This is a genomic window from Planobispora rosea, assembly GCF_014648175.1.
GTDB lineage: Bacteria > Actinomycetota > Actinomycetes > Streptosporangiales > Streptosporangiaceae > Planobispora > Planobispora rosea.
Genome location: NZ_BMQP01000027.1, coordinates 1 through 54,247, shown reverse-complemented (window position 1 = coordinate 54,247; position 54,247 = coordinate 1). Strand labels below are relative to the sequence as shown.

Genomic DNA, 54,247 nt, shown 5'->3' with positions numbered 1-54,247 from the left:
CACTGCACGTCGCCGGCGGTGCCCTCGGCGTCGGCGGTCCCGGTCAGCCCGGCGTAGAGGGGGTGGCGGCTCTCGCCGTTGACGTCGGTCTTGGCCAGCAGCGGGAAGTCCACGCCGTAGTTCACCGCGCAGAACTCCTGGATCTCCTCGGCGGTGCCCGGCTCCTGGCCCATGAACTGGTTGCACGGGACGCCGACGACGGTGAACCCCCGCTCTCCGTAGGTCTGCTGGAGGCGGACCAGGCCGGCGTACTGCGGGGTGAGCCCGCAGCGGGAGGCCACGTTCACGACGAGGACGGACTTGTCGCCCGCGAGTTCGGCCAGGGTGGTGGGTACGCCTGCGAGGGTTTCCAGGGGGATGTCACGAATGTTCATGGACAGAGATTAGTAAGCCCCCGGACCCCCCGGAACGGCCGGGCGGCACACCGGAGCACACCCGCCCGAAACGCCGGGGCGCACCCGCCCGAACTCCCGCCCGCCGGGGAACCCGCGATCCAAACCCCATGACGGGGTGATCTTTTTCCCGCTCCGCCACCTCGACGGGTCCGTTCCGGCTTGCCGCTGCCCGCGGAACCACCGCCTGATCGCGAAGATCCGGTAAACAGCTTCCCTTGTCGTGTCGCAACCGCCCTCGGTGAGCCCGCCCTCGTACTACAAACCGCCTAGAGACACCGCCGCGGTGTCGTGCCGGGAACAGACCGGCGCGACCACGCGGGCGTCCCACGTGCGGGCCACGTACGGGGGGCGCCGAGCGGGCGGGAACCACCGCTGCCCACAGTCGGTCACTGTGAGTGACGGCACTCTCACCCGTCTCCCGCACGCGGCCCTATGGAAGGACGGCTATGAGCAGCAACCGCGTTCTGCGCACCACGGTCGCGACCGTGATCGCCGCCTCTACCGTGGCCGGGTCCACGGCGGCCGGCCAGGCCGAGGCATCCACCGGGCAGGCTGGGGAAGAGCCCGCCGGGATGGTCCAGGACGAGCGGTCCGGCCAGCAGGTTCACCAGAGTCTGTGGTCCTCCCGCCGGGTTCACCGGGGAGTGTGGACCACCGAGGCCGAGCCCCGGGCCCGGCCTCGCACGAAGACCGTCAAAGGCAGGAACAAGGCGATCGCCTTCCGTCTTGTCTCCCGCCGGGCATGGTCCGGTGAGCAGTTCCGCTGCCTGGACAGTCTCTGGACCAGGGAGAGCAACTGGAACCATCGGGCGCAGAACCGTTACTCGGGTGCCTACGGCATCCCCCAGGCGCTGCCGGGCTCGAAGATGAGCGGCAGCGGCAGAGACTGGCGGTCCAACCCCGCCACGCAGATCCAGTGGGGCCTGCGCTACATCAAGAGCCGCTACGGGTCACCGTGCGGCGCGTGGGGCCATTTCCAGGCGAGGAACTGGTACTGAACCCACCGGACGGCCGGGAGTGCCCAGGGGAAGGGAGCACTACCGGCGGACGCCCGGGGCCGCGGCCCCGGGCGTCACCTTTTCCCCTGCTCGTTCCTCTACCCGTTCCCCTGCTCGCGCCGTACGGCGATGGCCTGGACGAGCAGCTCCATCCCGAACTCGAACTCCGCCTCGTGGTCGCACGAGCCCAGCTCCGCCGACAGGGCGTCGATCTCCGGGAACAGCGCCGGGTCCACCTTCCGCAGATCCACCGGCGAGCTGTGCACCGGGGCGAAGGTGGGGGTGACGCCGACCTCCCGCAGCAGCGAGCCCACGATGTAGGCGATGAACATCCGCAGGATGCGCACCGCCTCCTCGCCGTCGAAGCCGGCGCTGCGCAGCGTGGCGAGCGCCCGCTCGACCGGGAGCAGCCCGGCGGGCGACTGGAGCTGGCGGCTGACCACCACCATCGTGCACCGGGGGTAGTGGTGGGCGATCTGCCGGAACGCCCGCGCCTGCATGCGCACCCGGTCGGTCCAGCCGGCGTCCGGATCGTCGGTGAACTCGATCCCCGACAGCACCGTCTCGGCCACGGCGTCCAGCAGCGCCGCCTTGTTGGGCACGTGGTTGTAGAGCGACATGACACCGACGCCCAGGTCGGCTGCGATCCTGCGCATCGACACCGCGTCGGCGCCCTCGCGCTCGATCAGGTCGATGGCGGCGGCGACGATCCGGGGTCGGGACAGCGGCTCTGCGGGCATGGCCCCATTCTCCCTCCCCCCATTGACGGACGTACACCGTACGTGCCACGCTCCAGGAATACGTACGGTGTACGTCTCTGGAGGCCGCATGTCGACTCACGATCTCTACACGATTCCGGCCGAGCTCTCCACGTGGGACGTGGAGGCGGCGGGTGCCGCCCGCTTCACGTGGGAGTACGACGACGGCAGGGACCGCATGCTCGCCCTTTACCAGAAGGGCAAGGACAAGCAGTGGGACTCCGTCAAGCGCATCGACTGGGATCTGGAGGTCGATCCGTACAACGTGCTCGGCATCCCCGACACCACCATCGCCATCTACGGCACCCCGCTGTGGGACCGGATGGACGACAAGCAGCGCCAGGACGTCCGCCTGCACAACGTGGCCTGGCAGTTCTCCCAGTTCCTCCACGGCGAGCAGGGCGCGATGATCTGCTCGGCCCGGATCGTCGAGTCGGTCCCCGACCTCGACTCCAAGTTCTACGCCGCCACCCAGACGATGGACGAGGCCCGGCACGCCGAGACCTACGCCCGCTTCCTGCAGGAGAAGGTCGGCCTCGCCTACCCCATCAACGAGCATCTCAAGGCCCTGCTGGACAGCACCCTGAGCGACTCCCGCTGGGACATGCCCTACCTGGGCATGCAGGTGCTCATCGAGGGCCTGGCCCTGGCCGCCTTCGGCGTGATGCGCGACATCACCACCAAGCCGCTGCCCAAGCAGATCCTCGCCTACGTGATGCAGGACGAGGCCCGGCACGTCGCCTTCGGCCGCATGGCGCTGCGCGACTACTACCGCAACCTCAGCGAGAGCGAGCTGCGCGAGCGCGAGGACTTCGTGATCGAGGGCTGCTACCTGATGCGCGACCGCCTGCGCGGCCGGGAGACCTGGGAGACCATCGGCCTGAGCAAGAGCGAGGTCGCCGAGGCCATGGAGGCGGTGGACCAGTCGGAGTACCTCAAGCTGTTCCGCTCCCTGCTGTTCAGCCGCATCGTCCCGTGCGTCAAGGACATCGGCCTGTGGAGCCCCCGCCTGCAGCAGGCCTACGCCGACATGGGCGTGCTGGACATGGCCGGCCAGAGCCTGGACGCGCTGATGAGACAGGACGAGGAGATCGCCGACAAGCTCGACGCGGAGCGCTTCGCCGCCGAGGAGGCCGAGCGCCACACCGAGGTCGCCGAGACCATCGCCCTCGGCGCCGAGTCCTGACCCGCGCCCGGCCCGGGACCCTGTCACCGGGTCCCGGGCCGGGCTCCGGCCGCCAGGCGTCAGGTGTCAGGCGTCAGGCGGATGCGTTGACGGAGGCGGGCTCCGCCGGAGGGACGGGATCGACGGTCCCGCGGGTACGGAGCCCGGACGCGATGACGATCGCGCCGAGGGCCGCGGCGGCGACCGGGACGATCAGAGCCGAGCGGAGCGCCTGGAGGCCCGAGCCGCCGCCCAGCACCGCGACGTTGACGGCGGTCACCGCCGACAGGCCGAGGGCCGTGCCGAACTGGATCGCGGTGTACAGCAGCCCGCCGGCCAGGCCGTGCTCGTGCTCCGCGACGCCCTCGGTGGCGGCCATGGTCAGCGGACCGTACGCCAGGGAGAAGGCCAGGCCCAGAAGGAGCATGGTGGGGAGCATGGCGGTGTAGGCCCAGTCGGCCCCGACGGGCAGGAACAGCGCGTAGGCCAAAACCGCCAGCACCAGCCCGCCCAGCAGCACCCGGGCGTTGCCGAACCGGTTCACCAGCCGCGGCGTCACGGTCGGGGCGAGCACCGTGTCGATGCCGACCACCAGCATCGCCAGACCCGTCTGCAGCGTGCTCCAGCCGCGCAGCTCCTGCAGGTACAGGGTGACCAGGAACTGGAACCCGGCGAAGGAGCCGATGAACAGCGACGCCGCCAGGTTGACGCGGACCAGGGATCCCGAGCGCAGGATGCCCAGCCGTACCAGCGGGCTGGCCGACCGCCGCTCGATCACGACGAAGGCGGCCAGCAGCGCCAGCCCGGCGGCGAACGCCCCGGCCGCGCCGGCCCGGCCGCCCGGGTGCTCCAGGTTGACCACTCCGTACACCAGCAGCAGCATCGCACCGGTGATGCTGGCCGCGCCGGCCAGGTCGAAGCCGCCCGCGGGGCCTCGCGGTGCGCCCGGGTCGCGGACGAGCGGCACGGCGGCCGCCAGGATCACCGCTGACAGGATCACCGGGGCGAAGAACACCCACCGCCAGCCGAGTGAGGCCAGCAGGCCGCCGGCGACCAGGCCGAGGGAGAACCCGCCCGCCGCCGTGGCGGCGTAGACGCCGAGCGCCTTGACACGCTGCGGGCCCTCGGGGAAGTTCCCGGTGACCAGCGCCAGCCCGGCGGGGGCCATGAACGCCGCCGCGACCCCGGTGACGAACCGGGCGACCAGCAGCATCCAGCCCTCGGTGGCGAATCCGCCCAGCCCGGAGAAGACCAGGAAGACGGTCAGCCAGAGCAGGAACATCCGGCGGCGGCCCAGCAGGTCGGCGGCGCGTCCGCCCAGCAGCATGAAGCCGCCGTAGCCGAGCACGTAGGCGCTGACCACACCGCTGAGCATCCCCGTGGACAGGCCCATGTCGGCCCGGATCAACGGCAGCGCCACGTTCAGCATCGCCACGTCGATCCCTTCCAGGAAGATCGCGCCGCACAACACGAACAACACTCCCCAGGCACGCCCGTCCATGCGGGCGCTCGATGCGGACATCAGGCGGCTCCTCTCGATGCGCACGGAACCGGCCGGTTACCAGGATGACTGCCGGTTCCCTCTTGTAACCGAGAGCATCTTCAGTCACCATCGATGACCATGGAAGACGGCACTTCAAAGTCCCTCGGTTCCTGCGGGGATACCGACGACGACTACGACGTTCTCCAGTGGGACACGCGGGAGGACTGCGAGGTCCGGCAGATCCTCGACCGGATCGCCGACAAGTGGTCACTGCTCGTCATCGCCCTGCTCGACCGGCGCAGCCTGCGTTTCACGGAACTGCGCCGCAAGATAGACGGGGTCAGCCAGCGGATGCTCACCCGGACACTGCGCCAGCTGGAGCGCGACGGCCTGGTGAGCCGCACCGTGCACCCGACCGTGCCGCCCCGGGTGGACTACGAGCTCACCCCCCTCGGCTCCACCCTGCACGACACCATCCGCGCGCTGGTGACCTGGACCGAGGAGCACCAGAACGAGATCGCCGCCGCCCGCGCCGCCTACGACACCCGCGCGGCCGCCGAACAGGAGACCGCGCAGCGGGAGGCCGCCGAACGGCAGGCCGTCGCCCGTCAGGCCCTCACGCTCCCCTCATGATCGGCGCATGGGCGGCGGAGGCCGTCGGGCGGCTGGACGAGGAGAGGCAGCGGGCCGAGGTGGGGGCGCAGAGGCCGGGGCGGGGGCTCAGAGGAGGGTGCGCAGGCCGTCGAGGAGGGTCTCGCGTTCGCGGGCGCTCAGGGTCTCGTACGGCGCCGCGGCGCGGCGGTTGGTCTCGGCCTCGATGGCGTCCCGGGCGGGTCCGGGGGGCATGGCGACGATCTGCCCGGCGGTGAGGCCCGCTCCGCTCCAGGCGGCGGCGTGGGCGTCGGCCCGGTGCAGCCGCAGTGCCGCCAGCCGGTTGAACAGCAGCACCCCGTCGGGGGTGCCCGGCGGCTCGTGGGGAGGGGCGACCTGGGCGAAGGCCGGGCCGCCGCTGTGCGCCGCGGCGGTCAGGAGGCGTCCGGCGAGGCGGGTCAGGACGGGCAACCGGCCGGCGTGGGCCGCCCACAGCTCGGCGGTCACCGCCGCGTGGATCCCGTACAGTTCCGCGATGAACGCCAGCGCCCGGTCCGTGGCGCGGAGCACCTCGCGCGCGCCGTATGCACCGAGTGCGCCTGACATGCCGGATGCGCCGGGCGCACCGGGCGTGCTGGGCGCGGCGCCGTCCCGGACCGGGTCCTCGATCAGGATCCCCCGTGCGATCTGCGCCGCGATCCATGCCTCGTCGACGGGGTCGTAGCGGTAGACGGCGGCGAGTCCCTCGCGGGTCAGCGGCCGGGCCGGGAGCACGTACCGCAGGTCGATCAGGAGGCCGGCGTCCAGGCCCGACCTCGCGACGAGTTCCTGGCAGCGCCGCCCGCTCGCCGCGTGCACTCCGACGTGGACGACATCGATCACGGGGGCGATCTCCGCGGCGTACCCAGCGAGCTCATCAAATGACGACATAGGCCGATATCTTGCCGTAGCTGCCCTGCTCGCCGCCCCAGCTGTGCCGGACGGACATGGGATTGCAGAGGGCCGGGCGGCGGGGCGGGTCATCCGGCCGCGTGGACACCGGCGGCCGGCGGGGCCGGGGGGATGACGTGCCCGAGGTTGAAGGTGTTGTCCGCGTCGTAGACGCCCTTCACCTCCGTCAGCCGCCGGTGGTCCGCGGCGGTGTAGGCCGTCGCGGTCCTGGCGGTGTCGTGCAGGAAGTTCAGGAACGCGCCACCGGTGGCGTACGGGCGCAGCTCGGCGGCCAGACCGGGCGCCTCGGCGTCGACGATCACCGACAGGGACGTGTCGCGGTGCCCGACGGGACCGGCGCCGGGCCCGGGGTGGGCCATCGCGCCACCCCAGTGCCGCACCTCCACCGTCGTCACCCGCTCCGGCGAGCTCTCCGGATCCGCCGCGCGCACCAGGGCGTCGATCACCGGGTCCGGCAGCTCCCCGAACAGGTTCACCTGCCGCGGGGCGGTGCCGCCCATCGAGGCCTCGGCGTAGGGCACCGTGCGGAAGTCGTCGAGCAGCACCGGACCGGCGGCCTGCCACAGCGGCGCGAGCGCCCGCCGGGCCTGCTCGGCTCCCCCTGCGTACATGGCCTTGATCGCCAGGACGCGCCTGCCGCGCACCGGCTCGGGGGTCTGCGGGCTGTCGGGCATCCGGGTCAGCAGCACCGCGGTGCTCAGCTCGCCGGGGGCGCCGGCGATCCATTCGCGGTAGAACGCCAGGGTCTCGGCCGCCCGCTCGACCGGGAAACAGGCCGTCCCGGCGTGGACCCGGGCGACCGGGTGGAGGCGGAACTCCAGCGAGGTGACCACGCCGAAGTTGCCGCCGCCACCGCGCAGCGCCCAGAACAGGTCGGGGTGGCTGTCGGGGCCCGCCGTCACCAGGCGTCCGTCGGCGGTGACGACCTCGGCGCGCAGCACGCTGTCGGCGGCGAAGCCGTACCGGCGGGCCAGCCAGCCCAGGCCGCCGCCGAGGGTGTATCCGGTCACGCCGACGTCCGGCGAGGACCCCGAGAGCGGCGCCAGACCGAACGGCGCGGCGGCGGCCAGCACCCGGCCCCACTGGGCGCCGGGGCCGACCCGGGCGATGCGCCGCTCCGGGTCGATCAGCACACCGGCCATGCCCGTGGTCTTCAGCAGCAGGCCGCCGTCGCAGGGGACGTGCGTGCCGTGCCCGGTCGCCTGCACCGCCAGCGGGAGCCCCTGCTCGCGCGCCGTGAGCACCGCGGCCCGCACGTCCTGCGGCCCGGCCGCCTCGGCCACCAGCGCGGGCCACGGGTCGGTCACCGGGAACAGGGGGCGCCGCGCCACCTCGTAGCCGGGCTCTCCGGGCAGGTGCACGGTCCCGGCGAACCGGCCGCCGAGGCGGCGCGCGGCACGGGTCACCGCGGGAGTCGCTGCGGAAGTCGCTGCGGGAGTCGCGGTCACCGAGGTGGTCATGGCGGTCGTCCTTCCGGGGGGTGCGGCGATCAACGTGCTTTCACGGTATAGTCCTGATTCAGGACAGTCAAGAATCAGGACTATCTTTCCGGGAGAGGCCACCATGCGGCGGAGCGAGCGCAAACGACAGGACCCCGACCTGGGGATGCTCACCGGCCAGCTGCTGTTCCTGGTGCAGCAGGAGCTGTTCGAGACCCTCGCCGAGCAGGGACACCCGCATGTCCGGCCGCGGCACGGGGCGGTGCTGGCCTACCTCGACGCCGAGGGCGTCCGGGCCACCGAGCTGTCACGGAGATCGGGCCAGCGCAAGCAGATCGTCGGAACCATCGTCGACGAGCTGGTCGAGCTCGGTTACGTGCGCCGCGAGCCCGATCCCCAGGATCGGCGGGCCAAGCTCATCGTCCCGACGGAGCACGGGATCGACGAGATCACCAAGGCGGACGCCATCCTGGCCGCCATCGAGCGGCGGCACGAGGAGGCGCTGGGCGCCGAGGTCTACGGTGACTTCAAACGCGCTCTCCGGCAGATCGCCCGGCTCCAGCGTGCCTGGCGCCCGGAGCCCTCGCCCACCCCGCGGACCGCTGATCACTGACCGCTGATCATTGACCGGGCGGGAGTCCGGCCCGGACGGGGCTCCGGACCGGGCCGGACTCCGGGACGCTCCTACGGCGTGCCGTCCCTGCGGGAACGCCCGGCCAGGAAGGCGCGCAGTTCGCCGGCGAGCTCCTCCGGGGCCTCCTCGGCCATGTGGTGCCCGCTCTCGAACGGACCTCCGCGCAGGTCGCCGGCCCAGTCCCGCCAGATCGCGAGCACGTCGCCGTAGAGATCCGCCAGGTCGTCCCCGCTCGCCCAGAGCACCAGGACAGGGCATTCGACACGGCGGCCCGCGGCGCGGTCGGCGTCGTCGGCGGCCCGGTCGGTTCCGAGCCCGGCCCGGTAGTCCTCGCACATGGCGTGCACGGTCTCCGGATCGTGGATCGCCCGCCGCAGGTCCTCGTAGGCCTCCTGGCCCATCGTCTCGGGGCCGAAGCCGTACCAGGCGTCCGGGTCGGCGTTGATCACGCGCTCGGCGGGCTTGTCCGCCTGTCCCAGGAAGAACCAGTGCCACCAGCTGCTCGCGAAGGCGGCGTCGCAGCGCGCGAGCGCATCACCGATCGGGACGACGTCGAGCACGGCGAGGTGGGTCACGGCCTCCGGGTGATCCAGTGCGAGGCGCTGTGCCACGTACGCGCCCCGGTCGTGGCCGACCACGGCGAAGCGCTCGTGGCCGAGGGAGCGCATCAGCGCCACGCAGTCGCGGGCCATGGCCCGTTTGGAGTAGGGCTCGTGGTCGGGCGTGCTGGGCGGCTTGGACGACTGCCCGTAGCCGCGCAGATCCGGGCAGACGACGGTGAACTCGGTGGCGAGCAGCGGGGCCACGCGGTGCCAGGTGACATGGGTGCGGGGATGGCCGTGCAGGAGCAGCACGGGCGGCCCGGAGCCGCCGTGCCGTACCCGTAACTCGGCCTCCCCCACGTCGACGCGCGTCTGTGTGAAATCTTCGAACATTCCACCCGCTCTGCCCGCGATCCGCCCGTCCAGTACGGCGACGCCGATGGGCGCAAGACCTTGCCGGTGGCATCCATCGGACATAGCGTCCGGTCATGACTGTCGTGCACCAGCCACGCGTGGCCTGGGAAGGCGCCCGCGCATTCGTCTCGGCGGCGGACTCCGACGCCTACTGGTGGCTCACCGACATGGTGGGACGCTATTTCGGCACCGCGTACCAGCTGAACCTCGCCGAGACGCGGCTGCGTCTCCAGCGCGAGGACGCCGTGTTCCCCGAGACCGGCGCCTGGCGGGTGCGGCTGGAGGACCTGCTGCGCGCACGTCCCGAGCTGGCACCGCTCCTCGCGCAGCTGACCGTGGAGACGTCCGACCGTCTGCACCGCTGACGGCGGGCCCGCCGCGGGGACCCGGACCCCGTGCGACGGTCCTCACCGGAGCACGACGAAGGCGAGGGAGCCGGTGACGGCGGAGAGGGTGCCGAGCCAGGCGAGGAGCGCGTCGGCGCGCTCGTCGAGGGGACGGCCCCCGTGCAGGGCGTCCTGGACCCGGTGGTAGCGCACGCCGGTGCGGGCCAGCAGGAGGGCGCCGCACAGGGCGGCCAGGGCGAAGGGGACGGCGACGAGCAGGTGGACGCCGCTGGTGCGCAGGGCGACCCCGCCGGCGCCCAGGCCGCTGGCGGCCAGCATGGTGGCGGTGCGGACCCAGGCCAGGCGGGTGCGCTCGCTCTGCAGCCCCTCGTCCCAGAGCTCGGCCGTCCCCCGCCCCGCGGCGCCCCGGCCCCTCCGCTCCGCCCGCCCCACGGTGCTCCGGTCCCCCCGCCCCGCGACGCCCCGGCCCGCTCCGTCCCAGGAGGTCATCGGCCGGTCAGGATGAGGACGAGGGCGAGCAGGGCCACGGCCGCCACGCCGTACCCGAACAGCGGGGCGAGCGCGGGCGGCGGGAGCGGGGCCGCGTGGCGCAGGGCGTGCTGGACGCGGCGCCAGCGCGGGTAGGCCATCGCGGCGGCCAGGGCGGACAGGGAGACGAGGACGACCGCGAGCAGGGTCCGCATCCAGGGCACGAAGACGTCCGGGGAGACGGCCGCCATGGCGACGCCGCCCGCGCTCAGCGCGAGCGACGTGCTCAGCCACGTCAGGAAGGTCCGCTCGTTCGCCAGCGTGAACCGGGGGTCCGGCTCCTTTCCACGGTCGCCGGCCGGCTCTGTCGGGGTGCCCATGGAATCGACGTTAGTTCAGCGACATTTCCCCTAGAGAAGGCGGGATTGGGGAACGTGACGGCCGCCGGGGAGCGCCGTGCCCGTGCGGAGGAGGAGAAGCCGGTCTCCGGCTCAGCCGCCGCCACCGCAGGCGTTGGTGAGCTGCTGGACCCACTGCGCGCTGTCGGTGGCGACCTTCTGCGCCGCGTCGACGGCCTCGTTGGCGTTGTTGACGTTGAAGCCCTCCAGGGTGGAGGAGACGCCGTCGGCGGCCTCCTTCAGCGAGGTGTTGGCGGCCTTGTCGGCCAGCTCGCCGAGGCGGGTGGCCCCGTCGTTCAGCGCCTGCTCCATCTCGGCGGGGTTGTTGACCAGGCCGGCGACCTTCGCCGCGGTCTCGGTGACGATTCCCGCGGCCTGCACGCATTCCTGCGCCTTGTCGATGCCCTGGCTCACTTCCTGGAGCTCGGAGCACCCGGTGGCCAGCAGGGCGGCGGCCAGGGCGGAGGCGGTCAGGGCGAGGGTCCTTCGCGGAAAGGGTCGCATGACTCGACACTACCCAACGGGCCGGTACGGCGTGCGCCGTACCGGCCCGTCATGACCTCCCGGGTGGGTCAGAGTTTGCCGAAGCAGGGACCGTCCATCCTGTGGGACTGCGCGGTCGGACCGGTGAAGAAGTCCCGGACGACCGTGACGCCCGTGGGCGCCGCCTTGTCGGGCTTGTTGATCAGGGTCTGCCGGAACGTCGCGGCGTCGGGGTCGCCGGAGAAGTTCCCGGCCTCGGGGGGCAGCATGCCCTCGTAGTCGACCGTGGTCAGCGACTTGACCGCGTTGAGCAGGCCCTTGCGGCTGATGTCACCGCCGGCCACCATCTTCTCCAGCGCGGCCTTGAGCGGGTAGGCCCAGGACCAGCCGGAGGTGTAGCCGTCGCTGGGGGTGACGTCGCCCAGGGCGTCGCGCATCGCCTTGTGACCGGGGGTGTCTGCGCCCCACGGCCTGCCGGGTGACGACTGCTCGTACAGGGCCAGGATCGCGGGCGCGGCCGGGCTCTGCAGCAGCGCCGGGTTCCACGTCGGGCCGGTGCCGATGAAGCGGCCCTCGAACCCGGCGGCGGCGGACTGGCCGATCACCGCGGCGGCGTCGGCCGGGCCGGTGGTCAGGATCACCAGGTCGGGCTTGTTCTTGGTGATCTCGGTGATGGCCCGGCCCTGCTCGGTCGCGCCGGACGGGGTCTCCACCGCGGTGAACTCCAGGCCGTTCCGCTCCGCCGCGATCTTCGCCCCGGCGGCGGCGTCGGCGCCGTAGTCACCGGCGTAGTGCACGGCCATCACGGTCTTCGGCCGGTAGGTCTCCACCGCGTAGTCGACGGCGTTCATCGACTCGATGCAGTAGTTCGCGCCGCTCTCGACGATGACGTCCTCGAACTCCCAGGCGGAGGTCCACGACGCGGGCGCGGAGACGACGCTGTTGGCCTTCAGGTCGGCGATGATGGCCGCGGTGGTCGGCGAGCCCAGCGTCTGGGTCAGGCCGAGCACGTTGTCCTTGATCTCCTGGTAGACCTGGTTGTGCGTCTCGGGGTTGTACTTGTTGTCGCGGACGTAGGCCTGCACGTCCACCTCGTACTTGCCGCCGATGCCGCCGGCCCGGTTGACCCGGTTCCAGAACGCCTTCTGCGCCTGGGTGATGGGGACGGCCAGCGCGGCGAACGGCCCGGACGTCAGGTCGGAGATGGTGCCGAGATAGATGCACCCCTTGGTCCTGTCGACCGGGATCGGGCACGGATCGTTGGTGACGCCCGTGGTCACCGTGCCCTTCTGGCCCTCCTCGTCGTCCCCCCGGATGACGCCGCATGAGGACAGGAGGGCCACCAGTGACACCACGGACACGGCGATCACCAGGCGGCGCTTCGACATGGACTTACGCTCCTTCGGTGCGAGACGGGTTGTCAGTAGGAGAAGGGCCAGCTCCTCCAGTAGGCGCGGGCGCGGATCCAGACGCCGAAGAGCCCCCGCGGCTCGAAGACGAGGAACAGCACGATCAGCAGGCCGTACAGGGCGACCTGGATCTGGAAGACGTTGGGCGTCTGGGTGGTGTCGCCGCTGACGAACGGCAGCAGCGCGGGCAGTTCCTGGGTGAGGCGGGGCAGCAGGGTGATGAACAGCGCCCCGGCGATGGACCCGGAGACCGTGGCCACGCCGCCGATCAGCACCATCGCGATGAACTGCACCGACATCAGCAGGTTGAACGAGCCCGGATCGAAGAATCCGGTGATCGTGTACAGCAGCGCACCCGCGCAGCCCGCGTAGAACGAGGAGATCGCGAAGGCGAGCGTCTTGTACCGGGTCAGCGGCACCCCGATCACCTCGGCGGCGATGTCCCGGTCGCGGATCGCGGAGAAGGCCCGGCCGATCCGGGAGCGGGCGAGGTTGCGCGCGGCCACCGCGAAGACCACCAGCAGGACGAGCATCAGCATGTAGAGCGACTGCGCCCGGGTGCCGAGCGCGCTGTCGGCGTCGAAGCGGAACCCGAACAGCTCGGGCACCGCGGCCGGGCGGCCCACCCCGGGACCGCCGGTCAGGTGGTCCCACTCCTTGAAGACGTGCTCGCCGAGGAAGACCAGTCCCAGCGTGACGACCGCCAGGTAGAGGCCGCGCAGCCGGGCGGCCAGCGGGGCCACGACCACCCCGGCCAGCGCCGCGGCCAGCCCGGCGGCGGGCAGCCAGACGAGCATGCTGGTGATCCCGAACCCGAGGACCCGGCCGCCGGGGTCCCCGGAGATCGCCGCCGCGGTGTAGGCGCCGACGGCGACGAAGAAGGCGTGGCCGAGCGAGACCTGCCCGGCGTAGCCGGTGACGATGTTGAGGCCGATCGCGCCGATCGCCGCGACGTACGCGCCCGCCAGCAGGATCAGCAGGTCGTCGGGGAGGCCGCTGGACAGGACCGCCACGCCCAGCAGCACCCCCAGCCAGACCTTCTTGGCCCGGGTGTCCAGCAGCGCCATGTCCTGGGAGTAGGACGTGTAGAGCAGGGGGCGTCCGGCGGGCCTGCGCGCCCGGCGGGTGACCGTCATACGCGTTCCACCTCCGGGGTGCCGAACAGGCCGTAGGGTCTGACCAGCAGGACCAGGAGCATCACCGCGTACGGCGTGACGACCGCGAAGTTCTGTCCCAGCCAGGGCGCGAGGTCTCCCTGGTAGGACTGGACGAGCGACTCCACGACCCCGATCACGAGCCCGCCGGTCACCGCGCCGCCGAGCGAGTCGAGCCCGCCGACGATGATCGCGGGCAGGGCCTTGAGCGCGATGATCCAGGTGAGCTGGTCCACCCCCTGGCCGGTGCCGACGAAGGTCCCGGCGACCGCGGCGAGCCCCCCGGCCAGGCCCCACGACAGGGCGAAGACCGTGCCGACCGAGACGCCCTGGGCGAGTGCGGTCTCCTGGTCGAAGGCCGCCGCCCGCATGGCCAGGCCGTACCGGGTGTAGCGGAAGAACGCGAACAGCAGCGTCACGAGCACGGCCGTGGTCAGGAACATCGCGACCCACCGCTGCTGCACGGCCAGACCCGCGAACTCCACCGGCCGCAGGCCCCACGGGTCGCCGACCTGGCGCACGTCCAGCCCGATGAAGCCGTTGACCACGACCCGGACGACGACGTCGACGCCGAGCGTGATGATCGCCACGACGAAGACCGGGCGGCCGACCATCGGGCGGATCGCGATCCGCTCGACGGCCAGGGCCACCCCGGCGATCAGCAGGGTGGACAGCAGGACGGCGGCGTAGAAGCCGGTCACCTGCGCCAGGTGGCTGACCGCCACCGCTCCGGCGATCATGAAGGCGGGCTGGGCGAAGCTGATCACCCGCGTCGCCTTGTAGATGATCACGAATCCGAGGGCCAGCAGGGCGTAGACCGAGCCGTTGCCCAGCCCGCGGATCAGCGATTCGAGCACACCCTTCATCGCTCCCGGTACATCCCTTCGACGAGATCGGCGAAGAGCCTGGTGATCGCGCTCCGTTTGACCTTCTGGGTGGCGGTCAGCTCGCCGTCCTCGTGGTCGAGCTCCTTGGGCAGCAGGGCGAACCGCTTGACCCCCTCGACCCGGGCGAACCGCTCGTTGACGCCGTTGACGATCCCCTGGACCAGCTCCCGCACCTGCGGCTTCTCCGACAGGTCGCGGTAGGTCGTGTACGGCAGGCCGCGCCGCCGCGCCCACTCCCCCACGGTGTCGAGCTCGATGCCGATCAGCGCGGTCAGGTACTTGCGCCGGTCGCCGATGACGATGGCCTCCTTGATGTACGGCGAGGCCTTGAGCGCGTTCTCGATCTCACTCGGCGCGATGTTCTTGCCGCCGGCCGTGATGATGATGTCCTTCATCCGGTCGGTGATCCGGACGTGGGTGCCGTCCACCCATTCCCCGACGTCGCCGGTGTGCAGCCAGCCGTCGGCGTCGATCACCTCGGCGGTGGCCCGGGGATCGCGCCAGTACCCGGCGAAGGTGCCCGGGTGCCGGGTCAGGATCTCCCCGGTCGTCTCGTCGATCCTCAGCTCCACGCCCTCGTGCGGCTCGCCGACGGTGCCGAGCTTGATCCGGCCGGGGCGGTTGCCGGTGGCGACGGCGGTGTTCTCGCTCATGCCGTACAGCTCGTGCATGGCCACGCCGATGCCCATGAAGAACTTGAGCACGGCGGGCGCGATCGGCGCGGCGCCGGAGGCGGCGTAGCGGACCCGGCGCATGCCCAGCCGCTCGCGCAGCGCGCGGTAGCAGAAGACCCAGCCGATCGCGTAGAGCGTCCTCGTCAGCGGGGTGTGCGTGCCGCCGGTGCGCACCAGGTCGTCGCCGATCCGGTCGGCCACCCGCAGCCAGAACCGGGTGACCGCGCGTTTGAGCGGCGAGGCCGACTCCAGCCGGATCTCGACCCCGGCGAGCACCTTCTCCCAGATCCGCGGCACCCCGAACAGGATCGTCGGCTGCACCTCCCGCAGGTTGGCCTGGACGGTCTCGATGGACTCGGCGAAGTTCACCTGCACCCCGGCGGCGGCGTTGAACCAGACGGTGAAGGCGCGCTCGGCCACGTGGCACAGGGGCAGGTACGACAGCGTGAGGTCCTTCTCCGACGGCGGCGGGGAGGCGAAGCCGCCGCCCTCGACGAGCCGCTGGACGGCGTACTCGATGTTGCCGACGGTCAGCATCACGCCCTTGGGCGGGCCGGTGGTGCCGGAGGTGTAGATCAGCGTGGCCACGTCACCGGACCGGGTCTGCGCCATGCGCCGCTCGACGGCGTCCGGGTGCGCCTCGCGGTGGGCGGCCCCGATCTCCAGCAGCTCGTCCCAGTGCATGAGCCGGGGGTCGTCGTAGTGCCCGCGGATGCCGCGCGGCTCCACGTAGACGATCCGCTCCAGGTCCGGGCAGCGCTCGGCGACCTCCAGGGCCTTGTCCACCTGCTCCTGGTCCTCGGCGAGGAGGATCTTCGCTCCGGAGTGGGAGAGCAGGTAGGCCACCTCGGCGGGCGGGTTGGTGGGGTACAGGCCGACCGTGACGCCGCGCACCGCGACGATCGCCAGGTCGGAGTAGAGCCACTCGCGCCGGTTCTCCGAGTGCACGGCCACCCGGTCGCCGGGCCCGACGCCGAGCGCGAGCAGCGCGTGCGCGACGAGCTGGACGTTCTCCCAGTAACCGGCCCAGGTGACCTCCTGCCAGATGCCGAGGTCCTTCTCCCGCATGGCGACCCGGCCGGGCGTGGCGCGGGCCCGGTCGCGGACCCGGGTGACGATGGTCGTGGTGCGCGTGTGCTCCTGCCCGCGCTCCTGTCCGCGTGTGAGCGTCATGGCGCTCCTCCCAGGTAGGCCTCGACGACCTTGGGGTCGTGCTGGACCTCGGCCGGGGTGCCGAGCGCGACCGGGCGGCCGAAGTCGAGCACGAGCACCCGGTCGGCCAGGTCCATGACCAGGCCCATGTCGTGGTCGACGAGGACGACGGGGATGCCGAGCTCGTCGCGGATGTCGAGGATGTAGCGGGCCATGTCCTCGGTCTCCTCCAGGTTCATCCCGGCGACCGGCTCGTCCAGCATCAGCAGGCGGGGCTCCATGGCCAGGGCGCGGCCGAGCTCGACGCGTTTCTGCACGCCGTACGGGAGCAGCCGGACGGGGTGGCGGCGCCAGGCCGCCAGCTCCAGGAAGTCGATGATGTCCTCGACCCGGGCGCGGGCGGCGAGCTCCTCGCGGCGGGCCCGGCCGAGCCAGAGCAGCGCGGACAGCGGGCCGTACCCGAAGTGGTGGTGGCGGCCCAGCATGAGGTTGTCGAGCACGGTCAGGTTGTGGAACAGCTCGACGTTCTGGAAGGTGCGGGCCAGGCCCATGGCCGCGATCCGGTGCGGGGCGCGGCCGAGGACGTCCTCGCCGAGGAAGGTCACCGCGCCGCGCTGGGGCCGGTAGACCCCGGAGATCACGTTGAAGACCGAGGTCTTGCCCGCGCCGTTCGGCCCGATCACGGCGAACAGCTCGGCCGGGGCCACCGCGAAGGACACCCCGTCGATCGCCTTCACCCCGGCGAAGGAGAGCCCGACGTCCTCGACCGTCAGCACGGGCGGTACGGCCCCGCGCGCCTCCGCGGCCACCGGGCCCCCTCCCCCAGCGGTCATGACAGCCACCTCTTCCTGCGCCGGTAGTGCTTGACCTCGCGGAAGGACCTGGCCGCCCCCTCGGCGCCGAGGCCGAGGTAGAACTCCTTGATGTCGTCGTCGGCCAGCAGCTCGGCCGCCGGCCGGTCCATGACGATCTTCCCGGTCTCCATGACGTAGCCGTGGGCGGCGATCGACAGCGCCATCGGGGCGTTCTGCTCGACGAGCAGGACCGTGGTGCCCTGCCTGTTGATCTCGACCACGAGGTCGCGGACCTGCCCCACCAGCGAGGGGGCCAGGCCCAGGCTGGGCTCGTCCAGCAGCAGGTACCGGGGGCCGGACATCAGCGCCCGGCCGACCGCCAGCATCTGCTGCTCGCCGCCGGACAGGTAGCCGGAGACGTTCGCGCGCCGCTGCTTCAGCAGCGGGAACAGCCCGTAGACCCGGTCGAGGTTCTCGGCGAGGGTGCGGGCGGCGGTGTGCGCGCCGACCCTCAGGTTCTCCTCGACGGTCAGCTCGGCGAAGATCCGCCGTCCCTCCATGACCTGGCTGACCCCGCGCCGCACGATCTGCGCGGGCCGCAGGCCGTGGACGGGCTCGCCGTCGAGGAGCACCGAGCCCTTGGTGACCTCGCCGTCGTGCACGTCCAGCAGGCCCGACAGGGCACGCAGCAGGGTGGTCTTGCCCGCACCGTTCGCGCCGAGCAGGGCCACGATCGAACCGGCCGGCACCCGCAGGCTGACACCGCGCAGCACCAGCATCACGTCGTCGTAGACGACCTCGAGGTTGCGGACCTCCAGCATCGGGCTCCCCTGACGTCTGCGGCCTGGGTCACCCCCCGATGAAGGCCAGAGTGAGTCACCTCACCCCCCTGATCAATAGGTCTGACGAGAGGTGTCCAAATCGGAACATGGCTCTGGACGTACGATCTTCCTGGCCACCGGCTTCCCGGCCGTCGGCGCGGCGCCGCGGTCACCGCGGGGGACCGCCGGGCGTCCGGGAGGCCGCCGCCGCACATCCGTACGTCCGCAAGGGGAGAACATGTCCGTCTGTGATCATCTGGCCGCGGCCCAGGACCCGGCCGCGCGCACGCCCGAGGGGTGCGAGGAGTGCCTGGCCTCCGGCAGCCGCTGGGTCCACCTGCGCCGCTGCCTGTCCTGCGGCCACATCGGCTGCTGCGACTCCTCCCCGAACAAGCACGCCACCGCCCACTTCGCGGAGACCGGTCATCCGGTCATCGCGTCGTTCCAGCCGGGCGAGGCGTGGCGCTGGTGCTACGTCGACGAGACGGTCGGCTGAGCGGCGGGCGCGGGACCGCCTCCGGCCCGGTGCCGCCTGGTCCGCCCCGGGCGAGGTGCCCTCCGGGCGGATGACCCGTGGAGGGATCCCTCAGTCCTGGGGATGAGGCTCTCCGCCCTTTCGGCGGATGGCCGCCCGCCGCCGGAGCGGGGAACCTGGGCTTGAGATCGTGACCGGGGACCAGGACCCCGGCGCGTGCCGAGCCCCGCGGGGGAGCAGGAGGCGTCATGGAACACACGATCCGGCGGCGGGCACGGTGGGCGGGTACGGCGGCCGCCGCCCTGGCCACCGTCCTCCTCGCCGCGTCATGCGGCGGGCAGGAACATCCGGCGACCGCCCACGGTCAGAGCGCGGCACCCGGCACGGGCACGCCGCCCGCCGCGGGCGCCCCCTCCGGGACGCCGGGGGCGCACGGCGGCCACGGGGGCTCCGCCGAGCCTCCGCCCGCGGCGCCGCTGCGGGACTCCGAGAGGTTCGCCACCCTCACCCTGCCCAGGCCGTACACCCCGAAGGCCCCCTCCGGCGGGACCGACGAGTACCGGTGCTTCCTGCTCGACCCCGAACTGAAGGACAAGGCGTTCCTGACCGGCAGCCAGTTCCTGCCGCAGAACACCGATCTCGTCCACCACGCGATCATCTTCCGCGTCGACGCCGGACAGGCCGAGAAGGCCCGCGCTCTGGACGAGCGCACCCCGGGCGAGGGGTGGACCTGTTTCGGTGACGCCGGGGTCGGCGACGGCGCCTGGGTCGGGCACTGGGCGCCCGGGGCCGACGAGACGCTCCTGGACGAGAAACTCGGCTACCCGATGCCGCCCGGCAGCAAGCTGATCATGCAGGTGCACTACAACCTGCTCGCCGCCGACGGCGAGGCGGGCGGGAGCGACCGGTCGGCGATCCGGCTCCGCCTCGCCGACGGCACGACCGACCGCGATCCCCTGGAGACCGCGACGCTCGCGGCCCCGGTCGAACTGCCCTGCGCGCCCGGGGAGTCGGGCCCGCTGTGCGAGCGCGGGGCCGCCGTCCGCGACGTCATCCAGCGCTTCGGCGAGCAGTCCCGGGGCGCCATCGAGGGCCTGGGCCAGTTCTGCGGCGGGGGCACGCTCCCGAAGGCCGGGCCCACCCAGCGCTGCGACCACAAGATCGACGCCGCCGGCACCGTCCACGCCACCGCCGGGCACATGCACCTGCTCGGCCGCGCCATCAAGGTGGAGCTCAACCCCGGCACGCCCGGCGCGAAGACCCTGCTCGACATCCCGGACTACGACTTCGACGAGCAGGCCATCCGCCCGCTGGACACCCCGGTCGAGGTCAAGGCCGGCGACACCCTCCGGGTGACCTGCACCCATGACGCGGGCCTGCGCAGGCAGCTGCCCGCCCTGCGCGACCTTCCGGCGCGCTACGTGGTCTGGGGCGAGGGCACCAGCGACGAGATGTGCCTGGGCCTGCTGGTCTGGTCGCCGTCCCGCTCCTGACCTCCGCCGCGTCACGGGCCGGGAGCCGGGTCTGCGCCGGAGATCCCGCCAGATGGTGTGCGGCAGATCATCGAGCCGGTTCTCCTCGGGAGGTGACGGTGACGGTGACGGCGGCGGCGGTCATCGCGGCGAGAAGACCCCAGGCCGGTGCGAAGCTGCCGGTCAGGTCCTTGAGCAGGCCGAGAACGGGTGGCGCCAGGATGACGGCGATCTGGTTGACGGACATGGCCAGGCCGAGGGCGAATCCCGTCCTGCCCGGTGGCGCCGATTCGGCCAGATGGGCGACCCAGGGGCCGTACCAGCCGATCCCGAAGAAGCCGAGCCAGACGAACAGCAGGCAGGCCGCCGCGGGGGAACGGCCCACGGGAGTCGTCAGCGCCACCATCCCCGCGGTCACGGCGACCATGCAGGTCAGAACGGAGGTGTAGCGCCCGGACGCGCTGCGGTCGCTCCAGGCCGCCAGGCAGATGCGGCCGACGACGCCCGCCGCCTGGGACGCCACGAAGACGAGGGCCGCCGGGCCCGCTCCCATGGACGCCGTCTCGTGGAGGTACAGCACGGTCAGGACGCCTATGCCGCTGTGCACCGAGACCAGGCACGTGCCGGACAGGACGATCTTCACCATGGGCGGTTCGCGGAGCATCCGCAGCCGGGCGGCGAACCGGGCCGCGCGTGAGGCACCCGGCTCCACGTCCCGGGAGGCGCTGTCCCGGGGAGCGCCGCCCTGGAGAGCCCGGGTCTGGAGGCTGTCCTGAGGGCCGTCCCGGGGAGGGCCCTGGGCCGGCGGGCGGCGGTAGAAGCACATGAAGACGACGGCTCCCAGCAGCGCGACGAGACCTCCGGCCACGAGTGTCGCCCGCCAGCCGAGAGCCGCCGCCAGGAAAGGGAGGACGGCCGCGGCGAGTACGCCGCCCAGGGGCAGGCCCGCCTGCCGGATGCCCATCGCCAGCCCCCGCTGGGACGCGTCGAACCAGGACGCCACCGATTTGCTGCCGCCGGGCTGGACGGTGCTGTACCCCGCACCGACGATCAGCAGCACGAGCAGCAGCGACGCGTATCCCGGCGCCAGGCTTCCCGCGCCCAGGCCCGCGGCGACGACGCAGGCGCCCAGCCCGACGACCCAGCGCTCGTTGTAGCGGTCCAGCAGTTCCCCGGCCACCAGCAGTCCGACCAGCGGGACCAGCTGGGCCGCCGAGAGCAGGAGACCCAGCTGGGTCGTGCTCAGGTCCAGGTCACGTTGCAGGTGGGCGCTCATCGCCCCGATGCCCTGCACGAAGAAGCCGGAGGCGGCCTGGGTGAACGTGGCGACGCCGAGGATGACCCACCGGTATCGCCGCGTGCCGGGGAGGAATCCCCCGGCGGCCTGCCGTACATCGGTGCGGTGCGTCATGCGGACCAGACTGATGTAATGGTCTTATGCACCTCAACCCTTACGGCGAGGATGCCGTGAACCTGGCCGCGGACCTGGTCAACCGCCGGCCGGGGAGCGCCGGGGAACTCGCCGACCGCTGCCGTGCCGCCGGGCTGGTGCTGGAGCGCCCGGTCACGCAGCAGGACCTGGACCGCGCCCACGCCGTACTGGACGCGTGGGAGGAGGTCGTCGACGCCCCCGACGATCACAGGCGCGCCGAGCTGGTCAACCGCATGCTGGCGCAGTCCGCCGCCCACCCCCGGCTGACCGACCACGCGGGCAGCGGCTGGCACCTGCACTACCGCGACGACCGTCAGCCGCTCGGCGCCGTGCTGTCCTCACTCATCTCCGTGGGCACCGCACTGCACCTGGCGGGGCGGGGCATGCACCGGCTCCGGCGGTGCGCGGTGACCGAGTGCACCACGATCTTCGCCGACACCTCCCGCACCGGCCGGCAGCGCTACTGCTCTCAGCGGTGCGCCAACCGCGACGCGGTACGACGGCACCGGGCGGGCCGCGCGCTCAGTCGTCCCGCGAGCCCCGCGGGTGCCGCAGGTCCGTAGCTGATGAGGTCCGCAGGTCCCCAGGTCCGCGGTTGACGGCAGGGCTCACGCCGCCCGGTGAGGCGCATCCGGATCCGGCCTCCCGGCGACCCGGGTCTGGTCGCGACCGCCGTGCTTGGCCGCGTACAGCGCCTCGTCGGCGGCCTGCAGCAGGTCGTCGGGGCTGTGACCGGGCATCACGGCGGCCACGCCCGCGCTGAAGGTGACGCGCAGCACATGCCCGTCGGCGCGGACCTCCTGACCGCTCACCCGTTCGCGCAGCGTCTCCACCCGCATCCGGGCCTGTTCGGCGGTCGCGCCCGGGAAGACCACCACGAACTCCTCGCCGCCGTAGCGGGCCACGACGTCGCCGCGGCGGAATCCCTCGCTGAGCAGGCCGGCGAACCAGGCCAGGACCTCGTCCCCGGCGCGGTGCCCGTAGCGGTCGTTGACCTGCTTGAAATGGTCGATGTCCAGCAGCGCCGCGCTGAGCGGCTGACCGTCCGCGGCGGCTGCGGCCATCTCGCGCCGCAGTTCCTCCATCAGGTGGCGGCGGTTGTGCAGCCCGGTCAGCGCGTCCCGGGTGGCCTGCTCCAGCTCGCGGCGCTGCCGGTTCAGCGCGGTGACGTCGCGGGCCAGGATGGCCCAGCCGGCGTGACCGCCCCGGCTGTCGCGCAGCACGCTGGTGCGCACGTTCAGCTCCACCGGCCGGCCCGAGCCGTCGGTGCGGGCCACCTCGATCTCCCCGCCGTCGGCCGGGGGCAGCCCGCCGAGCAGGTCGGCCAGCGACAGTCCGATGAGCCGCTCCGGCAGGCCGGGGGTCAGCCGGAGCAGCAGCAGCTCGGCCGCGATGTTGAGGTCCAGGATCCGGCCCGAGGCGTCGATGGTGGCGACCGCGTCATCGATCATGTCGAAGACGCGTTCGCGGGCCACCGGCACCAGTTCGGGCAGGGACCGGCGGATCAGAGCCCAGTAGATGATGACCGCCGTGACGGAGAAGCCGACCGAGCCGTGCTCCGGCGCCGCCGGCCGACGACGGCGACCACGGCGGCCACCACCGTCGACAGCGCGAACAGCAGGAACAACAACGGCCGCCCTGCCATCGCCTCTTCCATCGCACGCGTTCGGGGTCGTACCTCCCCGTCGGCCGTGCGCGTTCCGGCATGAGGGTTTCCCGGCATGGGAACGTCCCGCCAATGGCGACGGCCCGGGGTGAGGCGGGTGGACCTCAGCGGAGATGGGGCGGGGCGTCGACGCCGGCGGGCAATGACGGGTCGGGTTCGAGGGCGCCCCAGACCGTCCGGAGCGGGCGCACGCCCGCCCAGACGCCGAGCCGGGCATCGGGACCGTCGCCGTCGTCGGGCGGGCCGGTGCGGATCTTCACCGACGCCTCCCGGGTGCCGAGCGCCAGCAGAGCCGTCGCCGCCAGCTCCTTACGGCTGGGCCGCCGGGCGTAGTCCCACTGTCCGGGGGTGACGTGCTCGGTCAGGCAGCGCAGCCCGGCGAGTTTCTCCTCGGGGTCGGTGACCGGCTGCGGCACTCCGTAGATCATGGCGCAGCGGTAGTTCACCCCGTGCTCGAACACCGACCGGGCCAGCACCAGCCCGTCCACATGCGTCACGGTGAGGCAGACGGTGCTTCCCGGCGCCTCCACCAGGCTCCGGCTGGCCACCGAACCGTGGAAGTACACCGTCTCGCGGTCCGGGCTCAGGCCGTAGACGGTGGGCACCACCATCGGGCAGCCGTCGACGACGACTCCCAGATGGCAGACGAATCCGGCGGCGAGGACGGCGTGCAGATCATCGCGGTCGAGGCTCCCCTGCTCGCGGAGGCGCCGGTGCCGGGTGCGTTCGGTCTCAGCGATCTTCATGGCGATACGGTACCGATTCCGATCCAGATGAGCCACATCTCAACGGAATCCGTCGCCATTTCATCAGATCACAACGAAACGCTTCCGCGGCGCCGCCGACAGCCACAGGCGGTATCCGTCCGCGAGCTCAGCCGCGGACCAGCGTCGCCTCTTCGAAGTCGAGCTCCTGCATGACCCGGCGGAGCACCTCGTCGTCGATGCGGCGCTCGTCGCGCAGCCGCACGAACACCTCGCGCTCGGCGGTCAGCATCTCCCGGCGCAGCCGCCGGTAGACGGCGCTGGGCGTCTGCTCGCCCTCCGGTCCCGTCCCGCCGCCAAGGCGTTCCCAGGCGGTGAGCGTCCGGCGCTCGGTGCGGAGCCTGAGCTGCTCCACCACCTCCTGGTGGATCTCGTCGACGCCCTCGGCCACCATCTCCTCCAGCCGGGCCAGCGCGGCCCGGGCGGCGGCCTGCTGGGCGGCGGCCTCGGCCAGGTCGTCGGCGAAGGTCTCCTGCTCGGTGGAGACCCGCAGCCGCCGGATGAGCCAGGGGAACGACAGGCCCTGGACCAGCAGGGTGCCGATCACCACGGTGAAGGTGAGGAACAGCAGCATGTCCCGGCCGGGGAAGTCCGGCAGGGCGAAGGCGGCGGCCAGGGAGACCACACCGCGCATTCCCGCCCAGCCGACGATCACGACGTTCTGCCAGGGCGGCGGGTCGGGCTCGTTCCGACGGACCCCGGGCGACAGGATCCGGGGCAGGTAGGTGGCGGGCACCACCCAGACGATGCGGGCGACCACGGCGGCGGCGAAGACCGCCAGGGCCATCGTGATCGGCTTCCACGGGTCCGACCAGTCCAGCGCGCTGACGATCGGCCACATCTGCAGGCCGATCAGCAGGAAGACGATCGACTCCAGGAAGAGGTCCACGATCCGCCAGATCACGCCGGACATCAACCGGGTGCCGAACCCGCCGCGCGGCAGCCGGTGGCCGACGGCGATCCCGACGATCACCACGGAGACCACCCCGGAGGCGTGCACGGCCTCGGCCGCGAGGTAGACCGCGAACGGGGTGAGCAGCAGGACCGTGTTCTCGATCAGGGCGTCCTTGAGCATCCGTATCACCCGGATCAGGAGCCAGGCCAGCGCGAGGCCGATCACCACACCGCCCGCGGCCGCGTAGGCGAACCGACCGACGGCGTCCAGCCAGGTGACGGTCTCCCCCAGTATGGCGGCGACGGCCACCCGGTAGGCGGTGAGCGCGGTGGCGTCGTTGAACAGGCTCTCGCCCACCAGGATGGTGACCACCTTGCGGGGCAGCCCCAGCCTGCGGGCCACCGCCACCGCGGCGACCGCGTCGGGCGGGGCCACGATCGCGCCGAGCGCGAAGGCCGCCGCCGGGTGCAGGTCCGGCAGGAGCAGGTGGGCGACCCAGCCGATCACCAGCGTGCTGAAGAGCACCAGCCCGACCGACAGGAGGATGACCGGCCTGCGGACGGCCTTGAGCCGCAGGTAGGAGCTGTCGATCGCGGCGGAGTAGAGCAGCGGCGGGAGGAAGACCAGCAGGACCAGCTCGTGGTCCAGCCGGTAGGCCGACATGAACGGCGAGAACATCAGCCCGGCCACGACCAGCAGCAGCGGCGCGGACCACCCTCTGCGTCTGGCCACGGCGGCCACCGCGACCGCGACGACGGGTACGGCGAGCAGCTGCACCACGGTCGCCTGGTTCATCCCACCTCCCGCCGGTCAGGCGAGACCAGACTAATGGATCACCGGACCGGCCTCAATGGATCACCGGACCGGCCTCGGGGGCGGGGCGGACGGTCACCAGCCGCGGCGGTCGTCCCGGTCGTCGTAGCCCGGCTCGGGACGGAGCCGCTCCCCGGTGGAGTGCGGCGGCGGTTCCTGGACATAGGGACGGGATATCTGCTGCTCCGCCTGGTGCCCGCGGAGGTTCAGCGGATCGGAGGGGTTCACGGCCTGCGGCTCGTATCCGGACGGCGGGCCGTACAGGTCACGCAGATCGGCCGGGTGGCCCCCCTGGGCGGGCGCCTGCCCGGCGGCGTGCCGGGACTCGCCGAATGCGAAGGGCGCGGGCTGGGCGGCGGGGTAGCCGTAGGGGTCGGACGCCGGGGCCTCGTGCCCGGCGGGCCTGCTCTGGGGACTCTGCTGGCTCTGGGCGGCGAAGCCGAACGGGTCGGTGGAGTGCCCCTGGGCCGGGTAGACGTCGGGGTGGGCGGGCGGCGCCGGGAACTGCTCCACGTGGGGGGTGAAGGGGTCGACCGGCCGGTCGGCCTGCCGCTGCCGGCTGGGCGGTGCGGAGAAGGGGTCCACCGGCTGCTGCGCGGAGAAAGGATCCGCGGACTGCTGCGCGGCGAAGGAGTCCGCGGGGCGTTGCGGAGCGCCGTACGTCTCGGGCACGCCGTAGGCGTCGGGCTGGGACCCTCCGTAGGGGGCGGCGGACTGGGGAACGCCGTAGCGGTCACCGGACGGCGCGTAGGACCGGTCGCCCGGCGCGTAGGACTGGTCGCCCGGCGCGTAGGACTGGTCGCCCGGCGCGTAGGACTGGTCACCGCGGGCGCCGGCCGCCGGGTACGGCTGCTCGCCTGGGCCCGCCGGGTCGGTGAGGTGGGGCTGGCCGTAGGGCAGGGAGTCACCGACGATCAGGTTCTCCCGCGGCACCGCGTCGGCCGCGCCGTACCCCGGCGCGCGGTCCTGGAAGGGGTCCGGCGGAGGCGTGCTGCCCCGGGCCACCAGCACGTCGTTGGGGCCGAGGACGGGGGGCTGGCGCAGGTCCTCCGGCGGCCCGGCCGGCGGTGGGGCCGCCTGGGCGGCCGCCGGGTCGGCGTACTGCTGCGGCTGAGGGGGGGGCTGCGGCGAGGGCTGGGGGTGGACGTAGTCCTCGGGGCGGGGCCGGGCGTACTGGCCGGTGCCGGGGAACTCCCCGTGCCCGGGCGAGGGTGCGTGCTCGTCCACCTCGTCGGGATAGCGGCCGCCGGCGTCGATGAAGCCCTGGTCCAGGGTGTCGACCAGGCGGGCCACGTCGTCCATGGGCATGCGGAAACTGGCGGTGCACATCTCGCCGCGCCACAGACTCAGCACGAGCGTTCCCTCGTGCCAGGTGACGCGGAGCACCCGCTCCTGGCCGCGCTCGTCAAAGAACACTTCACCGAACGAAGGCAACGGGACAACTTCCGACATGGAGGACATGTTGCTTTAACCAGCCTTTATTCGTCCACTCGACCTCAGGAAACCCTACCGAACCGGTTCTACCGTCCCCATCTTCAGCCCCAGTGTCACCAGAGGGAAGGCCCATCTCCACTTGTCGCACCGGTCCGCGCCGGGGTGGTTCCGCCAGTCTGCCACGGAATGCGGGCTCCGGTTCCCGGAATGCCGGGACGCGTTCACGCGGCGACCGGGCGGAGCCAGCCCCGGTTGTCGGGGTGAGCGGGTACGGTTGACTGCCGTGCCGACCGACGCCCTCACCCCTGCCGAAACCTCCGCCGAGACCTCTGCCGGGATCTCCGTGGAGATCTCCGCCGAGACCCGCGACGGGGCCTCCGCCGAGACCCGCGACGGGGCCTCCGCCGAGGCTCGCGACGGGGCCTACGGCGGGGCCTCCGCCGAGACCTCCCGCAAGACCGCCGGGAAGACCCCCGCGGTGGAGCTGCCCCCGGTGGACGAGCTGCTGAAGGTGGCCGTCGAGGCCGTCGGCGGGGTCGAACGGCCCGGCCAGATCGCGATGGCCCGGGCCGTGCAGCGGGCCATCGACTCCGGCGATCATCTGGCCGTCCAGGCGGGCACCGGCACCGGCAAGTCCCTGGCCTACCTGGTCCCCTCGATCCGGCACGCGATGACCGGCGAGGGCGCCGTCGTCGTCTCCACCGCCACAATTGCGCTCCAGCGCCAGCTGGTGGACCGTGACCTGCCCCGCCTGGCCAAGGCGCTGGCCCCGGTCCTCCCGCACGAGCCGACGTTCGCGATCCTCAAGGGCCGGCGCAACTACCTGTGCCGCTACAAGGCCGCCGCGGGCTGGCCCGACGACGAGCAGGACCAGCTGTTCGACCCGCGCGAGGTGAGCGCCACCGGGCGGATGGTCCAGCGCATCCAGGAGTGGGCGGAGGAGACCGAGACCGGTGACCGTGACGAATTGGTCCCGGGTGTCAACGAGCAGGCCTGGCGGCAGTTCTCGGTGAGCGCCAGAGAGTGCCTGGGCGCGCAGCGCTGCCCGAGCGGGATGGAGTGCTTCGCCGAGCTGGCCCGCGCGCGGGCCGGCGAGTCGGACGTCGTGGTGACCAACCACGCGCTGCTGGCGATCGACGCGATGGAGGACCTCCCGCTCCTGCCGGAGCACGAGGTCGTCATCGTCGACGAGGCCCACGAGCTGGTCGACCGGGTCACCTCCGTGGTGAGCGGTGAGCTGTCGGACGGCATGGTCAGCGTGGCCGTGAGCCGGGTCGGGCGGCTGATCGAGCAGGGCGTCTCCGACCGGCTCCTGCAGGCCGGGGAAGACCTGAAGGCGCTGCTGGCCGCCGCTCCCCCCGGGCGCCTGGACGAGCTGCCCCAGGTGCTCGGCCTGACCCTCGCCCTGGTCCGGGACGCGGCGTGGGCGTGCATCACGGCGCTGGGCCCCCGCAACTCCGGCGACAAGGACGATCCGGAGGGCGCGGGGCTGCGCAAGGCCGCCTTCACCGCGCTGGACGAGGTCCACGACACCGCCCAGCGGATGCTGGACGCCTTCGGCCACGCCGAGGAGGTCGACCGGGCCGAGGTCGTCTGGCTGGACGGCGCCACCGAGCGCCGCCCGCCCATCCTGCGGGTCGCGCCGCTGACGGTCGCCGGGATGCTCCGCGACAAGCTGTTCGGCGACCGCACCGTCGTGCTGACCTCCGCCACGCTCGCGCTGGGCGGCACGTTCGACGGCCTGGCCCGCCAGTGGGGCCTCGGCTCGGGCCCGAGCCCGGGTTCGGGCTCCCGCGACGGCGACGCGGACAGGGACGGGGACGGGAAGGGAGACGGGCGCCGCTCCGGCTGGTCCGGCATGGACGTCGGCTCCCCCTTCGACCACGCGCGCAGCGGCATCCTCTACGTCGCCAAGCACCTTCCCCAGCCGGGCCGGGACGGCCTGCCCGAGGCCTACCTCGAAGAGATCACCGAGCTGATCGAGGCCGCCGGAGGCCGGACGCTCGGCCTGTTCTCCTCGATGCGCGCGGCCAAGGCCGCCACCGAGGCCCTGCGCGACCGGCTGAGCGTGCCGCTGCTGTGCCAGGGCGACGATTCCACGATGCTGCTGGTCAAGCAGTTCGCCGAGGACGAGCCGACCTGCCTGTTCGGCACTCTGTCGCTCTGGCAGGGCGTGGACGTGCCCGGCCCGTCGCTCCGGCTGGTCATCATCGACCGCATCCCGTTCCCCCGCCCCGACGACCCGCTGAGCTCGGCCCGTCAGCGCCACGTCGCCGCCAAGGGCGGCAACGGCTTCATGGCGGTCGCCGCCACCCACGCCGCCCTGCTGCTCGCCCAGGGAGCCGGACGCCTGCTCCGCAGCCAGCACGACAAGGGCGTGGTCGCGGTCCTCGACCCCCGTCTCGCCACCGCCCGCTACGCCGGGTTCCTGCGGGCCTCCCTGCCGCCCTTCTGGCCCACCAACGACCCGGCCAAGGTCCGGGAGGCGCTCAGGCGCCTGACGACGTCCTGAGAGCCGCGGGGAGCGCGGGCCGGAGCGGGTGACGGTCCGTTCCGGCGGCCCGGCGGTCCCGCTTCACGAGCGGTTCCGCACGGCGGGGCGCTCACCCCGTGAACGGCTTGAGGTCCGGGCGCTTGGGGTCGAGGTCGTCGCCGGAGGAGCGGCCGCGCAGGCGGCGCACGACCCACGGCCCCAGGTGGGTGCGGACCCACTGCACGTCCTCGCGGCGCTTGACCCTGGGGTCGACGTCCTCACGGGGCGGCCAGGTCACCCGCCAGTCGTCCTCGGTGGGGACGCCGAGGACCTCGCACACCTTGGCGGCCACGATCCGGTGGCCCTCCTCGTTCATGTGCAGGCGGTCGTCGCTCCAGGCCCGCCAGTCCCGCAGGCCCTGCATCGACCACTGGTCGACCAGGCGGCAGCCGTACAGGTCGGCGATGGACCGGACGTGCATGTAGAAGATCGCGAAAGTCCCGCGGGCCCGGCGCATGATCGGGGTGTCACGGGGGTCCACCCCGGTGAACAGCAGCACCTCCGCCCCGGTGGCCCGCAGCTGCCGTACGGCTCCCGCCAGCTTCTTGGCCATCCGGTCGGGGTCGCTGCCCGGCCGGAGCAGGTCGTTGCCCCCGGCGCAGAAGCTGACCAGGTCCGGGCGCATCTCCACGGCGGCCGGCACCTGGTGGGCGACGATCTGGTCGATGAGCTTGCCGCGCACCGCGAGGTTGGCGTAACGGAACTCCGGGTCGAGCGTGGCCAGGCGTTCGGCCACCCGGTCGGCCCAGCCGCGGAAGCGGCCCGCCCCGGCCGGGCCGACGGCGTCGCCGTCCACCGCCGGGTCGTTGAGTCCCTCGGTGAAGCTGTCGCCGAGAGCGACGAAGGAGCGATAACGCGTCACGGATCCCCCGGTCCTACCACCGCGGCATTCAGCCACAATCGGTCATTCATTCACAAATGCTGCAATATCAAGCTTGCAGGGAAAACCTCTACCTCGTAGCCCTGAGGGCCTCCGCCGCCCCGCCCGGTGACCGGCCGGGCTCCAGGTCCGGCCGGCCGCTCAGGCGGCGTCGGCGATGGCCCGCAGCGCCAGCACGTAGGACGAGAGGCCGAACCCGGCGATGGTTCCGGTGGCCACCGCGGCCACCACCGAGGTGTGCCGGAACTCCTCCCGCGCGGCCGGGTTGGAGATGTGCACCTCCACCAGGGGCGCGGTGCGCTGGGCGATGGCGTCGCGCAGCGCGTAGGAGTAGTGCGTGAACGCCGCCGGGTTCAGCACGACCGGAACCCTGCCGTCGGCCGCCTCGTGCAGCCAGGCCACCATCTCGGCCTCGTCGTCGGTCTGCCTGACCTCCACCGACAGGCCCAGCTCCCGGCCGGTCTCCCGGCAGAGCGCGGCCAGGTCGGCGAAGGTCTCCGCACCGTAGACGTCGGGCTCGCGGGTGCCGAGCCGCGACAGGTTCGGGCCGTTGAGAACGTAGACGCGTCTCATCGGGTCACTCACCGCTCCTCACTCACCGCGCGGACGGCTCCGTCCCTCGCCGCCCGCCGCGTGGACGACTCACCCCTGGCGGCCCGCTCCGCCCGCCGCGCCGGGGCCGGCCCGGCCCCCGTCATCGGGCGACCTCGCGGTAGGCGGCCTCCAGCAGTTCCTCCGCCGGGTCCTCCAGCGGGGAGACCTTCGCCAGGTCGTCCAGGACGACGAAGCGCAGCGTGGCGCCCCTGCTCTTCTTGTCCAGCCGCATGTGGTCGCGGAGCGCGGGCCAGGCCTCCCGGCGGTAGGCCGTGGGCAGGCCGACGGAGGTCAGGATGGACCGGGTGCGCTCCACGACGTCGGAGCCGATCCGGCCGTCCAGGCGGGACAGCTCGGCGGCGTAGACCATGCCGATGGCGACGGCCTCGCCGTGGCGCATCCGGTAGTCCTCGACCCGCTCGATGGCGTGGGCCAGGGTGTGGCCGTAGTTGAGGATCTCCCGCAGCCCGCCCTCGCGCAGGTCCGCGCCGACCACCTCGGCCTTGATCCGGATCTTCCGCTCGATCAGCTCGCGGGTGTGCCGCCCCTCGGGGAGCCGGGCGCCCTCGGGATCGGCCTCGATGAGGTCCAGGATCACCGGGTCGGCGATGAAGCCGCCCTTGATGATCTCCGCGAGGCCGCCGACGTAGTCGTCACGGGGCACCGAGACCAGCGTGGCCAGGTCGCACAGGACCCCGGCCGGCGGGTGGAAGGAACCGACGAGGTTCTTGCCCTCGGGGGTGTTGATGCCGGTCTTGCCGCCGACCGCGGCGTCCACCATGCCGAGCAGGGTGGTCGGGACCTGCACGACCTTGACCCCGCGCAGCCAGGTGGCGGCCACGAATCCGGCCAGGTCGGTGGTGGCCCCGCCGCCGACGCCGACCACGGCGTCGGACCGGGTGATCCCGTAGCGGCCGAAGGCCGACCAGAGCTCGGCGGCCACCTCGACGGTCTTGGCCTGCTCCGCGTCGGGCACCGGCAGGGCCACGACCTCGTACCCGGCCGCCTCGATCGCGCCGCAGACCGGGCGGGCGATCTCCGGCAGGCTCGCCGGATGCACCACCGCGACGGTGCGGACCTTCGGCCCGAGCAGCCCCGGCAGCTCGCCGAGGACCCCGGTGCCGACCACCACGTCGTACGGGGCCTCCCCGGGGACCGGAATCCTGGTCACCGTCATCGCCGTACCTTCTTCAGGCTCGCCGCCGCCACGACCGCTCCGGTCGTCCCCGCGGCCCCCGCCATGCGCGCCAGCCGTGCCAGCCGCTCCAGGCGCTCCAGGCGCGCCGTCACGGACTCCTCGCCCCCGCTCATCCGCCCAGCTCCTTGACGATCTCGTCCACGACCTCGTCCGGCCCGCGCTCATCGGTCGTGATCTTGACGGTGGACAGCTCCTCGTAGATCGGACGGCGGGCGTCCATCAGCTTCTTCAGCTGGCTGCGCGGGTTGAGGACCAGCAGCGGCCGCGCCGAGCCGAGGCCCACCCGCGCCACCGCCTGCGAGAGACCGACCTCCAGGTAGACCACCGGGTGGCCGGCCAGCAGCTCCCGCGTCGCCTCGGCCAGGATCGCGCCGCCGCCCAGCGACAGCACCCCGTCGTGCTCGGCCAGCGCCCGTCGTACGGCCTCCGCCTCAAGCTCCCGGAACCGCTCCTCGCCGTCCTCGACGAAGATGTCGCTCACCGGCTTGCCCGCCACGGTCTCCACGTCGGTGTCGGTGTCGCGGAAGGCGACCCCGAGCCGCTCGGCCAGGAGCCTGCCGACGGTGGTCTTGCCCGATCCCGGGGCGCCGATCAGCACGGCACGCGGCCCCATTGCAGCTCCCGATCCGCTCATTTACTTGATCACCATTGAGGACAGGTATCCGGACAGGTTGCGGCTGACCTCCTCGACGGAGTCCCCGCCGAACTTCTCGATCGCCGCGTCGGCCAGGACCAGCGCGACCATCGCCTCGGCGACGATCGCGGCGGCCGGGACCGCGCACACGTCGGAGCGCTCGTGGTGGGCCTTGGCGGCCTCCCCGGTCAGCACGTCGATCGTGGCCAGCGCCCGGGGCACGGTGGAGATCGGCTTCATCGCGGCGCTGACGCGCAGCACCTCGCCGTTGGTCATGCCGCCCTCGACGCCGCCGGCCCGGTTGGTGATGCGGCGGACGCCGTCGGGGGTGTTCTCGATCTCGTCGTGGGCGCGGGAGCCGGGGCGGCGCGCGGTCTCGAAGCCGTCGCCGACCGCGACGCCCTTGATCGCCTGGATGCCCATCAGCGCGGCGGCCAGCCGGGCGTCGAGGCGGCGGTCCCAGTGGGTGTAGCTGCCCAGGCCCGGCGGGAGGCCGTAGGCGAGCACCTCGACGACGCCGCCGAGGGTGTCGCCGTCCTTGTGGGCCTTGTCGATCTCGGCGACCATCGCGGCGCTGCCGGCCGGGTCCATGCAGCGCACCGGGTCGGCGTCGACGGCGTCCATGTCGCCGGGACCGGGGACGACGCCCTCGGTGGTCCGAGCCGACCCGATCGAGACGACGTGGCTGACGATGTCGACGCCGAGGGCCTGCTTGAGAAAGTTCCGGGCGACCTGGCCGAGGGCGACGCGGGCCGCGGTCTCGCGGGCGCTGGCCCGGTCGAGCACCGGGCGGGCGTCGTCGAAGCCGTACTTCTGCATGCCGGCGAGGTCGGCGTGGCCGGGCCGGGGGCGCGAGCGCGGCGCGTTGCGGGCCTGGCCCTCCAGCACGGCCGGGTCCACCGGGTCGGCGGCCATGACGGTCTCCCACTTGGGCCACTCGGTGTTGCCCACCCGGACGGCGACCGGGCTGCCGAGCGTGCGGCCGTGCCGCACGCCGCCCACGACGCTGACCACGTCCTGCTCGAACTTCATCCGGGCACCGCGGCCGTAGCCCAGGCGGCGCCGCGCCAGGGCACGGTCGATGTCGGCCGTCGTCACCTCCACCCCTGCGGGCAGTCCTTCCAGGATCGCGACGAGCTCGGGGCCGTGGGACTCTCCGGCGGTCAACCAGCGCAACATGGGGACAAGTCTTCCATGTGCCGCCCACTGGAATGGCCCCAGCTCACCTGATGAGACACCGGCCGGTGAATCCGCCGCCCGGCGCCGCTCACCGGGCCGCCCGCCGGCCCGGCCGCCGGACGGCGTTCAGCGCCGTTCGCGGAGCACGCAGAACTCGTTGCCCTCGGGGTCGGCCAGGACGATCCACGACTGCTCGCCCTGCCCCACGTCGGCCGGGCGCGCGCCCAGCGCCAGCAGCCGTTCGACCTCTGCTTCCTGGTCGTCGGGGCGGAAGTCCAGGTGCAGGCGGTTCTTGAGGGTCTTCGGTTCGGGAACGGGCACGAAGATCAGCCCGGGGAGGCGGTCGGGTTCCGGGCGGATCTCGAACTCGTCGCTCGCGTCGTTGATCACCTTCCAGCCGAGCGCGTCGGCCCACCATCGCCCGAGAGACACCGGATCGGCCGCGTCCACGACGACCTGTTCCCATTCCAAGCTCATGATCGCCCCTCTGCCCGGTCCCGTCCGGTTCATGCGGTCCGGGCGGCACCGATTCGCCGGACGCGGCCCCGAACTGTCGCCCGCGTTGTCTAGCGTGGGCATCCGTCCTCGATCTCGGGGAAGAGAGGGAGACGAGATGGGAACCGGAGAGAGCGACCTGCCGAAGATGGGCAACCCCGCCCGGCGAGCCCTGGAGGTCGCCGGCTACACCCGCCTGGACCAGCTCACCGGCGCCACCGAGGCCGAGCTTCTCGCGCTGCACGGCATGGGGCCCAAGGCGATGGGCATCCTCCGCGAAGCCCTGCAGGAGCGCGGGCTCTCCCTCCGCGACGGGTGACCTCCCTCCGCCGGACCGGAACGTCCCGGCAGGCGGATTCCGACGCGCCATCCCGGCGATGCCCCAGCTCGGCTCAGTGCCGCCCCAGTGCCGCCCCAGTGCCGCCCCAGCCTGCCTCAGCGCCGCCCCAGCCTGCCTCAGCGCCGCCTCAATGCCGCCCGTAGTGCCCGGCGAGGGCCGTGAACGCGGCCTTGGGCTCCCAGGGCATCCCGGGGTAGGTGTCCGCGTGGCCGTCGCCGAGGACCTTGACGATGCCGTAACTGGCGAGGTCCAGGTCGTCGCGGGGATCCCCGCCGGGCCGGTGCGGGTGGTCGTAGAGCGCGAAGGTGAACACGAAGGCGCCGTCGACGCCTTCGCTGTCGAACACCTCCAGCAGCTCGCGGATGTACGCGGCCTGACCTGCCTCGTCGCGGATGTGTTCGCCGTTCAGCCGCAGCGGCCTGGCGGTGTCCTCGTCGTACACGACGATCTCCAGGCCGTTGGCGCCCCGGTCGCCCGCGCCCCGGTAGCCTGCGGAGCCGAACTCGGTGATCGCGACCGGCTTTCCCTGCGCGACGAGGGTACGGACGCCCTCTCTGAACCGGTCGGCGACCGCGGATGACCGGTAGAGATCCACGGAGACGATGTCGAAGGGCGCCCAGTCGACGGGTTCGAGCGGGATGGAGGCGTAGGTGACCTTGCCTGCGAACCGTTCGCGGACGAGCGCCACGGCCTCGCCGAGGAAGGCGTTGACGCGCGCGCCGACCTCGGCGACCCGCTCCCGGAGCCGGTCCGGCTCGGTCAGCAGCGCGAGCCGCTGCCGGACGGTGTCGCCGGGCAGGAAACCGTCGTTCATCAGGCTCAGCTCGGCGCCGGTGACGAACACGATCTCGGCCCCGCGCCGCCGGAGCCGCTCCGCGCGCTCGGCGCAGTCGGCGAACAGCGACAGCATCCCCTCGGCGGACAGGCCGAGGGGATAGGGCGAGAACCAGACCTCCAGCCCGAGATCGGCGGCGTACGCCGCGGCGAGTTCCAGCCGTTCCGGATCGCCTCCGATGACGCGGACCGCATTGCAGTGGAGATCGTCACGGATGATGCGCAGTTCGCGCTCGACCACCCCGGGGTCGAACGGCTCGCGGGAGAATGTTCCCTTATGGAAGAAGCCGGTGTCGTAGCTGATGCCCTTCGCCCTCACGGACAGCATCCCTTCCCAAGAAGAATTAGGTACTTCTCGTACCTTGAATATCTTCTATCGTAGGATGGTCGTCATCGCAATAGGGTACTTCTAGTACCTAACTGGGAAGGTGGCAGTGGAGGACCCGATGGAGCCGCCGGGTGCCGGGCGGACACGACGACGCGGCGCCGCCCTGGAGGAGGCGATCCTGCGCGCCGCGGTGGACGAGCTGACCGAGTCCGGATACGCCGGGCTGACGATGGACAGGGTGGCCGGACGCGCCGGCACCAACAAGAACGCCGTCTACCGCCGCTGGCCGAACCGGCTCGCCCTCGGCATCGCCGCCTACCGGCGGCTGACCACGACGGTCCAGCCTCCCGACACCGGTGACCTGCGCGGCGACGTCCTGGAGATGCTGCGCCGGGCGAACCGCCACTGGAGTTCCCCCCTCGGCGCGATCCTGCGCGAGCTCCTGGCCGCGGCCGGTGGCGCATCGGAGTTCCTCACGCAGCTGCCGGAGGAGTCCTCCGACGCCACGGCCGCCGCCTGGCTGACCATCCTGGGACGCGCGGTCGCGCGCGGCGAGGCCTCCCCCGAAGCGCTCCATCCGCGGGTCGCCACCGTGGCCATCGTCCTGCTGCGCAACGAGTTCGTCGTGCGCGGGGTCCCCACCGCGCCCGACGAGGTCCTCGTCGAGATCGTCGACGAGGTGTACCTGCCGCTGGTACGGCACCGCGGCGCGGACTCGGCGCGGCCCCGGCACGGATGAAACGGATAAGGAGCCGCCTCGATGTCGTTCACCACGCCGGGCCGTCCACCGGGCTCCAGCCGACCTCTGAACCGCGGACGGCCGGTGGCCGGTGGGCGGCCGGGGATGCCCGGTGGAGAACGATCGTGATCGTCGGCCTGCGGTAGCGTCGGGCCGTGGCGATCACCATGGGCACGGTCGAGCGGATCTGGCGATATCCGGTCAAGTCGACGGGCGGCGAGCTGCTGGAACGGGCACATGCCGACACGCGGGGCATCGTCGGTGACCGCCTGTTCGCGGTACGCGACGCCGACGGGAAGTTCGGCTCGGGGAAGAACACGCGCCGGTTCCGCCGGATGGACGGCCTGCTCCGGCTGCGTTCCCGCTACCCCAGCCGCGGCGGGACCGAGTGGCCCGAACTGCTGGATCCGTACGGCACGGCCGTACCGGACGCCACCGCATACCTCCGCCGCCACCTCGGCCGCGACGACGTCGAACTGGCCCGCGAAGCGGAGATCTCACACTTCGACCAGCTCCCGCTCAGCGTTCTGACCACCGCCACCCTCGACTGGGTGCGCGCGGCCGTCCCCGGCGTCCCGGTCGACGAGCGCCGCTTCCGGCCGAACCTCCTGCTGCGCACCCCGCCCGGAACCCGCCCGTTCGTGGAGGACGACTGGCTGGGGAACGGGGCCCTGGTCGGCGGCACGCTGCGCGTGGAGTTCGTGCGCTCCAGCGAGCGGTGCGCGATGGTCAACGAGGCCCAGCAGGACCTCCCCCACTCGCCGCTGGTGCTGCGGGCCATCGCGCACTCCCACGACATGCGGCTGGACGCGCTGGCCACGGTGGTGAGGCCGGGGCCGGTACGGCTCGGCGATCCCGTCATCCTGCTCTGACGTCCCGTGGCGCCGGGGCCGCGGAGGGAACACGCCACCGAAGTCGGAGCGGCGTGATACTTCGGTCTAAAGGGGGAGGGACGGGAACACACCACACCAGGAATGATCTATGGTGGCGGACATGGCCGAGATCTTCGTTCCGGAGGGATCATGGACGTTCGACGGTGAGCTCCTCCGCATCGTGCCGGGCGGCGACGACGTCCACGAGCTGCGCAGGACGCTCGGCGAGCTGGCCGTTCCCCTCGCGGCGATCGGCGGCGTGTCGTTCGAGCCGTCCCGCAAGGGCGGCAGCGTCCAGCTCCGCCTGCGGCCCGGCGCGGACCCGCTGACCGACGTGGTCGCCGGGCGGCTCACCGGCTCCGCCGACCCCTACCGGCTGGCCGTCCCCAAGGAGCGCACCGGGGCTGCCGAGTACCTCGTCGACGAGGTACGCACCGCCCTGGCGCTGGAGCAGGTGCCGAGCGGTCCGGTCGAGTCCTTCCTGCTGCCCGGCCCCGCCGTCCCGATGTCCGCCTCGGCGGGTGACGGCACCGTCAGCTTCGACGGCGAGCGGATCCGCCTGGAGTGGACTCTGTTCGCCAGTTCGGGCAAGGAGTCGGCGGGCCCGCAGGCGTTCCTGCTGCCGGACGTGGAGGGCGTGGAATGGGCCCCGCAGCACGGCCTGGGCTACGGCTTCCTCCGTTTCCGGCTCAGGGGCGGCCCGCCCGCCAAAGCTCCGGAGAAGGACCCGCACTGCCTGGCCTGGGGCGTGCAACGCTACGGCGGTACGACCGCCCTGGTCGCCGCCGCCGTACTGGCCCGGCTCGCGCGCCTGCCCGCGGAGCCGCCCGCGCCGCCCGCGCTGCCGGCCGGCCGAGCCGGAGAGCAGGACGCGCTGCTGCGCCGGATGGCCGAGCTGGAGAGCCCCGACACCGTGATCCGGCGGCTGGGTGAACTCGGAGAGCTGCACCGCTCGGGCGTGCTCACCGACGAGGAGTTCGCCACGGCCAAGCGTTCCCTGCTGCGCCGCCTCGGAGACGGGTGAGCCCTGGCCCGGAGGGAGAAAAACCACGGGAACCGGAGAGAGCGGCCGGTCCGCGATCCGGGCACACTGCGAGCGAACCATCACGCGGGAGACGCCGACGCATGGATACACCGCTGGATACACCGCCATCGCCGCCTGGAGCGGACCAGGCTGACGGACCGTCCGTCCGGATCGGCGTTCTCGTTCCGCTGACCCGGCCCGGCTGGGCCGCGGCGGGCCGGCACCTGCTCGCCGGATTCGAACTGGCCGTTCGCGACGTCAACGACCTCGGCGGAATCACCGGAAGACCGCTTGAGCTGGTAGTCCGGGACACCGCGGCTGATCCGCGGAGGGCCGCGGAGGCGATGGACGAACTGGCCCGCCTGGGCGTGGCAGCCGTGGCGGGGGAATATCACAGCGTCGTCGCCCGCGCCGCCGCCACCAGAGCCGACGCCCTCGGCCTGCCGTTCCTGTGCTCGTCGGCGGTTCTCGACGCGCTGACCGAACAGCCGACGGAGTGGGTCGCGCGCCTCGCCCCGGCGCAGTCCCACAGCTGGCGGATCTACGCGGACTTCCTCCTCGGCGCGGGTCACAGCCGGATCGCCGTGGCAGCCGATCCGAGTGTCTACTGGGCTGCCGGAACCCGCATCCTGCGGGACTGCCTCGCTCCACGCGGCGGTACCGTCATCGAACTCGACATGCGCGCGCTCTCCCCCACGGCCGTGTGCGACGAACTCGTCGGCGACGGCGCGACAGCCCTCCTTCTTCTGGCCGGCCACCCGGAGCCGGCGGTGTCGATCGTCAAGTCCGTCCGCCGCGACGAGCGCCTCGCCGAGATCATGATCGGTGCTCCGGCCGGGCAGCCGGAGTTCGCCGAATGGGCGACGCTGCTGGGCGATGACGGCGCCGCGATCCCGTTCCTGCGCTACCTGCCCGAGCGCCTCAGCCCCCTCGGCGCACGAGTCGAGGCGGCCCTCCGCGAGCGGCTGGGCGAAGCACCCTCCTTCGTCGCCTTCGAGGGCTACGACACGGTCACCGTTCTCGCCGATGTGCTGCGTTCCCACGGCACGGACCGGGCGCGCACCGCCGGGTCCTGGTCGCGCGTCGCAGTCGAAGGCACCCGCGGGCGGATCCGGTTCTCCCGCAGACCGGGCATCAGCGTCTGGCAATGGGCCTGGACACCGGTCCACGTGGCCGATCGGGACCCGGCGGAACCCGGCCGTTTCCGTGTTCTCCACGCCGGCGAGGAGAACGCGGACGGCTGAGAGAACGCGGACGGCTGAGAGAACGCAGACGACCACCGTCGACCCCGGCTCGGCGCCCATCCGTGGCCGGTGTCCACCGGACCGGGAGGTCCGATTTCCCCGCCGGACATGTCGCCCTCGACGGGCGATATTCGGTTGCCCGGTCCTCTCGGGGTGTCTATAGGGTTCCGGCATGACAGCGTCGCTCCGCCTGGAGAAGGTCACCCCCGAGAACGTCCGCGCCGCCTGTGACATGAAGCTCCGCCCCGGCCAGGAGCGGTTCGTGGCCCCGGTCGCGCAGTCGCTGGCCGAGGCGTACGCGCAGCCGGACATCGCCTGGCCGCGGTTGGTCTTCGACGGCGACGAGCTCGTGGGCTTCGTCATGGCCTTCCTGGACGTCCGCCTCAACCCGGGCGATCCGGAGGATCACCTCCGCTCCGGGCTCTGGCGGCTGGCCATCGCCGCCGACAGACAGGGCCTGGGCTACGGCCGCTTCGCGGTGGAGGCCGTCTGCGAGGAGCTCCGCAGGCGCGGGAAGACGCGGGTGACGGTGACGTGGGTGCCGGGCGACGACGGGCCCGAGCCGTTCTACCTGAAGCTCGGGTTCCGGCGGACCGGGGAGATGAGCGACGACGAGATCGTCGGCGAGCGGGACATCTGACCCTCATCCGGTATTGCTCCGGCCGGCGACGCGCGCATCGCCCATGCCGCGCTCGGCGGCCGCCGTGGCCCGGTCCGTGATGCGGTGCCTCTCAACGCCGTAGCCGCCCTGGCGGCCGTCGCCGCATACGACGCGCCCCTCATCGAGCAGCGGTTCGCGGTGAGGTGAGGCCGGATTTCCGGGAGGTCTCCGGGAGTCAGACGCCGAACGGCGGGGGGTAGACGATGACGCCGCTCGGCACCGGGAGGGTCTCGTCGAACACCAGCGCCATCATCGCCTCGTCGGGCGCCTCGAAGGGCGGGCGGATGCCGTACACGGAGGCCCGGGTGAACCCGAAGCGCGGGTAGTACTCGGCATGGCCGAGAACGAGGACGAGGTTCTCGCCCATGCCCCGGGCGGTCTCGAGGCCGGCGCGGATCGCGGCCGATCCCGCGCCCTGCTTCTGGTGGCGGGGCAGGACCGCGCAGGGCCCCAGCGCCAGGGCCGGGGCGTCGCCGACGTGGCAGCGGGTGAGCAGCGCGTACCCGGCGACGGTGCCGTCGTCGTCCACCGCCACGATGGACAGCCCGGGGATCCACGCCGGGCCGGCGCGCAGCGCCTCGACGAGGTCGGCCTCCAGGGGGGTGGGGAACGCCTCCAGGTTGGCCCGGCGGATCGCGGGGATGTCCCGCTCGTTCTCCGGCCGGGTGATCCACGTACGGGACATGATGGGAGCCCTCCTGCGGGGAACGGCATCGCGACGGCCGGTCCTGCCACCGTTCTACCGCACTCCGGGGCCGTGCCCTCCTGTCTCACGCCGGGGACCTCGCGCCGGGGACCTCGCGCCGGGGACCTCGCGCCGGGGCCGGGCCGTACGGGACCGGTCAGGGGACCGGAGCGGTCAGGATGGCGGCGAAGGCACCGATGATCATGAAGGGGCCGAAGGGGAACTCGCTCTTGCGGTTCCCCCGGCGCACAGCGATCAGCGCCACCCCGTAGAGGGCCCCCGCGAGGAAGCCGAAGAACGCCCCGGCGACCAGGATGTCCCAGCCGAACCAGCCGAGCCCGACGCCGAGGGCCGCCGCGAGCTTGACGTCGCCCAGGCCCATCCCGGCCGGGTTGACCAGGAAGAGCAGCAGATAGAAGGCCGCCAGTGCGAGCCCTCCCAGTCCCGCCCCGAGCAGGTCGCCCCACCGTCCCCCGGACGCGGCGGCGACCGCCAGCAGCCCTCCGGTTCCCAGGCAGGCGGCGATGGTGAACCGGTCGGGCAACCGCCGTACGGCCAGGTCGACGAAGGCCAGCACCGCGCAGAGCACGGCCAGCCAGCAGAAGGCGAGCAGTTCGGCGAGCTCCGCCGGCCGCGCCTCCCCCGCCGCGGCCTTCCAGGCGAGCGCTCCGAGCAGCAGTGCCGTGACGGCCTCCACCGCCAGCGGGGGCGGCCCGAGCCGTACGGAGCAGTCCCGGCACCGGGCGGCGACGGCCGCCCGGAGATCGGAGCCGCGAGGACCGGGCAGACCCGGTAGCGGAGCCGTGCAGGACGGGCAGCCGTCGCGGAGCGCCCCTCCCTCGGCCACGGAGTGGCGCACCACCAGGGCACGCGCGCGCAGGCCGATCAGCAGCCCGGCGAGGGCCGCCGCGAGGGGAAGGATGGCCACCGACCGACCATAGCCCGGCCGGGCTTCCCGTGTCCGCCGAGCGTTGAACGGGCGGCGGGACGCAGGGCGGCGGGCGGCGAGGCGCAGGGCGGCGCGCGGCGGGGAATGGGGCGTGGGACGCAGGGCCTCCGCAGGAGCCCATGACCTCCCGAGTCATTGACGGGCCCGCAACCGATCACGGACGCTGAGAGCCACTTCTGCCGGGGGAGGGCCGGACCACGTGGACAGGGACCGCTTCGCACGGCTTCCCGCGGTCATCGCGTCCCTGGTCCTGCTGCCCGTGCTGCTGGAGATCCTCGCCTGGTACATCGAGGGCGAGGACTACGACGTCTCCCGCGCCGTCACGGTCGTCGTCGTGATCCTGTCCCTCGCGCTGATCGCCACGGTGCTCGGCCGGATCCGGGCCCGGCTCCCGGTGCTGATGGTGATCGCGCTGACGGTCACCGCGGCCGGGGAGGGCGTCCTGGGGTTCGTCGCCGCGTTCGGCCCGGTCCTGGGACGGGGCGGCGTCCCGGGCGAGTTGCACGGGCTGATCACCACGGGGGTGAGCGCCTTCGCCTTCATCACCGGCGTCTACCTGCTCATCCAGTACAACCGGGGTCTCTACCTGCCCTATCTCGACGCCGGGGTGGGTCCGCTGCCCAGCGCCACCAAGCGGAAGGTGATCGGCGAGTCGGAGATCCTGATCCGCACCATGCCGGGCATCGGCCCGTCGGTGGAGAAGTCGGTCGGCAGCTGCGTCGCCATGCTCGACCAGGACGACCTGCACTTCGTCGCCTACTACGCCGACGGGCGCTGCTGCTTCTACACCGACGTGCTCGACGACGCCGACCTGGCGCACTTCTTCCACGAGACCGACCAGGAGCAGCGCCGGGAGCTCTACCTGAAGGCCGGCCACCAGCTCAACTGGCTCACCGGCCGGCTCAACCGGCAGTTCCGGCGGATCGAGGGAGGCATCCTCATCCGTACCGTCCTCGACGTCGAGCGCGGCGCGCTGTACTTCTACTGGGTCGACGAGGCCCGCTATCTGATCGGCGTGACGCTCGACCAGCGGAAGGTGGACGTCGCCGACGACAAGATGGCGAAACTGGTGGACACGATCCGCGGCCACTTCACCCTCCCCCCCATCAACCAGCGGGAGCGCCCCCGGGAACGCGGGGGCCGTCTGCGATCCATCGCCGGGAGCGAACCTTGGCCCGAATCGGGCTCCTGATCGCCGTCGTCGGCCTCGGCTGGCTCGCCGCCGAGCTGGGCGGGCTGAGAGGGCTGGAGCACTCCTCCGCCTATGTGCTGTTCAGCAGCCTGCTGCTGGCCATCGGCCTGTACGGCAGCACACACGGCATCGACCGCACCGAGGCCCGGGAGCACACCCGGCTGATCGTGCTGGCGGTCACCGTCGGAGTGATCCTCAAGACCGCGTTCATCGCCGGGGTCGTCTACCTGGTCTCGCACGACCCGCGTTCCCTGATCATGGCGGTGGTGGTCGCCCAGATCGATCCCCTCTCGGTCGCCTCCGTGATGCGGGACGACCGGCTCTCCGCCCGGGCCAAGACGATCCTGGGGGCCTGGTCCTCCTTCGACGACCCGGTGACGATCATCCTGGCGGTGTACGCGGCGGCGCTGGTGAGCGGTTCGGAACACGGCGGGCAGGCCACGGCCTACTTCGCCGACCTGGGGTTGAACGCCCTGTTCGCGCTGGTCGCCTACCTGGTGTGGCGGCTGGTCAGGAACGCCCCGCCGGTGCTGAGCTACGTGGCGGCGGCGACCGCGATCGTGTCGGCGGCGTGGAGTTCCCTCATGCTCGGCCTGGCGACCGCCGGGCTCTATCTCCGGCTGCCGGACTCACGCTGGCTGGCCCGCGTGGTGAGCACGGCGTTCGCGCTGTCGGCGTTCCTGATGGGACTGCTGCTGGTGGGCGGCGCGAACATGGGCATGGGCGTGCTGCTCGGGCTGGCCGCCTTCGCCGCCCAGATGCTCGCGGCGCTGGTGCTCACCCACGGCCTGCCGGTGATCGACCGGGTCCATCTCGGCCTGGCCCAGCAGAACGGGGTCACCGCGGTCATCCTCGCCCTGGTCTTCGAGCGCGACCTCGGCGGTTTCGTCGCGGTGATCGCCCCGGCGATCCTGACGATCAACCTCGTCCACGTCGTGGCCAACCGAACCGCCGACGCCTGGGGGCCTCGGCGGCCTCATGAGGCTCTGCCATCCTCGCCACAGTGACTCCCGGGACCTCCGCACCCAGCTGATCGACCGTTCCCGACTCCACGGCGGCGAACGCCGCCAGCACTCCGCCCTCGATCACGAACGGCACCGGGCCCGCCACGTCGACCACCACGGCCGCGGCGTTCTCGTGCGCGGCGGCCTGGCATACCTGCGGGACGGTGGCCTGGATGGGCCGGGCGTCGGGGCGCCAGCGCGTGAGCGCCTCGACCCCGGTGAAGGCGAGCACCGCCTCCCGGCCGTCCTTGCCGACGAGCTTGGGGAGAGCCATCTCGCTCTCCTTCTCCTGCCTGAGCCCGTGCTCCCCGACCTCGGAGCTGGTCAGCAGGGCCACCACCGGGACCAGCAGCCGGGCCCCGCTCAGCGCGGAGATCACCTCGGCGGGGCCCGCCGTACCGGCGGAGAAGGCCGCGAGCGCGGACGCCACGGCGGCGTCGGCGCCGCCGTCGTCCTCGGGGACCAGGGGTTGCGGAATGCTCGGCACGAATCCGGAGCCTACCGGGGGCGCGGGGCGGGCCGGGAACGGGTGGGACCGGTGTCCCGGAGTCCCGGAAAAGTCAGGACACGGACCCATGCGGCCGGGTCCGGGGGCGGGCGAGGATGCTCCCACCGGACGAAGGAGAGCAGGTCATGACGGGAACGGCCGGAAGCGGCACACACCGCGGAGAGCCGCGGATCCTGAGGGTCGCCCGGTACGCGGTCGAGGTCCTGGCGTTCGCGGCGACCCTCGTGATCGCCTATCTGGTGTGGGGGTGACGGCTCAGCCGAGATCGGCGATGGCGGCCACCGGGCCGCCGCCGCTCGGGCCCTGGTGGACCGCGGCGACCGAGACGAAGACGGCGGGGTCGCCGGTGACCGAGGCCGCCACGCCGCCGACGGCGGCCTTGATCTGGCGGTGCCAGTGCACGTCGGAGTCGTCGAGCATGATGTTGCGGCGGCCCCGGACGCGGCCGGAGGGATCGGCCTCGCACTTCATGAAGACGTTGACCAGGCGGCCCCTCAGGTCGGAGGGGTGCGGGCGCTCGGGCAACTCGATGCCGCTGGAGCGGATCGCCTCCCAGATGCCGTCGGCGTCGAGCGCGTCCTTCATGACCGAGTGGCCGATGCGGTAGCGCCCGCCGATGCCGCGGACGTTGCCGACGACCACGATCTGGGCTCGGTCGAGTTCGACCCCGCTGGAGCAGGACGCCACCGAGGAGTAGAGCGACAGGTCGCGGTGGATCTGCTCGGCCGAGGGCATCTCGATCTCGCCGAGGGCGACGGCGATGCCCAGCGCGGTGGTGGAGTTGGAGATGTCCATGGACGGGCCGGTGTCCTCGGTCACCACGTCCTTCCCGCGCGACTTGGCGTCGTTGATGGTGGCCAGCGTCAGCAGCGGCGTCTTGGTCTGCACGTAGTGGACGTCGGCGGGGTCGTCGATCCCGGCGGCCTTCATGGCCTCGCGGACCCCGGCGGCGACCTTCTCCACCATGGCGGGGCGGCCGATGTCCTCGGGCAGGATGACGTCGCTCATCGCGATGCCGACGCTCAGCCGCGGCTCGTCGCCCGGATCGGCGTCCGGATCGGCGGCGGTGGTGGCGAAGATCGTGGCATGCGGGCTGAGGATGCCGTCGGTGCCGCCGGACCACACCAGCGGCACGCTCTCCGGCGACGGGTGGCCCTTGGCCGCGAGCACCCCCCGGAAGGCACGGTCGGCCAGGATGCGGGTGTAGTCGTTGACGCCGCCGTTCCCCTCGGTCTTGCCGATCACCGCGAGCACCCGGTGCGCCTCGATGATCCCGTCGTCGATGAGCTTCTCCAGCCCGGAGGCGTCGGTCACGCTCTCGATGGCCACCTTGCGTACTTCGATCGGTTCCGGCATTCCAGTCACCTTCCAGTCGGTCGTCTTACTTCCGCACCACGGTTTACTTCCGCACCACGGTTTACTTCCGCGCCGGGATTTACTTGCGCGCCGGGGTTTACTTGCGCACCACGGTTCCGGCCCGCCCGGCGACCGCCTCCGCGATGTTCTCCAGCGAGGTGATGACCGCCTTGTCCCCGCCGTGCTCGACGAAGCGCAGGGCGGCCTCCACCTTCGGGCCCATGCTGCCCTCGGCGAAGTGCCCGGCCGCCTGCAGCTCGCGGAGTTCGGAGGCGGTGATCGGGCCGATCGGGCGGGCGTGCGCCGTACCGAACCCCATGACGGCGTGCGGGACGTCGGTGGCGATCACCAGGCTGGCCGCCCTGACCGTGCGGGCCAGCAGGGTCGCGACCAGGTCCTTGTCGATGACCGCCTCGACTCCGGTCAGCCGTCCCTCGCGGTCGCGGACCACGGGCACTCCCCCGCCGCCCGCCGCCACCACGACGAACCCGGCGGCCATCAGCGCGGCCACCGCGGGCGCGTCGAGGATCTGCAGCGGCTCCGGGGAGGGGACCACCCGGCGCCAGCCCTTCTCGAAGCGCCGCCACGTCTGGCCGAGCTCCATGAACCGGCGGGCCTCGGCCTCGGCGAAGTAGCGGCCGATCGGCTTGACCGGGTCGTGGAAGGCCGGGTCGGCGGGGTCGACGAGCGTACGGGTGACCACGACGGCGGCGCGTCCCTCAAGCGCGTTGAGGATGAGCGTGCCGATCGTCGCCTGGGTCTGCGCCCCGCACCAGTCGAGCGGCACCGGGGGCACCACGTCCGCGGCGAGCTGGTTCTTCAGCAGCAGGTTGCCGACCTGCGGGCCGTTGCCGTGGGTGAGGACGACCTGGTGGCCCATCGCGATCAGCGCGGCGGCATGGCGCATCGCCCCCTCGACCGCGCGGCGCTGGTCCTGCGGGGAGGCGCTGCCGTCGGAGGCCGTCATGGCGTTGCCGCCGAGCGCGATCACCACACGTTCACCCACAGGGCGACGGTAACGGCCCGCCCGTCCCGTCTCATGGGCACTTCCCGCCCAAGGGACCGTGTTTCTTCGGCAGAACTCACGACGACTCCGGTGGAGCTCACCGGGTGGTTCCAGCGGAGTTCACCGGAGTGCGGAGCGAGGCGGACTTCCCGCCGGCTGCGTTCGAGCTCGTCTCCGCCGAGCCGCCCGGCGGTTTGTACGGCGATGCCAAGTTCGCCGGGGAAGCGGCGCGGCCGGGCCATAGATCCCGGGAGGAGACACGGGACAAGCTGCCCTTCTGGATTCCTCCGGAGGAGAGATCGTGGGACAGCTCCGTCTCGGTCAGATCGCCGTGGTCATCCTGTGCGCCGTCATCGGGCTCGCGGTCCTCGTCTTCGCCGCCGACACGCTGCTGAGCGCGGGGACGTCATCCGGGCCGGGTGAGCCGTCCAGGGTCGACCGGGTCGCCGAGGCCAGGAGGATGGCCTCCGAAGGACTGGACGAGGCCAACGACTTCGACTGCCGTCCGCGCGAGAGCACGCCGTACCCGGTGGTGCTGGTGCACGGCGCCAAGAGCACCGGGGCGGTCACCTGGCCGGTGGCGGCGCCGTACCTGAGCAAGCAGGGTTACTGCGTCTTCTCTCTCGACTACGGGTGGAGCAGGTCGATCAGGGAGTCGGCGGAGGCGCTGGGGATCTTCGTGGAGGGAGTGCTCCAGGCGACCGGGGCCGAGAAGGTGGCGATCGTCGGGCACAGTCTCGGCGGGATCGTGCCCCGGGCGTACATGCGTTTCGACGGCGGGGCGGCCAGGGTCACGGAGCTGATCACGTTGGGGGCCCCGCACCATAAGATCACCGAGGAGCTGGGCAGGAGCTGCGGCCGGGAGACGGTCTGCGACGAGCTGCGCCCGGACTCCGACCTGATGAAGGCGCTCAACACCCCGTCGATGGTCGAGGCCGGTGTGAGCTACACCGCCCTGGGGCTCAAGGCCGAGCAGGCGGCGGCCTCGACCTTCATCGAGGGCCCGCGGGAGCAGGTCGGCAACCGCCTGCTCCAGGACGACTGCCCGCTCAAGGGGCTCGTCGAGGGCGCCATCGGGCACAACCTGGAGACCCTGGACCCGGTGATGCTCTCCTACGTCAACAAGGCGCTGGAGGTCCCCGGACCGCTGCCCGGGGACTACCGGCCGGACTGTTTCGCCCTGATCATCTGAGCCCCGTGCCCGTCACACGGACGCCACGCCCACCCTCTGCACGACCTCGGTGACCACCTGCTCCCGCAACTGCTGCAGGTAGAAGTGGTCACCGGGGAAGACCGTCAGGGAGAAGTCCGAGACCGTGCACGCCTCCCACGCCTTGGCCTGGGCCGCCGTGACGACCGGGTCGGCCTCGCCGACGAGTGCGGAGACCGGGGTGCGCAGCGGAGGCCCGGGGCGGGAACGGTGGTGCTCGATCAGGCGGAAGTCACCGCGGACGTAGGGAAGGACGATCTCCCGCATCGCCGGGTGAGCGAAGATCTCCGACTCGGTGCCGCCCAGCCGGACGAGCTCGGCCGCCAGGCGGTCGTCGTCGTACTCCGACACGCGGCGGTCCAGCCGTCGCTCGTGCGGTGCCGTGCAGCCCGAGACGAACAACCGGACCGGACCGGTCCCACGCTCCTCCAGCAGCCGCGTGACCTCGTAGGCCACCAGCCCGCCCATGCTGTGCCCGAACAGCGCGACCCGCCGGTCCAGCAGCGGGGCCAGCTCGGCGGCGACCTCCTCGACCAGGGCCTGCAGGCTCTCCGGGAACGGCTCGTTGAACCGGTCGGCCCGGCCGGGGAGCTGCACGGCGTGCAGCTCGACGGACTCGGGCAGCAGCGCGGGCCACTCGCGGTAGGCGGTGGCCGACCCGCCCGCGTGCGCGAAGCAGATCAACCGGGCGACCGCCCGGGGCCGTGGACGGGGGCAGCGCAGCCAGGTCATTCGCCCATCGCCTGGATCAGGCTCTTCGGGCGCATGTCGGTCCAGTTGGTCTCGATGTGCTCCAGGCAGGCCTCGCGGGTGTCCTCGCCGAAGGCGACGGTCCAGCCCGCCGGGATCTCCGCCCACGCGGGCCACAGGGAGTACTGGCCCTCGTCGTTGATCAGGGCGAAGTAGGAGCCGTCGGGGTTCTCGAACGGGTTGGTCATCACGGTTCCCTTCTGCGCAGTGCGGCTCCGAGCAGTGCGGCGATCTCCGCCGCCGGCCCGGGGTTGAGCATGCTTTCATGATCGCAGGCGACCATGTGATCCTCGATCATGCCGGTGACGTACGGTTTCCATTCGGCGGCCGTGGGGCTGTCCGCCTCGCGGCCGTGGGCGGCTGTGACAAAGAGCACGTCTCCCTCGAAGATTCGAGGTTCGTACTCCTGGGAGATCTTCACACCATTTCGGTAGTTGCGGTAGACCGCCAGCAGGGTCGGCTCGTCGAGGGTGGCGTACCGGCCGCCCTGCGCCTGGACGAAGGCGACGATGTCCTCGGTCTCCCCCGTCCCCCGGTAACCGGCCGCGGCCAGCAGTTCGGACAGCACCTCACGTTCGTCCGGGGCGTTACGCCGGACCGGGTGGGGATAGGCGTCGAGGATCGCCAGCAGCGCGACCTCCTCGCCTCGCTCACGCAGTTCGACGGCCATGGCGTGGGCGATCAGGCCGCCCATCGACCAGCCCGCCAGCCGGTACGGCCCGTGCGGCTGGACCCGGCGGAGGCAGGCGAGGTAGTCCCGGGCCATGGCCTCGATCGACGGGGCCGTGTAGTCCGGCTCGGACAACACCCGCGCCTGGAAGGCGTAGACCGGCTGCTCCGGGCCGAGGTGGCGGAGCAGGCCGGAGTACGGCCAGCCGAGCCCGGCGCCCGGGTGCACGCAGAACAACGGCGGCAACGGCGACGCGGCGCCCGCCGCGCGCAGCGGGAGCAGCATCTCCCGGCCCGAGGAGCCGCCGCGGACCAGGGCCTCGACGGTCTGGGAGGCGAACACCTCACGGGGGCTGATCTCCAAGCCCTCCCTGCGGGCGCGGGAGACGAGCTGGATGACCGCGATGCTGTCGCCGCCCAGGTCGAAGAAACCGTCGTCGGCGCCGACCCGGTCCAGGCCGAGCACCTCGGAGAACAGGCGGCAGAGCCGCTCCTCCTCGGGGGTCTGCGGCGGCCTCCCGGATGCCGATATATCCGGCTTGGGAAGGGCTGCGCGATCCACCTTGCCGTTCGGGGTGAGCGGGAGCGCGTCCAGGCCGAGGACCACCTGCGGAACCATGTACTCCGGCAGGGTCTCCCCCGCGAAGTCCCGCAGCTCCCCCACCGGCACCGTCCGCGCGAAGTCCCGCAGCCCCCTCACCGGTGCCCTTCCCGCGTCCGCCGGCTCCTCCACCGCTGCCGTTCCCGTGTCCGCCCCGGCGGCGGGGACCACGTAGGCGACCAGGCGGTTGTCGTGGACGGCCACCGACACCTGCGCGACCGACGGGTGCCGGGAGAGCACCGACTCGATCTCCCCCAGCTCGATCCGGAACCCGCGGATCTTGACCTGGAAGTCGGCCCGCCCCACGTACTCCAGTTCGCCGTCCCCGGTCCACCGGACCAGGTCCCCGGTCCGGTACATCCGCCCGCCGCCGTACGGGCAGGCCACGAACCGCTCCGCGGTCAGCCCCGGGCGGCCCAGGTAGCCGCGGGCGAGACCGGCGCCCGACAGGTACAGTTCGCCGATCGCGCCCGGCGGGACCGGCCGCAGGAAACGGTCGAGCACGTGGGCCCGCATGCCGTCCATGGCCCGGCCGATGGGCGGCGCCGCGTCATGGGTCCGGGTCACGGCGTGATAGGTGGCGTAGGTGGTGGTCTCGGTGGGGCCGTAGACGTGGCCGAGGACGGTGTCCGGGCAGGACTCCCGGACCCGGCGCATGGCCGCGGGCGAGGCGGCCTCCCCGCCGGTCAGCAGTTCCGCGAGCGCCCCGAACGTGCCCGGCGCCTCCTCCGCGACCAGGTTGAACAGGGCCGTGGTCAGGAACAGCGCGGTCAGGCGGTGCTCGGCGGTCAGGCGCGCGAGAGCGGCCGGGTCCAGCTCGCCGGGCGGGGCGACGACGACCGCGCCGCCGGTCAGCAGCGGCACCCAGATCTCGTAGGTGGAGGCGTCGAAGGCGTGCGGCGAGTGCATCAGCACCCGCCGGTGCCTGCCGCTCCAGCGATGGTCCGCGGCCAGGGCCAGGACGTCGCGGTGCCGTACGGCCACGCCCTTGGGGGTGCCCGTCGACCCCGAGGTGTAGATCACGTAGAGGAGCTGGTCGGGATGGACCCTCACGTGCGGGTCGTACTCCGGCACGTAGCGCACCTCGCCGTCCCCCGTCCCGCCGTCCGCACCCGGGACCGCCGCGGAGTCCACCCGGACCACCGCGGCCGCGTGGGCGAAGCCGGGCTCGCGGTCGGTGACCAGGACCGGCGCGCCGGTGTCGGCCATCACCCAGCTCATCCGGTCGGGCGGGTAGCCGTGATGGACGGGCACGTACGTCCCCCCGGCCTTGGCGATCGCCAGGGTCGTCACGATCACCTCGGGTGAGCGCTCCAGCAGGACCGCGACCGGCGTCTCCGGCCCCACGCCCAGCTCGATCAGCCGGTGCGCGAGCCGGTTGGCCCGCCCGTTGAGCTCGGCGTAGGTGAGAGAGATCCCGTCTCCGGCGACCGCCTCGGCGTCCGGGGTCCGCTCCACCTGCTCGGCGAAGGCGCTCACGATGGTCGCGTCCGCCGTTCCCGCAGGGGCTTCCCCGCCCGGTACGGCCTCCGCCCCGACCAGGGCCCGTTCCTCCCCGGAGAGCAGGTCGAGCCGGGACAGCGGCAGGTCGGGGTCAGCGGCGACGGCCTTGAGCAGCCGGGACAGCCGGTCGAGGAGGCTGAGCGCGGCGGTGCGGGGGAAGACGTCCGGCCGGTGGTCCAGCCGCAGGGACAGGCGCCCGCCGGGGACGACGGCGAGGGCGAGCGGGTAGTGGGTGGCGTCGTTCCCTCCGGCTCCCATCAGCCGCAGCCCGTCGCCGACCTCGGCCGCCGAGGCGTCCAGGGGGTAGTTCTCCAGGACCGTCATGGTGTCGAACAGCGGGCCGGAGCCGTTCAGGCGCTGGATGTCGGCGAGGCCGAGGTGGTGGTGGGGCAGCAGCTCGGCCTGCTCGGCCTGGAGGCGGGTCAGCAGGCCGGCGAGGGTCTCCTCGGGGCGGAGCCGTACCCGGACCGGGAGGGTGTTGATGAACAGGCCGATCATGCGCTCGACGCCGGGCAGCTCGGCCGGGCGGCCGGAGACGGTGCAGCCGGAGACCACGTCGTCGCGGCCGGTCAGCAGGGCCAGCAGCAGCGCCCACGCCCCCTGGACCGCGGTGTTGAGGGTCAGGGAGCGGGAGCGCAGGACGGCGGTGAGCCGGGCGGTGAGATCCTCACTGAGGTGGGCGCGGACGCGTCCGGGCTCCGCCGGGGGCCGGCCCGCCAGGTCGGGGGCGACGAGGGTGGGGCCGTCGAGGCCGCGCAGGGCTCGCTTCCAGGCGTCCCCGGCGGCGCCGCGGTCCTGCCGTACGAGCCAGGCCAGGTAGTCCTTGTACGGCGGGGCGGGCGGCGGCTCGGCGCCGGTGTAGAGGGCGAGCAGCTCGGCGGCGAGCAGAGGGGTGGACCACCCGTCGAGCAGGATGTGGTGGTTGGTGAAGATCAGCCGGTTCCTGGCGGGCCCGGTCCGCACCAGGGCGACGCGCAGGAGCGGGGGACGGGTCAGATCGAAGCGGCGGGCCCGCTCCTCGGCGGCGACGGCCTCGGGGTCCCGGCCGGAGATCTCCCGCCAGGGGACCTCGACGCGACGGTGGACGAGCTGGACGGGCTCGCCGTTGACCCGCTGCCGGAAGGACGCGCGCAGGTTGGGATGGCGCTCCAGCAACCGGGCGACCGCCCTCCTGAGCCTGTCCGCGTCGAGGGGGCCCTCCAGGTCGAGCGCGAGCTGGGCGGTGTAGACGTCGGGCGCGGCCTCGTCGAAGACGGCGTGGAAGTACAGGCCCTGCTGGAGCGGTGACAACGGCAGGATGTCCTCAAGCTGCCCCCTCGGGCCCACCGCCCGGTCCGCCGGAGACGCCGGAGACGCCGGAGACATCGAGATCGCTGAAGCTCTCGGAGGTATCGGACCACGTGAGGTCATCGGGCGCTCCACTCCGCGTCGAGTTCCGCCGCGAACGCGTCGATCTCTTCCTGACTGATCGGGACCAGCAGGTCCGAGGGGGTCAGGCCGCCGCCGGTGTGCGATGACAGACCGGTCAGGGCGGTGAACCACGCCTCGGCCAGTGCCCTGACCTGCTCCTCGGTGTACAGCCGTCCGGCCCACGACCAGGTCGCCCGGAGCCGCGGCCCCTCGGGCGTGTCCCGGGTGAGGGCGTTGACCTCCAGGGCGTGCGGCAGCGCGAGGCCCGGCGCGTGGCCGCCTCCGGCCGCGTCGGCCTCGGCCGCCGGGGACCAGTCCGTCCCGGTGGCGGCGTCCACCCGGCCGAGGTAGTTGAAGGCCAGCTCCGGGACGGGGTACGCGCCGAGCCGGGCGGAGGCGTCCGGGTCGAGATGGCGGAGCAGGCCGTACCCGATGCCGTTGTCCGGGATCGCCCGGAGCTGCTCCTTGACCCGCTTAATCGCCCGGCCGGCGGTGGGCCCGCTCAGGTCGCTCCAGTCCGCCGGGCCCGCGTCGAGCCGGACCGGGTACATGGTGGTGAACCAGCCGACCGTCCTGGACAGGTCCACTCCGGGGAAGACCTCCTCCCGGCCGTGCCCCTCCAGGTCGATCAGGACCGACTCCCGCCCGGTGCACCGGGTCACGGCGAGGGCCAGCCCGGCGAGCAGCACGTCGTTGACCCGGCCGTGGAAGGCGGCCGGGACGCCGGTGAGCAGCGGCTCGGTGACCTCGGGGGGCAGGTCGAGGGTGAGATGCCCTTGGGTGCCGAAGGTGTCCACGGCGGGATCCAGCCGTACACCGGAACCGCTCCCACCGGAGTCCGGCCCCTGGGCGTTCCCTTCCAGGATCCGGGTCCACAGGCTGAGCTCGTCCGTCCTGGTCCGGGCCTCGGCGTGCAACCTGGCCGCCCACGTGCGGAAGGA

At 72.5% G+C, this 54,247-nt stretch carries 56 protein-coding genes (1 of these 56 cut by a window edge); 19 read left to right on the top strand and 37 right to left on the bottom strand.

What is annotated here, in order from left to right:
* A protein-coding gene (locus IEZ08_RS24935) for a glutathione peroxidase (protein WP_068924573.1) crosses the window boundary here: on the bottom strand, nt 1-374 show its 5' portion. The gene continues 112 nt to the left of window position 1, outside the view; only the first 374 of its 486 coding nucleotides appear in the window; the start codon lies at nt 372-374; the stop codon falls past the left edge of the window.
* Between the two features lie 467 nt (nt 375-841).
* Here IEZ08_RS24935 and IEZ08_RS24930 point away from each other — a divergent pair, with 467 nt between their 5' ends.
* Complete coding sequence (locus IEZ08_RS24930; RefSeq protein ID WP_068924575.1) at nt 842-1,393, top strand: aggregation-promoting factor C-terminal-like domain-containing protein; 552 nt, start codon at nt 842-844, stop codon at nt 1,391-1,393.
* A 98-nt stretch (nt 1,394-1,491) separates the two neighbouring features.
* Here the strand turns inward: IEZ08_RS24930 and IEZ08_RS24925 are convergent, their stop codons facing one another.
* Nucleotides 1,492-2,133, bottom strand: a complete 642-nt coding sequence (locus tag IEZ08_RS24925; RefSeq protein WP_084780362.1) for a TetR/AcrR family transcriptional regulator — start codon at nt 2,131-2,133, stop codon at nt 1,492-1,494.
* 88 nt (nt 2,134-2,221) lie between these two features.
* On the opposite strand from IEZ08_RS24925, the gene IEZ08_RS24920 reads away from it, so the two are divergent.
* On the top strand, nt 2,222-3,337 hold the full coding sequence (locus IEZ08_RS24920) for a ferritin-like domain-containing protein (protein ID WP_068924577.1): 1,116 nt from the start codon (nt 2,222-2,224) through the stop codon (nt 3,335-3,337).
* A 73-nt stretch (nt 3,338-3,410) separates the two neighbouring features.
* Here IEZ08_RS24920 and IEZ08_RS24915 read toward each other — a convergent pair whose 3' ends face one another.
* Nucleotides 3,411-4,838, bottom strand: coding sequence for an MFS transporter (locus tag IEZ08_RS24915; protein ID WP_203863268.1), 1,428 nt, complete (start codon nt 4,836-4,838; stop codon nt 3,411-3,413).
* 99 nt (nt 4,839-4,937) lie between these two features.
* Here IEZ08_RS24915 and IEZ08_RS24910 point away from each other — a divergent pair, with 99 nt between their 5' ends.
* Entirely contained in the window at nt 4,938-5,432 is a 495-nt protein-coding gene (locus IEZ08_RS24910) for a winged helix-turn-helix transcriptional regulator (RefSeq protein WP_068924581.1), read from the top strand.
* 87 nt (nt 5,433-5,519) lie between these two features.
* Here the strand turns inward: IEZ08_RS24910 and IEZ08_RS24905 are convergent, their stop codons facing one another.
* Together IEZ08_RS24905 and IEZ08_RS24900 are read right to left on the bottom strand one after the other, a co-directional pair.
* Entirely contained in the window at nt 5,520-6,320 is an 801-nt protein-coding gene (locus IEZ08_RS24905; protein ID WP_189243091.1) for a hypothetical protein, read from the bottom strand.
* Between the two features lie 89 nt (nt 6,321-6,409).
* Nucleotides 6,410-7,801 carry an FAD-binding oxidoreductase gene (locus IEZ08_RS24900; protein WP_189243090.1) on the bottom strand — a complete coding sequence of 464 codons (1,392 nt, stop codon included), beginning with the start codon at nt 7,799-7,801 and terminating at the stop codon, nt 6,410-6,412.
* A gap of 103 nt (nt 7,802-7,904) precedes the next feature.
* Between IEZ08_RS24900 and IEZ08_RS24895 the strand changes: the two genes are divergently transcribed.
* Complete coding sequence (locus IEZ08_RS24895) at nt 7,905-8,393, top strand: MarR family winged helix-turn-helix transcriptional regulator (RefSeq protein ID WP_068924585.1); 489 nt, start codon at nt 7,905-7,907, stop codon at nt 8,391-8,393.
* A 71-nt stretch (nt 8,394-8,464) separates the two neighbouring features.
* Here IEZ08_RS24895 and IEZ08_RS24890 read toward each other — a convergent pair whose 3' ends face one another.
* Entirely contained in the window at nt 8,465-9,349 is an 885-nt protein-coding gene (locus IEZ08_RS24890; RefSeq protein ID WP_189243089.1) for an alpha/beta fold hydrolase, read from the bottom strand.
* A gap of 95 nt (nt 9,350-9,444) precedes the next feature.
* Between IEZ08_RS24890 and IEZ08_RS24885 the strand changes: the two genes are divergently transcribed.
* Nucleotides 9,445-9,735: a hypothetical protein gene (locus tag IEZ08_RS24885; protein ID WP_068924589.1), complete on the top strand. Its 291-nt coding sequence runs from the start codon at nt 9,445-9,447 to the stop codon at nt 9,733-9,735.
* Nucleotides 9,736-9,777: 42 nt separating this feature from the next.
* On the opposite strand, the gene IEZ08_RS24880 is transcribed toward IEZ08_RS24885, so the two are convergent.
* From IEZ08_RS24880 to IEZ08_RS24840, 9 genes are all read right to left on the bottom strand, one after another.
* Entirely contained in the window at nt 9,778-10,206 is a 429-nt protein-coding gene (locus IEZ08_RS24880; protein ID WP_084780368.1) for a DUF202 domain-containing protein, read from the bottom strand.
* Nucleotides 10,203-10,565, bottom strand: coding sequence for a YidH family protein (locus tag IEZ08_RS24875; protein WP_068924591.1), 363 nt, complete (start codon nt 10,563-10,565; stop codon nt 10,203-10,205). Before IEZ08_RS24875 ends, IEZ08_RS24880 begins: the two co-directional genes overlap by 4 nt.
* 111 nt (nt 10,566-10,676) lie before the next feature.
* On the bottom strand, nt 10,677-11,087 hold the full coding sequence (locus tag IEZ08_RS24870) for a DUF8711 family protein (RefSeq protein WP_068924593.1): 411 nt from the start codon (nt 11,085-11,087) through the stop codon (nt 10,677-10,679).
* 68 nt (nt 11,088-11,155) lie between these two features.
* Nucleotides 11,156-12,454 (bottom strand): ABC transporter substrate-binding protein, encoded by a 1,299-nt coding sequence (locus IEZ08_RS24865; protein WP_068924595.1) that lies wholly within the window; start codon nt 12,452-12,454, stop codon nt 11,156-11,158.
* A gap of 32 nt (nt 12,455-12,486) precedes the next feature.
* On the bottom strand, nt 12,487-13,611 hold the full coding sequence (locus tag IEZ08_RS24860) for a branched-chain amino acid ABC transporter permease (protein ID WP_068924597.1): 1,125 nt from the start codon (nt 13,609-13,611) through the stop codon (nt 12,487-12,489).
* Nucleotides 13,608-14,495 carry a branched-chain amino acid ABC transporter permease gene (locus IEZ08_RS24855; RefSeq protein WP_189243088.1) on the bottom strand — a complete coding sequence of 296 codons (888 nt, stop codon included), beginning with the start codon at nt 14,493-14,495 and terminating at the stop codon, nt 13,608-13,610. Before IEZ08_RS24855 ends, IEZ08_RS24860 begins: the two co-directional genes overlap by 4 nt.
* Nucleotides 14,492-16,363, bottom strand: coding sequence for an AMP-dependent synthetase/ligase (locus IEZ08_RS24850; RefSeq protein ID WP_068924601.1), 1,872 nt, complete (start codon nt 16,361-16,363; stop codon nt 14,492-14,494). The genes IEZ08_RS24855 and IEZ08_RS24850 overlap by 4 nt, the downstream gene beginning before the upstream one ends.
* Entirely contained in the window at nt 16,360-17,175 is an 816-nt protein-coding gene (locus tag IEZ08_RS24845) for an ABC transporter ATP-binding protein (protein WP_068924603.1), read from the bottom strand. The genes IEZ08_RS24850 and IEZ08_RS24845 overlap by 4 nt, the downstream gene beginning before the upstream one ends.
* Entirely contained in the window at nt 17,172-17,957 is a 786-nt protein-coding gene (locus IEZ08_RS24840) for an ABC transporter ATP-binding protein (RefSeq protein WP_068924605.1), read from the bottom strand. Before IEZ08_RS24840 ends, IEZ08_RS24845 begins: the two co-directional genes overlap by 4 nt.
* Before the next feature lie 238 nt (nt 17,958-18,195).
* On the opposite strand from IEZ08_RS24840, the gene IEZ08_RS24835 reads away from it, so the two are divergent.
* The gene (locus IEZ08_RS24835; protein WP_068924607.1) at nt 18,196-18,453 is read left to right on the top strand and encodes a ubiquitin carboxyl-terminal hydrolase 14; all 258 of its coding nucleotides are present in this window, start codon (nt 18,196-18,198) and stop codon (nt 18,451-18,453) included.
* Between the two features lie 227 nt (nt 18,454-18,680).
* Entirely contained in the window at nt 18,681-19,925 is a 1,245-nt protein-coding gene (locus tag IEZ08_RS24830) for a monooxygenase (protein ID WP_068924609.1), read from the top strand.
* Nucleotides 19,926-19,992: 67 nt separating this feature from the next.
* Here IEZ08_RS24830 and IEZ08_RS24825 read toward each other — a convergent pair whose 3' ends face one another.
* A complete protein-coding gene (locus tag IEZ08_RS24825; protein ID WP_189243087.1) occupies nt 19,993-21,315 on the bottom strand; it encodes an MFS transporter in 1,323 nt (440 codons plus the stop codon).
* Nucleotides 21,316-21,341: 26 nt separating this feature from the next.
* Here IEZ08_RS24825 and IEZ08_RS24820 point away from each other — a divergent pair, with 26 nt between their 5' ends.
* The gene (locus IEZ08_RS24820) at nt 21,342-21,899 is read left to right on the top strand and encodes a CGNR zinc finger domain-containing protein (protein WP_189243086.1); all 558 of its coding nucleotides are present in this window, start codon (nt 21,342-21,344) and stop codon (nt 21,897-21,899) included.
* 45 nt (nt 21,900-21,944) lie between these two features.
* On the opposite strand, the gene IEZ08_RS24815 is transcribed toward IEZ08_RS24820, so the two are convergent.
* The 4 genes from IEZ08_RS24815 to IEZ08_RS40340 all read right to left on the bottom strand — a co-directional run bounded on the left by IEZ08_RS24815 (nt 21,945) and on the right by IEZ08_RS40340 (nt 26,926).
* Nucleotides 21,945-22,811 (bottom strand): GGDEF domain-containing protein, encoded by an 867-nt coding sequence (locus IEZ08_RS24815; protein WP_141704133.1) that lies wholly within the window; start codon nt 22,809-22,811, stop codon nt 21,945-21,947.
* A 295-nt stretch (nt 22,812-23,106) separates the two neighbouring features.
* Nucleotides 23,107-23,748, bottom strand: coding sequence for a pyridoxamine 5'-phosphate oxidase family protein (locus IEZ08_RS24810; protein ID WP_189243085.1), 642 nt, complete (start codon nt 23,746-23,748; stop codon nt 23,107-23,109).
* 127 nt (nt 23,749-23,875) lie between these two features.
* Nucleotides 23,876-25,456, bottom strand: coding sequence for a Na+/H+ antiporter (locus IEZ08_RS24805; protein ID WP_189243084.1), 1,581 nt, complete (start codon nt 25,454-25,456; stop codon nt 23,876-23,878).
* Nucleotides 25,457-25,549: 93 nt separating this feature from the next.
* The gene (locus IEZ08_RS40340; RefSeq protein WP_189243083.1) at nt 25,550-26,926 is read right to left on the bottom strand and encodes a hypothetical protein; all 1,377 of its coding nucleotides are present in this window, start codon (nt 26,924-26,926) and stop codon (nt 25,550-25,552) included.
* Between the two features lie 460 nt (nt 26,927-27,386).
* On the opposite strand from IEZ08_RS40340, the gene IEZ08_RS24795 reads away from it, so the two are divergent.
* Nucleotides 27,387-29,420, top strand: a complete 2,034-nt coding sequence (locus IEZ08_RS24795; protein WP_189243112.1) for an ATP-dependent DNA helicase — start codon at nt 27,387-27,389, stop codon at nt 29,418-29,420.
* Nucleotides 29,421-29,511: 91 nt separating this feature from the next.
* On the opposite strand, the gene IEZ08_RS24790 is transcribed toward IEZ08_RS24795, so the two are convergent.
* From IEZ08_RS24790 to IEZ08_RS24760, 7 genes are all read right to left on the bottom strand, one after another.
* Nucleotides 29,512-30,303, bottom strand: a complete 792-nt coding sequence (locus IEZ08_RS24790) for an SGNH/GDSL hydrolase family protein (RefSeq protein ID WP_068924625.1) — start codon at nt 30,301-30,303, stop codon at nt 29,512-29,514.
* A 159-nt stretch (nt 30,304-30,462) separates the two neighbouring features.
* Nucleotides 30,463-30,894: a type II 3-dehydroquinate dehydratase gene (gene aroQ / locus IEZ08_RS24785; protein WP_068924627.1), complete on the bottom strand. Its 432-nt coding sequence runs from the start codon at nt 30,892-30,894 to the stop codon at nt 30,463-30,465.
* A gap of 121 nt (nt 30,895-31,015) precedes the next feature.
* Nucleotides 31,016-32,092, bottom strand: coding sequence for a 3-dehydroquinate synthase (aroB, locus tag IEZ08_RS24780; RefSeq protein WP_068924629.1), 1,077 nt, complete (start codon nt 32,090-32,092; stop codon nt 31,016-31,018).
* Nucleotides 32,089-32,226: a hypothetical protein gene (locus IEZ08_RS24775; protein WP_189243082.1), complete on the bottom strand. Its 138-nt coding sequence runs from the start codon at nt 32,224-32,226 to the stop codon at nt 32,089-32,091. Before IEZ08_RS24775 ends, aroB begins: the two co-directional genes overlap by 4 nt.
* Nucleotides 32,223-32,726 carry a shikimate kinase gene (locus tag IEZ08_RS24770; RefSeq protein WP_189243081.1) on the bottom strand — a complete coding sequence of 168 codons (504 nt, stop codon included), beginning with the start codon at nt 32,724-32,726 and terminating at the stop codon, nt 32,223-32,225. The genes IEZ08_RS24775 and IEZ08_RS24770 overlap by 4 nt, the downstream gene beginning before the upstream one ends.
* Before the next feature lie 21 nt (nt 32,727-32,747).
* A complete protein-coding gene (aroC, locus tag IEZ08_RS24765; RefSeq protein ID WP_203863269.1) occupies nt 32,748-33,926 on the bottom strand; it encodes a chorismate synthase in 1,179 nt (392 codons plus the stop codon).
* 126 nt (nt 33,927-34,052) lie between these two features.
* On the bottom strand, nt 34,053-34,403 hold the full coding sequence (locus tag IEZ08_RS24760; protein WP_068924635.1) for a VOC family protein: 351 nt from the start codon (nt 34,401-34,403) through the stop codon (nt 34,053-34,055).
* Nucleotides 34,404-34,539: 136 nt separating this feature from the next.
* Between IEZ08_RS24760 and IEZ08_RS24755 the strand changes: the two genes are divergently transcribed.
* Nucleotides 34,540-34,740, top strand: a complete 201-nt coding sequence (locus tag IEZ08_RS24755; protein ID WP_189243080.1) for a helix-hairpin-helix domain-containing protein — start codon at nt 34,540-34,542, stop codon at nt 34,738-34,740.
* 148 nt (nt 34,741-34,888) lie between these two features.
* Here the strand turns inward: IEZ08_RS24755 and IEZ08_RS24750 are convergent, their stop codons facing one another.
* Nucleotides 34,889-35,914 carry a glycoside hydrolase family 113 protein gene (locus tag IEZ08_RS24750; protein WP_068928956.1) on the bottom strand — a complete coding sequence of 342 codons (1,026 nt, stop codon included), beginning with the start codon at nt 35,912-35,914 and terminating at the stop codon, nt 34,889-34,891.
* A 127-nt stretch (nt 35,915-36,041) separates the two neighbouring features.
* Here IEZ08_RS24750 and IEZ08_RS24745 point away from each other — a divergent pair, with 127 nt between their 5' ends.
* The 5 genes from IEZ08_RS24745 (at nt 36,042) to IEZ08_RS24725 (ending at nt 40,442) form a co-directional block, all read left to right on the top strand.
* A complete protein-coding gene (locus IEZ08_RS24745) occupies nt 36,042-36,662 on the top strand; it encodes a TetR/AcrR family transcriptional regulator (protein ID WP_189243079.1) in 621 nt (206 codons plus the stop codon).
* A gap of 155 nt (nt 36,663-36,817) precedes the next feature.
* Nucleotides 36,818-37,534, top strand: coding sequence for an MOSC domain-containing protein (locus IEZ08_RS24740; protein ID WP_141704136.1), 717 nt, complete (start codon nt 36,818-36,820; stop codon nt 37,532-37,534).
* 121 nt (nt 37,535-37,655) lie between these two features.
* Nucleotides 37,656-38,558, top strand: a complete 903-nt coding sequence (locus IEZ08_RS24735) for a DUF4429 domain-containing protein (protein ID WP_189243078.1) — start codon at nt 37,656-37,658, stop codon at nt 38,556-38,558.
* Nucleotides 38,559-38,659: 101 nt separating this feature from the next.
* A complete protein-coding gene (locus tag IEZ08_RS24730; protein ID WP_229803473.1) occupies nt 38,660-39,802 on the top strand; it encodes an ABC transporter substrate-binding protein in 1,143 nt (380 codons plus the stop codon).
* 172 nt (nt 39,803-39,974) lie between these two features.
* Complete coding sequence (locus IEZ08_RS24725; protein WP_068924643.1) at nt 39,975-40,442, top strand: GNAT family N-acetyltransferase; 468 nt, start codon at nt 39,975-39,977, stop codon at nt 40,440-40,442.
* A gap of 196 nt (nt 40,443-40,638) precedes the next feature.
* Here the strand turns inward: IEZ08_RS24725 and IEZ08_RS24720 are convergent, their stop codons facing one another.
* A complete protein-coding gene (locus tag IEZ08_RS24720) occupies nt 40,639-41,148 on the bottom strand; it encodes a GNAT family N-acetyltransferase (protein ID WP_189243077.1) in 510 nt (169 codons plus the stop codon).
* Between the two features lie 157 nt (nt 41,149-41,305).
* The gene (locus tag IEZ08_RS24715; RefSeq protein WP_068924647.1) at nt 41,306-42,076 is read right to left on the bottom strand and encodes a prepilin peptidase; all 771 of its coding nucleotides are present in this window, start codon (nt 42,074-42,076) and stop codon (nt 41,306-41,308) included.
* 220 nt (nt 42,077-42,296) lie between these two features.
* Here IEZ08_RS24715 and IEZ08_RS24710 point away from each other — a divergent pair, with 220 nt between their 5' ends.
* Together IEZ08_RS24710 and IEZ08_RS24705 are read left to right on the top strand one after the other, a co-directional pair.
* On the top strand, nt 42,297-43,289 hold the full coding sequence (locus IEZ08_RS24710; protein ID WP_068924649.1) for a hypothetical protein: 993 nt from the start codon (nt 42,297-42,299) through the stop codon (nt 43,287-43,289).
* The gene (locus IEZ08_RS24705; RefSeq protein WP_068924650.1) at nt 43,268-44,296 is read left to right on the top strand and encodes a cation:proton antiporter; all 1,029 of its coding nucleotides are present in this window, start codon (nt 43,268-43,270) and stop codon (nt 44,294-44,296) included. Before IEZ08_RS24710 ends, IEZ08_RS24705 begins: the two co-directional genes overlap by 22 nt.
* On the opposite strand, the gene IEZ08_RS24700 is transcribed toward IEZ08_RS24705, so the two are convergent.
* Nucleotides 44,208-44,780 (bottom strand): SseB family protein, encoded by a 573-nt coding sequence (locus IEZ08_RS24700; protein ID WP_084780370.1) that lies wholly within the window; start codon nt 44,778-44,780, stop codon nt 44,208-44,210. The two genes, IEZ08_RS24705 and IEZ08_RS24700, sit on opposite strands and share 89 nt — an antisense overlap.
* Nucleotides 44,781-44,926: 146 nt before the next feature.
* On the opposite strand from IEZ08_RS24700, the gene IEZ08_RS40335 reads away from it, so the two are divergent.
* Nucleotides 44,927-45,052: a hypothetical protein gene (locus IEZ08_RS40335; RefSeq protein ID WP_268249361.1), complete on the top strand. Its 126-nt coding sequence runs from the start codon at nt 44,927-44,929 to the stop codon at nt 45,050-45,052.
* Between the two features lie 4 nt (nt 45,053-45,056).
* On the opposite strand, the gene bar is transcribed toward IEZ08_RS40335, so the two are convergent.
* Both bar and IEZ08_RS24690 read right to left on the bottom strand, forming a co-directional pair.
* A complete protein-coding gene (bar, locus tag IEZ08_RS24695; protein WP_189243076.1) occupies nt 45,057-46,157 on the bottom strand; it encodes a barbiturase in 1,101 nt (366 codons plus the stop codon).
* 97 nt (nt 46,158-46,254) lie between these two features.
* Nucleotides 46,255-47,163 (bottom strand): carbamate kinase, encoded by a 909-nt coding sequence (locus IEZ08_RS24690; protein WP_229803471.1) that lies wholly within the window; start codon nt 47,161-47,163, stop codon nt 46,255-46,257.
* Between the two features lie 301 nt (nt 47,164-47,464).
* On the opposite strand from IEZ08_RS24690, the gene IEZ08_RS24685 reads away from it, so the two are divergent.
* Entirely contained in the window at nt 47,465-48,355 is an 891-nt protein-coding gene (locus IEZ08_RS24685) for an esterase/lipase family protein (RefSeq protein WP_068924654.1), read from the top strand.
* A gap of 12 nt (nt 48,356-48,367) precedes the next feature.
* Here the strand turns inward: IEZ08_RS24685 and IEZ08_RS24680 are convergent, their stop codons facing one another.
* The 4 genes from IEZ08_RS24680 to IEZ08_RS24665 form a co-directional block, all read right to left on the bottom strand.
* Nucleotides 48,368-49,105: a thioesterase II family protein gene (locus tag IEZ08_RS24680; RefSeq protein ID WP_068924656.1), complete on the bottom strand. Its 738-nt coding sequence runs from the start codon at nt 49,103-49,105 to the stop codon at nt 48,368-48,370.
* A complete protein-coding gene (locus IEZ08_RS24675; protein ID WP_068924658.1) occupies nt 49,102-49,311 on the bottom strand; it encodes an MbtH family protein in 210 nt (69 codons plus the stop codon). Before IEZ08_RS24675 ends, IEZ08_RS24680 begins: the two co-directional genes overlap by 4 nt.
* Entirely contained in the window at nt 49,311-53,222 is a 3,912-nt protein-coding gene (locus IEZ08_RS24670; protein WP_229803469.1) for a non-ribosomal peptide synthetase, read from the bottom strand. Before IEZ08_RS24670 ends, IEZ08_RS24675 begins: the two co-directional genes overlap by 1 nt.
* 80 nt (nt 53,223-53,302) lie before the next feature.
* Nucleotides 53,303-54,247 (bottom strand): condensation domain-containing protein (locus tag IEZ08_RS24665; protein ID WP_229803467.1); only part of this gene is annotated, 945 nt, incomplete at its 5' end.

What these genes read in the sequence shown, in the direction of transcription:
- IEZ08_RS24930 (WP_068924575.1), top strand. Translation starts at nt 842, where the DNA reads ATGAGCAGCAACCGCGTTCTGCGCACCACGGTCGCGACCGTGATCGCC.
- IEZ08_RS24925 (WP_084780362.1), bottom strand. Translation starts at nt 2,133, where the DNA reads ATGCCCGCAGAGCCGCTGTCCCGACCCCGGATCGTCGCCGCCGCCATC.
- IEZ08_RS24920 (WP_068924577.1), top strand. Translation starts at nt 2,222, where the DNA reads ATGTCGACTCACGATCTCTACACGATTCCGGCCGAGCTCTCCACGTGG.
- IEZ08_RS24915 (WP_203863268.1), bottom strand. Translation starts at nt 4,838, where the DNA reads ATGTCCGCATCGAGCGCCCGCATGGACGGGCGTGCCTGGGGAGTGTTG.
- IEZ08_RS24910 (WP_068924581.1), top strand. Translation starts at nt 4,938, where the DNA reads ATGGAAGACGGCACTTCAAAGTCCCTCGGTTCCTGCGGGGATACCGAC.
- IEZ08_RS24905 (WP_189243091.1), bottom strand. Translation starts at nt 6,320, where the DNA reads ATGTCGTCATTTGATGAGCTCGCTGGGTACGCCGCGGAGATCGCCCCC.
- IEZ08_RS24900 (WP_189243090.1), bottom strand. Translation starts at nt 7,801, where the DNA reads ATGACCACCTCGGTGACCGCGACTCCCGCAGCGACTTCCGCAGCGACT.
- IEZ08_RS24895 (WP_068924585.1), top strand. Translation starts at nt 7,905, where the DNA reads ATGCGGCGGAGCGAGCGCAAACGACAGGACCCCGACCTGGGGATGCTC.
- IEZ08_RS24890 (WP_189243089.1), bottom strand. Translation starts at nt 9,349, where the DNA reads ATGTTCGAAGATTTCACACAGACGCGCGTCGACGTGGGGGAGGCCGAG.
- IEZ08_RS24885 (WP_068924589.1), top strand. Translation starts at nt 9,445, where the DNA reads ATGACTGTCGTGCACCAGCCACGCGTGGCCTGGGAAGGCGCCCGCGCA.
- IEZ08_RS24880 (WP_084780368.1), bottom strand. Translation starts at nt 10,206, where the DNA reads ATGACCTCCTGGGACGGAGCGGGCCGGGGCGTCGCGGGGCGGGGGGAC.
- IEZ08_RS24875 (WP_068924591.1), bottom strand. Translation starts at nt 10,565, where the DNA reads ATGGGCACCCCGACAGAGCCGGCCGGCGACCGTGGAAAGGAGCCGGAC.
- IEZ08_RS24870 (WP_068924593.1), bottom strand. Translation starts at nt 11,087, where the DNA reads ATGCGACCCTTTCCGCGAAGGACCCTCGCCCTGACCGCCTCCGCCCTG.
- IEZ08_RS24865 (WP_068924595.1), bottom strand. Translation starts at nt 12,454, where the DNA reads ATGTCGAAGCGCCGCCTGGTGATCGCCGTGTCCGTGGTGTCACTGGTG.
- IEZ08_RS24860 (WP_068924597.1), bottom strand. Translation starts at nt 13,611, where the DNA reads ATGACGGTCACCCGCCGGGCGCGCAGGCCCGCCGGACGCCCCCTGCTC.
- IEZ08_RS24855 (WP_189243088.1), bottom strand. Translation starts at nt 14,495, where the DNA reads ATGAAGGGTGTGCTCGAATCGCTGATCCGCGGGCTGGGCAACGGCTCG.
- IEZ08_RS24850 (WP_068924601.1), bottom strand. Translation starts at nt 16,363, where the DNA reads ATGACGCTCACACGCGGACAGGAGCGCGGGCAGGAGCACACGCGCACC.
- IEZ08_RS24845 (WP_068924603.1), bottom strand. Translation starts at nt 17,175, where the DNA reads ATGACCGCTGGGGGAGGGGGCCCGGTGGCCGCGGAGGCGCGCGGGGCC.
- IEZ08_RS24840 (WP_068924605.1), bottom strand. Translation starts at nt 17,957, where the DNA reads ATGCTGGAGGTCCGCAACCTCGAGGTCGTCTACGACGACGTGATGCTG.
- IEZ08_RS24835 (WP_068924607.1), top strand. Translation starts at nt 18,196, where the DNA reads ATGTCCGTCTGTGATCATCTGGCCGCGGCCCAGGACCCGGCCGCGCGC.
- IEZ08_RS24830 (WP_068924609.1), top strand. Translation starts at nt 18,681, where the DNA reads ATGGAACACACGATCCGGCGGCGGGCACGGTGGGCGGGTACGGCGGCC.
- IEZ08_RS24825 (WP_189243087.1), bottom strand. Translation starts at nt 21,315, where the DNA reads ATGACGCACCGCACCGATGTACGGCAGGCCGCCGGGGGATTCCTCCCC.
- IEZ08_RS24820 (WP_189243086.1), top strand. Translation starts at nt 21,342, where the DNA reads ATGCACCTCAACCCTTACGGCGAGGATGCCGTGAACCTGGCCGCGGAC.
- IEZ08_RS24810 (WP_189243085.1), bottom strand. Translation starts at nt 23,748, where the DNA reads ATGAAGATCGCTGAGACCGAACGCACCCGGCACCGGCGCCTCCGCGAG.
- IEZ08_RS24805 (WP_189243084.1), bottom strand. Translation starts at nt 25,456, where the DNA reads ATGAACCAGGCGACCGTGGTGCAGCTGCTCGCCGTACCCGTCGTCGCG.
- IEZ08_RS40340 (WP_189243083.1), bottom strand. Translation starts at nt 26,926, where the DNA reads ATGTCGGAAGTTGTCCCGTTGCCTTCGTTCGGTGAAGTGTTCTTTGAC.
- aroQ (WP_068924627.1), bottom strand. Translation starts at nt 30,894, where the DNA reads ATGAGACGCGTCTACGTTCTCAACGGCCCGAACCTGTCGCGGCTCGGC.
- aroB (WP_068924629.1), bottom strand. Translation starts at nt 32,092, where the DNA reads ATGACGGTGACCAGGATTCCGGTCCCCGGGGAGGCCCCGTACGACGTG.
- IEZ08_RS24775 (WP_189243082.1), bottom strand. Translation starts at nt 32,226, where the DNA reads ATGAGCGGGGGCGAGGAGTCCGTGACGGCGCGCCTGGAGCGCCTGGAG.
- IEZ08_RS24770 (WP_189243081.1), bottom strand. Translation starts at nt 32,726, where the DNA reads ATGGGGCCGCGTGCCGTGCTGATCGGCGCCCCGGGATCGGGCAAGACC.
- aroC (WP_203863269.1), bottom strand. Translation starts at nt 33,926, where the DNA reads ATGTTGCGCTGGTTGACCGCCGGAGAGTCCCACGGCCCCGAGCTCGTC.
- IEZ08_RS24760 (WP_068924635.1), bottom strand. Translation starts at nt 34,403, where the DNA reads ATGAGCTTGGAATGGGAACAGGTCGTCGTGGACGCGGCCGATCCGGTG.
- IEZ08_RS24755 (WP_189243080.1), top strand. Translation starts at nt 34,540, where the DNA reads ATGGGAACCGGAGAGAGCGACCTGCCGAAGATGGGCAACCCCGCCCGG.
- IEZ08_RS24745 (WP_189243079.1), top strand. Translation starts at nt 36,042, where the DNA reads ATGGAGCCGCCGGGTGCCGGGCGGACACGACGACGCGGCGCCGCCCTG.
- IEZ08_RS24735 (WP_189243078.1), top strand. Translation starts at nt 37,656, where the DNA reads ATGGCCGAGATCTTCGTTCCGGAGGGATCATGGACGTTCGACGGTGAG.
- IEZ08_RS24730 (WP_229803473.1), top strand. Translation starts at nt 38,660, where the DNA reads ATGGATACACCGCTGGATACACCGCCATCGCCGCCTGGAGCGGACCAG.
- IEZ08_RS24725 (WP_068924643.1), top strand. Translation starts at nt 39,975, where the DNA reads ATGACAGCGTCGCTCCGCCTGGAGAAGGTCACCCCCGAGAACGTCCGC.
- IEZ08_RS24720 (WP_189243077.1), bottom strand. Translation starts at nt 41,148, where the DNA reads ATGTCCCGTACGTGGATCACCCGGCCGGAGAACGAGCGGGACATCCCC.
- IEZ08_RS40335 (WP_268249361.1), top strand. Translation starts at nt 44,927, where the DNA reads ATGACGGGAACGGCCGGAAGCGGCACACACCGCGGAGAGCCGCGGATC.
- bar (WP_189243076.1), bottom strand. Translation starts at nt 46,157, where the DNA reads ATGCCGGAACCGATCGAAGTACGCAAGGTGGCCATCGAGAGCGTGACC.
- IEZ08_RS24680 (WP_068924656.1), bottom strand. Translation starts at nt 49,105, where the DNA reads ATGACCTGGCTGCGCTGCCCCCGTCCACGGCCCCGGGCGGTCGCCCGG.
- IEZ08_RS24675 (WP_068924658.1), bottom strand. Translation starts at nt 49,311, where the DNA reads ATGACCAACCCGTTCGAGAACCCCGACGGCTCCTACTTCGCCCTGATC.